The organism is Pseudoalteromonas sp. P1-11 (assembly GCF_001399995.1).
In the GTDB taxonomy this organism is placed as follows: Bacteria; Pseudomonadota; Gammaproteobacteria; order Enterobacterales; family Alteromonadaceae; genus Pseudoalteromonas; species Pseudoalteromonas atlantica.
The window spans coordinates 403,700-460,020 of record NZ_LJSP01000004.1 but is presented as its reverse complement, the minus strand read 5'-3'; the positions used below and the strand labels follow the sequence as shown (position 1 = coordinate 460,020).

At 41.1% G+C, this 56,321-nt stretch carries 59 protein-coding genes and 2 pseudogenes (2 of these 61 running past the window's edge); 21 read left to right on the top strand and 40 right to left on the bottom strand.

The annotated features are described in order from the left end of the window. The 4 genes in view from AN390_RS10280 to AN390_RS10265 are tightly spaced (at most 12 nt apart) and all read left to right on the top strand, a layout consistent with a single transcriptional unit that may run on beyond the window. Positions 1–717, top strand: partial view of an SDR family oxidoreductase gene (locus AN390_RS10280; protein ID WP_055254307.1) — the 3' portion only. 105 nt of this gene lie to the left of the window's left edge; 717 of the gene's 822 nt are visible here — the last part of the coding sequence; its start codon lies beyond the left edge, outside the window; its stop codon occupies positions 715–717. Between the two features lie 12 nt (positions 718–729). Continuing rightward, positions 730–1,803, top strand: a complete 1,074-nt coding sequence (locus AN390_RS10275) for a phosphotransferase family protein (protein WP_055254305.1) — start codon at positions 730–732, stop codon at positions 1,801–1,803. Beyond that, a complete protein-coding gene (locus AN390_RS10270) occupies positions 1,803–2,507 on the top strand; it encodes a histidine phosphatase family protein (RefSeq protein WP_055254303.1) in 705 nt (234 codons plus the stop codon). Before AN390_RS10275 ends, AN390_RS10270 begins: the two co-directional genes overlap by 1 nt. Before the next feature lie 10 nt (positions 2,508–2,517). Further along, positions 2,518–3,264, top strand: a complete 747-nt coding sequence (locus tag AN390_RS10265) for an SDR family oxidoreductase (protein ID WP_173644032.1) — start codon at positions 2,518–2,520, stop codon at positions 3,262–3,264. Between the two features lie 89 nt (positions 3,265–3,353). Here AN390_RS10265 and AN390_RS10260 read toward each other — a convergent pair whose 3' ends face one another. Beyond that, a complete protein-coding gene (locus tag AN390_RS10260; protein WP_055254299.1) occupies positions 3,354–3,926 on the bottom strand; it encodes a hypothetical protein in 573 nt (190 codons plus the stop codon). A 193-nt stretch (positions 3,927–4,119) separates the two neighbouring features. Between AN390_RS10260 and arfB the strand changes: the two genes are divergently transcribed. Next, positions 4,120–4,533, top strand: coding sequence for an alternative ribosome rescue aminoacyl-tRNA hydrolase ArfB (arfB, locus tag AN390_RS10255; protein WP_024033019.1), 414 nt, complete (start codon positions 4,120–4,122; stop codon positions 4,531–4,533). An 81-nt stretch (positions 4,534–4,614) separates the two neighbouring features. Here arfB and AN390_RS10250 read toward each other — a convergent pair whose 3' ends face one another. From AN390_RS10250 to AN390_RS10230, 5 genes are all read right to left on the bottom strand, one after another. Continuing rightward, positions 4,615–5,664 carry a DUF2955 domain-containing protein gene (locus AN390_RS10250; RefSeq protein ID WP_004586263.1) on the bottom strand — a complete coding sequence of 350 codons (1,050 nt, stop codon included), beginning with the start codon at positions 5,662–5,664 and terminating at the stop codon, positions 4,615–4,617. Positions 5,665–5,674: 10 nt separating this feature from the next. Further along, on the bottom strand, positions 5,675–6,739 hold the full coding sequence (locus AN390_RS10245) for an HlyD family secretion protein (RefSeq protein ID WP_055254297.1): 1,065 nt from the start codon (positions 6,737–6,739) through the stop codon (positions 5,675–5,677). A gap of 8 nt (positions 6,740–6,747) precedes the next feature. Continuing rightward, a complete protein-coding gene (locus AN390_RS10240; protein ID WP_054982034.1) occupies positions 6,748–7,221 on the bottom strand; it encodes a MarR family transcriptional regulator in 474 nt (157 codons plus the stop codon). Between the two features lie 146 nt (positions 7,222–7,367). Next, positions 7,368–8,252, bottom strand: a complete 885-nt coding sequence (locus AN390_RS10235) for a spermidine synthase (RefSeq protein ID WP_055254295.1) — start codon at positions 8,250–8,252, stop codon at positions 7,368–7,370. Next, the gene (locus AN390_RS10230; protein WP_004586267.1) at positions 8,245–8,868 is read right to left on the bottom strand and encodes a fused MFS/spermidine synthase; all 624 of its coding nucleotides are present in this window, start codon (positions 8,866–8,868) and stop codon (positions 8,245–8,247) included. Before AN390_RS10230 ends, AN390_RS10235 begins: the two co-directional genes overlap by 8 nt. Before the next feature lie 168 nt (positions 8,869–9,036). Between AN390_RS10230 and AN390_RS10225 the strand changes: the two genes are divergently transcribed. Then, on the top strand, positions 9,037–11,118 hold the full coding sequence (locus tag AN390_RS10225; RefSeq protein WP_055254293.1) for a TonB-dependent siderophore receptor: 2,082 nt from the start codon (positions 9,037–9,039) through the stop codon (positions 11,116–11,118). A gap of 75 nt (positions 11,119–11,193) precedes the next feature. Here AN390_RS10225 and AN390_RS10220 read toward each other — a convergent pair whose 3' ends face one another. Beyond that, the gene (locus AN390_RS10220) at positions 11,194–12,069 is read right to left on the bottom strand and encodes a LysR family transcriptional regulator (RefSeq protein ID WP_055254292.1); all 876 of its coding nucleotides are present in this window, start codon (positions 12,067–12,069) and stop codon (positions 11,194–11,196) included. 107 nt (positions 12,070–12,176) lie between these two features. Here AN390_RS10220 and AN390_RS10215 point away from each other — a divergent pair, with 107 nt between their 5' ends. Next, complete coding sequence (locus AN390_RS10215) at positions 12,177–12,848, top strand: hypothetical protein (RefSeq protein WP_055254290.1); 672 nt, start codon at positions 12,177–12,179, stop codon at positions 12,846–12,848. Between the two features lie 44 nt (positions 12,849–12,892). On the opposite strand, the gene AN390_RS10210 is transcribed toward AN390_RS10215, so the two are convergent. Continuing rightward, positions 12,893–13,225: a gamma-glutamylcyclotransferase gene (locus AN390_RS10210; RefSeq protein ID WP_004586271.1), complete on the bottom strand. Its 333-nt coding sequence runs from the start codon at positions 13,223–13,225 to the stop codon at positions 12,893–12,895. A gap of 211 nt (positions 13,226–13,436) precedes the next feature. Here AN390_RS10210 and AN390_RS10205 point away from each other — a divergent pair, with 211 nt between their 5' ends. Then, positions 13,437–14,411 (top strand): transposase, encoded by a 975-nt coding sequence (locus AN390_RS10205; RefSeq protein ID WP_055254288.1) that lies wholly within the window; start codon positions 13,437–13,439, stop codon positions 14,409–14,411. Positions 14,412–14,774: 363 nt separating this feature from the next. Here the strand turns inward: AN390_RS10205 and AN390_RS10200 are convergent, their stop codons facing one another. The 3 genes from AN390_RS10200 to gcvA form a co-directional block, all read right to left on the bottom strand. Further along, positions 14,775–16,004 (bottom strand): MFS transporter, encoded by a 1,230-nt coding sequence (locus tag AN390_RS10200; RefSeq protein ID WP_055254287.1) that lies wholly within the window; start codon positions 16,002–16,004, stop codon positions 14,775–14,777. Between the two features lie 57 nt (positions 16,005–16,061). Next, positions 16,062–16,583 carry a carboxymuconolactone decarboxylase family protein gene (locus AN390_RS10195; RefSeq protein WP_055254285.1) on the bottom strand — a complete coding sequence of 174 codons (522 nt, stop codon included), beginning with the start codon at positions 16,581–16,583 and terminating at the stop codon, positions 16,062–16,064. Between the two features lie 155 nt (positions 16,584–16,738). Then, positions 16,739–17,668 carry a transcriptional regulator GcvA gene (gcvA, locus tag AN390_RS10190; protein WP_055254283.1) on the bottom strand — a complete coding sequence of 310 codons (930 nt, stop codon included), beginning with the start codon at positions 17,666–17,668 and terminating at the stop codon, positions 16,739–16,741. Positions 17,669–17,837: 169 nt separating this feature from the next. Here gcvA and AN390_RS10185 point away from each other — a divergent pair, with 169 nt between their 5' ends. The 3 genes from AN390_RS10185 to AN390_RS10175 all read left to right on the top strand — a co-directional run bounded on the left by AN390_RS10185 (position 17,838) and on the right by AN390_RS10175 (position 20,477). Then, positions 17,838–18,611, top strand: coding sequence for an SDR family NAD(P)-dependent oxidoreductase (locus AN390_RS10185; protein ID WP_054982024.1), 774 nt, complete (start codon positions 17,838–17,840; stop codon positions 18,609–18,611). 84 nt (positions 18,612–18,695) lie between these two features. Beyond that, the gene (locus AN390_RS10180; protein ID WP_055254281.1) at positions 18,696–19,370 is read left to right on the top strand and encodes a cupin domain-containing protein; all 675 of its coding nucleotides are present in this window, start codon (positions 18,696–18,698) and stop codon (positions 19,368–19,370) included. Between the two features lie 3 nt (positions 19,371–19,373). After that, entirely contained in the window at positions 19,374–20,477 is a 1,104-nt protein-coding gene (locus tag AN390_RS10175; RefSeq protein WP_055254279.1) for an FAD-dependent oxidoreductase, read from the top strand. A gap of 117 nt (positions 20,478–20,594) precedes the next feature. On the opposite strand, the gene AN390_RS10170 is transcribed toward AN390_RS10175, so the two are convergent. Then, positions 20,595–21,113, bottom strand: a complete 519-nt coding sequence (locus tag AN390_RS10170; protein WP_054982021.1) for a hypothetical protein — start codon at positions 21,111–21,113, stop codon at positions 20,595–20,597. Positions 21,114–21,140: 27 nt separating this feature from the next. Continuing rightward, positions 21,141–21,383, bottom strand: a complete 243-nt coding sequence (locus tag AN390_RS10165; RefSeq protein WP_054982020.1) for a hypothetical protein — start codon at positions 21,381–21,383, stop codon at positions 21,141–21,143. Positions 21,384–21,491: 108 nt separating this feature from the next. On the opposite strand from AN390_RS10165, the gene AN390_RS10160 reads away from it, so the two are divergent. Beyond that, on the top strand, positions 21,492–22,400 hold the full coding sequence (locus tag AN390_RS10160) for a LysR family transcriptional regulator (RefSeq protein WP_054982019.1): 909 nt from the start codon (positions 21,492–21,494) through the stop codon (positions 22,398–22,400). Between the two features lie 119 nt (positions 22,401–22,519). On the opposite strand, the gene AN390_RS10155 is transcribed toward AN390_RS10160, so the two are convergent. The 3 genes from AN390_RS10155 to AN390_RS10145 form a co-directional block, all read right to left on the bottom strand. Further along, positions 22,520–22,762, bottom strand: a complete 243-nt coding sequence (locus AN390_RS10155) for a hypothetical protein (protein WP_054982018.1) — start codon at positions 22,760–22,762, stop codon at positions 22,520–22,522. Between the two features lie 191 nt (positions 22,763–22,953). Further along, positions 22,954–23,685 carry an SDR family oxidoreductase gene (locus AN390_RS10150; protein WP_054982017.1) on the bottom strand — a complete coding sequence of 244 codons (732 nt, stop codon included), beginning with the start codon at positions 23,683–23,685 and terminating at the stop codon, positions 22,954–22,956. Positions 23,686–23,794: 109 nt separating this feature from the next. Then, positions 23,795–24,346: a carboxymuconolactone decarboxylase family protein gene (locus tag AN390_RS10145; protein WP_054982016.1), complete on the bottom strand. Its 552-nt coding sequence runs from the start codon at positions 24,344–24,346 to the stop codon at positions 23,795–23,797. Positions 24,347–24,646: 300 nt separating this feature from the next. Between AN390_RS10145 and AN390_RS10140 the strand changes: the two genes are divergently transcribed. Further along, positions 24,647–25,231: a TetR/AcrR family transcriptional regulator gene (locus tag AN390_RS10140; RefSeq protein WP_055254277.1), complete on the top strand. Its 585-nt coding sequence runs from the start codon at positions 24,647–24,649 to the stop codon at positions 25,229–25,231. Between the two features lie 251 nt (positions 25,232–25,482). Here the strand turns inward: AN390_RS10140 and AN390_RS10135 are convergent, their stop codons facing one another. Next, on the bottom strand, positions 25,483–26,367 hold the full coding sequence (locus AN390_RS10135; RefSeq protein ID WP_055254275.1) for a LysR family transcriptional regulator: 885 nt from the start codon (positions 26,365–26,367) through the stop codon (positions 25,483–25,485). 166 nt (positions 26,368–26,533) lie between these two features. Here AN390_RS10135 and AN390_RS10130 point away from each other — a divergent pair, with 166 nt between their 5' ends. Beyond that, entirely contained in the window at positions 26,534–27,016 is a 483-nt protein-coding gene (locus tag AN390_RS10130; RefSeq protein WP_055254273.1) for a DUF2938 domain-containing protein, read from the top strand. A 21-nt stretch (positions 27,017–27,037) separates the two neighbouring features. After that, the gene (locus AN390_RS10125) at positions 27,038–27,448 is read left to right on the top strand and encodes a disulfide bond formation protein B (RefSeq protein WP_055254271.1); all 411 of its coding nucleotides are present in this window, start codon (positions 27,038–27,040) and stop codon (positions 27,446–27,448) included. 128 nt (positions 27,449–27,576) lie between these two features. Here AN390_RS10125 and AN390_RS10120 read toward each other — a convergent pair whose 3' ends face one another. From AN390_RS10120 to AN390_RS10090, 7 genes and pseudogenes are all read right to left on the bottom strand, one after another. Next, entirely contained in the window at positions 27,577–28,167 is a 591-nt protein-coding gene (locus tag AN390_RS10120; RefSeq protein WP_054982011.1) for a TetR/AcrR family transcriptional regulator, read from the bottom strand. Between the two features lie 126 nt (positions 28,168–28,293). Beyond that, positions 28,294–29,244 (bottom strand): thioredoxin-disulfide reductase, encoded by a 951-nt coding sequence (gene trxB / locus AN390_RS10115; protein ID WP_055254269.1) that lies wholly within the window; start codon positions 29,242–29,244, stop codon positions 28,294–28,296. 19 nt (positions 29,245–29,263) lie between these two features. Further along, a complete protein-coding gene (locus tag AN390_RS10110) occupies positions 29,264–29,587 on the bottom strand; it encodes a co-chaperone YbbN (RefSeq protein WP_055254267.1) in 324 nt (107 codons plus the stop codon). A gap of 545 nt (positions 29,588–30,132) precedes the next feature. Next, on the bottom strand, positions 30,133–30,621 hold the full coding sequence (locus AN390_RS10105; protein ID WP_054982008.1) for a GNAT family N-acetyltransferase: 489 nt from the start codon (positions 30,619–30,621) through the stop codon (positions 30,133–30,135). 56 nt (positions 30,622–30,677) lie between these two features. Next, positions 30,678–30,881: pseudogene (locus tag AN390_RS10100) on the bottom strand (GNAT family N-acetyltransferase); the annotation flags it as partial. 160 nt (positions 30,882–31,041) lie between these two features. Beyond that, positions 31,042–31,284: pseudogene (locus AN390_RS10095) on the bottom strand (GNAT family N-acetyltransferase); the annotation flags it as partial. Between the two features lie 204 nt (positions 31,285–31,488). Continuing rightward, entirely contained in the window at positions 31,489–31,989 is a 501-nt protein-coding gene (locus AN390_RS10090) for a lactoylglutathione lyase family protein (protein ID WP_054982007.1), read from the bottom strand. 101 nt (positions 31,990–32,090) lie between these two features. Between AN390_RS10090 and AN390_RS10085 the strand changes: the two genes are divergently transcribed. Then, positions 32,091–32,960, top strand: a complete 870-nt coding sequence (locus tag AN390_RS10085) for a LysR family transcriptional regulator (RefSeq protein WP_055254265.1) — start codon at positions 32,091–32,093, stop codon at positions 32,958–32,960. 64 nt (positions 32,961–33,024) lie between these two features. Here the strand turns inward: AN390_RS10085 and AN390_RS10080 are convergent, their stop codons facing one another. The 8 genes from AN390_RS10080 to AN390_RS10045 form a co-directional block, all read right to left on the bottom strand. Beyond that, on the bottom strand, positions 33,025–34,227 hold the full coding sequence (locus AN390_RS10080) for a multidrug effflux MFS transporter (protein WP_055254263.1): 1,203 nt from the start codon (positions 34,225–34,227) through the stop codon (positions 33,025–33,027). Between the two features lie 231 nt (positions 34,228–34,458). Beyond that, a complete protein-coding gene (locus tag AN390_RS10075) occupies positions 34,459–35,538 on the bottom strand; it encodes a heparan-alpha-glucosaminide N-acetyltransferase domain-containing protein (protein WP_054982005.1) in 1,080 nt (359 codons plus the stop codon). Next, complete coding sequence (locus AN390_RS10070) at positions 35,522–36,160, bottom strand: hypothetical protein (protein WP_055254261.1); 639 nt, start codon at positions 36,158–36,160, stop codon at positions 35,522–35,524. The genes AN390_RS10075 and AN390_RS10070 overlap by 17 nt, the downstream gene beginning before the upstream one ends. Then, positions 36,153–38,501 carry a GNAT family N-acetyltransferase gene (locus tag AN390_RS10065; protein ID WP_055254260.1) on the bottom strand — a complete coding sequence of 783 codons (2,349 nt, stop codon included), beginning with the start codon at positions 38,499–38,501 and terminating at the stop codon, positions 36,153–36,155. Before AN390_RS10065 ends, AN390_RS10070 begins: the two co-directional genes overlap by 8 nt. A 25-nt stretch (positions 38,502–38,526) precedes the next feature. After that, positions 38,527–39,705 carry an MFS transporter gene (locus AN390_RS10060; RefSeq protein WP_055254258.1) on the bottom strand — a complete coding sequence of 393 codons (1,179 nt, stop codon included), beginning with the start codon at positions 39,703–39,705 and terminating at the stop codon, positions 38,527–38,529. Beyond that, on the bottom strand, positions 39,702–41,021 hold the full coding sequence (locus tag AN390_RS10055; RefSeq protein ID WP_055254256.1) for a lysine N(6)-hydroxylase/L-ornithine N(5)-oxygenase family protein: 1,320 nt from the start codon (positions 41,019–41,021) through the stop codon (positions 39,702–39,704). The genes AN390_RS10060 and AN390_RS10055 overlap by 4 nt, the downstream gene beginning before the upstream one ends. Beyond that, positions 41,021–42,559 (bottom strand): aspartate aminotransferase family protein, encoded by a 1,539-nt coding sequence (locus AN390_RS10050; RefSeq protein WP_055254254.1) that lies wholly within the window; start codon positions 42,557–42,559, stop codon positions 41,021–41,023. The genes AN390_RS10055 and AN390_RS10050 overlap by 1 nt, the downstream gene beginning before the upstream one ends. Positions 42,560–42,924: 365 nt before the next feature. After that, a complete protein-coding gene (locus AN390_RS10045; RefSeq protein ID WP_055254252.1) occupies positions 42,925–43,602 on the bottom strand; it encodes a haloacid dehalogenase type II in 678 nt (225 codons plus the stop codon). A gap of 150 nt (positions 43,603–43,752) precedes the next feature. Here AN390_RS10045 and AN390_RS10040 point away from each other — a divergent pair, with 150 nt between their 5' ends. Continuing rightward, positions 43,753–44,379 carry a DJ-1/PfpI family protein gene (locus AN390_RS10040; RefSeq protein WP_055254250.1) on the top strand — a complete coding sequence of 209 codons (627 nt, stop codon included), beginning with the start codon at positions 43,753–43,755 and terminating at the stop codon, positions 44,377–44,379. Between the two features lie 116 nt (positions 44,380–44,495). Here AN390_RS10040 and AN390_RS10035 read toward each other — a convergent pair whose 3' ends face one another. Both AN390_RS10035 and AN390_RS10030 read right to left on the bottom strand, forming a co-directional pair. Then, positions 44,496–45,287, bottom strand: a complete 792-nt coding sequence (locus AN390_RS10035; protein WP_055254249.1) for a class III extradiol ring-cleavage dioxygenase — start codon at positions 45,285–45,287, stop codon at positions 44,496–44,498. 186 nt (positions 45,288–45,473) lie between these two features. Beyond that, positions 45,474–46,229, bottom strand: a complete 756-nt coding sequence (locus AN390_RS10030) for an SDR family NAD(P)-dependent oxidoreductase (protein ID WP_055254247.1) — start codon at positions 46,227–46,229, stop codon at positions 45,474–45,476. Between the two features lie 297 nt (positions 46,230–46,526). Here AN390_RS10030 and AN390_RS10025 point away from each other — a divergent pair, with 297 nt between their 5' ends. Together AN390_RS10025 and AN390_RS10020 are read left to right on the top strand one after the other, a co-directional pair. Then, positions 46,527–47,432: a LysR family transcriptional regulator gene (locus AN390_RS10025; RefSeq protein WP_055254245.1), complete on the top strand. Its 906-nt coding sequence runs from the start codon at positions 46,527–46,529 to the stop codon at positions 47,430–47,432. Between the two features lies 1 nt (position 47,433). After that, on the top strand, positions 47,434–48,381 hold the full coding sequence (locus AN390_RS10020) for a LysR family transcriptional regulator (RefSeq protein ID WP_054981994.1): 948 nt from the start codon (positions 47,434–47,436) through the stop codon (positions 48,379–48,381). A 64-nt stretch (positions 48,382–48,445) separates the two neighbouring features. On the opposite strand, the gene AN390_RS10015 is transcribed toward AN390_RS10020, so the two are convergent. After that, positions 48,446–49,453, bottom strand: coding sequence for a zinc-binding alcohol dehydrogenase family protein (locus AN390_RS10015; protein ID WP_055254243.1), 1,008 nt, complete (start codon positions 49,451–49,453; stop codon positions 48,446–48,448). Between the two features lie 205 nt (positions 49,454–49,658). Then, on the bottom strand, positions 49,659–50,543 hold the full coding sequence (locus AN390_RS10010; RefSeq protein ID WP_055254241.1) for a LysR family transcriptional regulator: 885 nt from the start codon (positions 50,541–50,543) through the stop codon (positions 49,659–49,661). A gap of 111 nt (positions 50,544–50,654) precedes the next feature. Between AN390_RS10010 and AN390_RS10005 the strand changes: the two genes are divergently transcribed. Continuing rightward, complete coding sequence (locus tag AN390_RS10005; protein ID WP_055254238.1) at positions 50,655–51,380, top strand: aspartate/glutamate racemase family protein; 726 nt, start codon at positions 50,655–50,657, stop codon at positions 51,378–51,380. A gap of 26 nt (positions 51,381–51,406) precedes the next feature. Here the strand turns inward: AN390_RS10005 and AN390_RS10000 are convergent, their stop codons facing one another. Then, complete coding sequence (locus AN390_RS10000; RefSeq protein ID WP_055254236.1) at positions 51,407–52,657, bottom strand: NADH:flavin oxidoreductase/NADH oxidase family protein; 1,251 nt, start codon at positions 52,655–52,657, stop codon at positions 51,407–51,409. 87 nt (positions 52,658–52,744) lie between these two features. Between AN390_RS10000 and AN390_RS09995 the strand changes: the two genes are divergently transcribed. Further along, on the top strand, positions 52,745–53,149 hold the full coding sequence (locus tag AN390_RS09995) for a MerR family transcriptional regulator (RefSeq protein ID WP_055254234.1): 405 nt from the start codon (positions 52,745–52,747) through the stop codon (positions 53,147–53,149). A gap of 34 nt (positions 53,150–53,183) precedes the next feature. Here AN390_RS09995 and AN390_RS19735 read toward each other — a convergent pair whose 3' ends face one another. The 3 genes from AN390_RS19735 to AN390_RS09985 all read right to left on the bottom strand — a co-directional run. Further along, on the bottom strand, positions 53,184–53,360 hold the full coding sequence (locus AN390_RS19735; protein WP_157686039.1) for a hypothetical protein: 177 nt from the start codon (positions 53,358–53,360) through the stop codon (positions 53,184–53,186). 160 nt (positions 53,361–53,520) lie between these two features. Continuing rightward, positions 53,521–54,987 carry a DNA recombination protein RmuC gene (rmuC, locus tag AN390_RS09990; RefSeq protein ID WP_055254232.1) on the bottom strand — a complete coding sequence of 489 codons (1,467 nt, stop codon included), beginning with the start codon at positions 54,985–54,987 and terminating at the stop codon, positions 53,521–53,523. A gap of 339 nt (positions 54,988–55,326) precedes the next feature. Then, positions 55,327–56,321 carry the 3' portion of a DEAD/DEAH box helicase gene (locus AN390_RS09985; RefSeq protein WP_055254230.1) on the bottom strand. It continues 2,149 nt past the right edge of the window, so 995 of the gene's 3,144 nt are visible here — the last part of the coding sequence; its start codon lies beyond the right edge, outside the window; its stop codon occupies positions 55,327–55,329.

The window sequence follows — 56,321 nt, the reverse complement described above, 5'->3', positions numbered from 1 at the left end:
GATATAAACGCCGAGCGTGCAGCCACAACCATTAGTGAGCTGCAAGCACTAAAAAGCGATGCCTTTTTTTACGCCTGCGATGTAACCAAGCAAGCAGATGTAAAGGGGCTTTACGATATTATCCAAACCAAGTGGCAAGGCGTAGATATTGTTATTAATAATGCAGGTGTAGCAACGGGCGGCTCGCTTGAGGGCGAATCGCTTGAGCAATGGCAGTGGATTATGGATATTAATTTGCTCTCTATGGTGCGGGTGTGCCAAACGTTTTACCCCGCCTTTGTGCAACAAGGCGGTGGCTACTTTATTAATATAGCCTCACAAGCTGGGCTTACCCCTATTCCGTTTATGAGCAGTTATAACGCCGTAAAAGCGGCGGTTATAGGTTTTAGCGAAACCCTAAAGCTCGAACTCGCCCACGATAATATAGATGTAAGTGTTGTGTGCCCGAGCTTTTTTAAAACCAATCTTGATGAATCCATGCGCACCAGCGAGCCGGCCATGAAAACCATGCTTAACCGTGCCTTTGAGCGCTCCCCCATAAACGCAGAGCAAGTTGCCGATATTATTTATCAGCAGTCGCTTAACCGCCCATTTTTAATTTTGACCCATAAATTAGGTAAACAGGCCTTTTTAATGAAAAAACTACTCCCCGTTGAGTGGTACATTAAAAACATGCTGAAAAAAACACGCTCTATGCAACGTTTAAAATCAAAATAATAAAGGCTAGCAATGAACACACAATTATTAGATCAAGCCAAAAACGTACGCCAAGGCGAAGAGCTCGACACACAAAAGGTAGATGCCTGGCTTAAACAGCACCTTACACAGTTAACTGGCGAGCCAAGTGTTACTCAATACGCAGGGGGGGCATCAAACTGGACCTACTGCCTAGAATACCCAGAGCAATCGCTTATTTTACGCCGTGCGCCCAAAGGCACCAAAGCCAAAGGCGCACACGATATGGCCCGTGAATATAAGCTGCAGCAAGCGCTAAAACCAGTTTACAGCTATGTGCCAAATATGGAGGCGTTTTGCGACGATGAAAACATACTCGGCACCGACTTTTACGTTATGGAAAAGCTTACGGGGATAATTCCGCGTAGAAATTTACCACGCGGATTAACCCCCACGCCCGAGCGCACTAAAAAGCTGTGCGAAAACGTACTCGACTGCCTAGTAGAGTTACACAAAGTAGATTACAAACAGGCCAATTTAAGTCATTTAGGCAAAGGTGAAGGCTACACCCAGCGCCAAATTAGCGGCTGGAGCGAGCGCTTTACTAAAGCCAAAACCTGGAATGTACCCAGCGGTAAAAAAGTCATTAAGTGGCTTGAAAACAACCTGCCAAGTAACGAGCGTATTTGCATAACACATAACGATTTTAGGTTTGATAACGCTGTGCTTGATGCAAACGACTACACCAACGTACTGGGTATTTTAGATTGGGAACTTGCCACCCTTGGCGACCCACTTATGGATTTGGGCAATACATTGGCTTACTGGGTAGAGCCAGGAGATGACTTTTTAGCCCAAGCCACTCGTCGTCAACCCACTCACTTAGAGGGTATGCTAACGCGCAAAGAAGTAGTAGCCTACTACTGTAAAAAAATGAATATAACCGTAGATGACTTTACCTTTTACGAAGTGTACGGGCTATTTAGACTTGCCGGCATTGTGCAGCAAATTTATTACCGCTATCACCATGGGCAAACTAAAAACCCCGCCTTTAAACACTTTTGGGTGTTTGTACATTACCTTTTATGGCGCTGTAAAAAAGCCATTAACAACCAAGGTAAAGTCTAATGTGTATTTTATATTTAGTACGCCACGGGCAGGCTAGTTTTTCGGCTGATAATTACGATACGCTCTCAACAAAAGGGCAACAGCAAGCCACACTACTGGGTGAATATTTAGCACAAAAGCAGCTTAAGCCCGATGCTTTATTTGCTGGCAGTATGCTGCGCCATAATCAAACCGCAGAGCTGAGTTTAGCAAGTGCTAATAATACGCCAGTGGTAATAAACGATGCGCGATTAAACGAGTACGATCACGAACATATTTTAGCCGTTTATAACCCACAGCTTGCCACCCCAAGCCAAGTTCGCGCGGCACTTAGCAAGCAAGCCGAGCCTATGGAATACTTTAAAACGGTATTTATTAGCGCCATACAGCAGTGGGTACTCAATCCCGACAGCACTCAATATAACGAAAGCTTTAATGCATTTACTGCGCGTGTACTTGGCGCGCTTGAACAAATAGCCAATGAAAACCACGGTAAAAAGGTACTTATTTATACCTCTGGCGGGCCTATTAGCATTATAACCAGCCATTTAATGGGGCTAAAGCTCGAGCGCTTTATTGATATTAATTGGAGCTTAGTAAACGCAGGCGTAACCAAAGTAGTGGCGCGCGGCAAAGGAAAAAATCAAAAATTAACGATAAGTAGTTTAAACGAGCATCACTTTTTAGAGTGCCACCCACAACAAAAATTAATTACATACACCTAAGGATCTAATTATGCGCAAAAACATACTAATAACAGGTGCAAGTTCAGGCTTAGGCAAAGGCATGGCAAAAGAGTTTGCAAAACAAGGTTGTAATCTTGCTTTATGTGCTCGGCGCTTTGAGCTATTAGAGCAGCTAAAAAGTGAGCTTGAACAAATAAACCCAAATATAACCATTACCATAAAAGTGCTTGATGTTAACGACCACGAGCAAGTATTTAGCGTATTTAACGCCTTTAAAGATGAGCTTAACGGCCTTGATAGAGTAATTATAAATGCTGGTATGGGCAAGGGGGCTTCTATTGGTACGGGTTACTTTAATGCCAACAAACAAACCGCACAAACTAACTTTGTGGCCGCACTTGCGCAAGCTGAGGCCGCAATGGAAATTTTTAGAGCACAAAACCATGGTCATTTAGTGACTATTTCATCTATTAGTGCTGTACGTGGTTTTAGGCGCGCCATGACCGTTTACGCCGCCACTAAAGCGGCTATTACCTCATTAAGTGAAGGCATACGCATAGATGTAATGCACACGCCTATAAAGGTAAGCTGTGTACATCCAGGTTTTATAAGAAGCGAAATAAACGAAAAAGTAAAAACAGTGCCGTTTATTGTTGATACCGAAACTGGCTGCAAAGCACTGGTAAAAGCAATAAATAAAGAAAAAGCCAACAGCTTTGTGCCAAGCTGGCCGTGGGCATTTCTGCATTGGATTTTACGAATAGCACCGCTGAGTACAATTCGTAAAATGTCGTAAGGTTTTTAAATTTTAGGCATTAAAAAAGGTGGCAAATACCACCCTTTATGTACGTGTTTACTTAACCTAGGTTTAGGTTATTTGTAAAATTATAGTAGTGCAAAAATCTTTTGCAGCTGTGGCATGTACTCGCTCACAAGCTCAAGGTTGTTTTCGCTTACTAGTGGGTCTGTAGATTCTTCAGCCGCGCTTGAAGCCTTACCAAACGAGCCCATTAACGAGCTAGCGTCACTGCTTTTAGCACTTTTAAGGCTTTGCAGGCCACCCATTACTTTATTTGCTGTTTCTTGGTTTTCAGCTGAAAGACCCGATTTAAGGTTTTCGATGTAAGCCATAGATACTTCTGAGCCAACAGATACTAATTCTTCAGGCGAAAAACCGTAACGGTTAGTAATATCGGCAAAGCTTTTATATAAACCTTGCTCTTTAATCATGCTTAATGCGCTATTAGCAAGAGAGCTTTGCTCTTCAACATTTTGTTCAGCAGAGCCACCTAGCATGCTTGCTAAATCTAGGTTTTTTAACGAATCTTGGCTGCTAGCCCAGCTAGAAACAGCCGGCAGTGCTTTCATGTAGCTTTGTAATTGGCCTTCGCTAATATCTTCAGCAAGGCTTGAAAAACTCATTGCTAATAAGCTAAGTGATAAAATTATTTTTTTCATTGGGCGTTTCCTATTATTTAATTAAAGCCATTAAAAACTAAATGTAAGCGCCTGCCAATACATAACTAAAGTATTAGGTGTATTTAGGCTATAAAGTAGTATAAATACTTTAAAGTTCTATAACTTAAGCTGATTCAGCACAAATATAGTTACAAATGTTATACTGCATTTTTGTCGATAAGAGCTGAACGTAATGTTAACTATTTCAAATACTGTCACTATAGATGAATGGGAACTAGAGCTAACTGCTATACGTTCGCAAGGTGCCGGTGGCCAAAACGTTAACAAAGTAGCCAGCGCCATTCATTTACGCTTTGATATTAACCGCTCAAAGTTACCCGATTTTTACAAAGAACGTCTATTAAAGCTAAACGACTCTCGGATCACCAAAGAGGGCGTGGTGGTAATTAAAGCCCAAAGCTTTCGCACCCAAGAGCTTAACCGAGAAGATGCACTAAAACGTTTAAAAGATTTAATTTTAAGTGCAACCAAGGTAAATAAAGCCCGCCGCGCAACCAAGCCAAGCCGTAACTCGCAGCGCAAGCGCATGGATAAAAAAACCAAACATGGGCAAACCAAAGCCCTGCGCGGTAACATTAAGTTATAACTCACTAAGTTTATATGGCTTTACAGTAAAGTATGCTTAATTTACGCCTACAGCTAATAGTTAACCGTAGGCGTGAGTGGGTTATTCGTAGGTATGATGGCGGGTGGCACTAAAGCGATTTAATATATGGTGCATTACATACACCGCAGATAAACTAGCCACAATAGCCACCGCAACAGAGCTAAAGCGATACATGGCGCTATAAACAAGGTCTTGCCCGGGACCTAGAGAGTTGCCAAACAAAATACCAAACGTGGTTAACACACCAAATCCTATGCCCGGTGCGCCGCCACCAATAATATGAAAACGGCTAAATACAAACGATAACGTCCACAGTATAAGCACCGGAAACAATAAAAAGTCAGAGTGATTATACAATAACACTTGCGCCAACAGCGCGGCATTACAGCCAATTAATGTACCAATAGCGCGCTGCCAACCGGCCATACCTGCGGCTTTCCAGCACAGCGAAAACAAAATTAATACCGATGAGGCTTGCGCCGATATTGAATCTTGTAAATCGAGAACTTGAAACGCCACAAACGAAAGCGTAGCAACCGTTGCGCATAATAATACCTCATGGCGAATGCTTTCTTTAGCTTTAGCGGGTACCGCCCTTACGGCACGCGCGGTTACATCAGGAAAAACACCATGCATAACAAACGCTATAACAATAGAGAGAACAGTAGCCAAACCATTACTTAAAATAAGCGGGTATACACTACTTGTACCGGTTACATAGCTTGAAAAGTGCAGCTGAATCGACAACCCAACCACGCCTAGTGCGCCAAATAAAAAAGCCGCACCTGAGCTCATTTGATAAAACAAAAAGCAAAACGCTAAAAATACGATAATGGTCATCAGTACCGGAAGGTGCGAAAACAAGCCCTGCATTATTAAAACCATTGGAATACTAATGGCGGCACTGGCTAAAAACTGGCGCACAATGCTTTTATTTAACACCGGTACTAAACCAAGTAGCAACATAGGGTAAACAGTAAAAAATATACCGTATGGCCAGTTCATTAATTTACTAATAGTAAACCCTATGGTGCAACCACCGGCTATGCGCAGCGCTTGGCGTAAACCGTTTGAGTCTAATTGCGGTGCTTGGCTAACAGCTTGAGTCATACGGCCTCCATTAATAAATGTAGTGTAGCCAGCTAATAAACCTAATTTGAGCCGATGCTAACCATTGCCCAATTGTTGACTCTGGCAATAGTTGCACAGTGGCACGCGCACCACTTGGCATATTAGCAATTAATTTAGCATTATCTGGCATCACTAAATGAATACGCTGGCGCTGAGCATCGCGCACCCAACGATTACTGGTTTCGGTACTACTAAGCGAGCCATTTGCACTGAGTTGCCCATCGCTTACGCCTGCCTCAAACGTGCTTATATGCGCGTTGTAAACCTCACCTGGGCGGCTATCAAATACCACTCGCGCCAAACTACCTGGTTTCATATTTAGTAATGATTTTTCTCTAAAATCGGCAACAAGGTCGGCCTTATTAGCCACTATAGCTAAAAGCGGGCTACCCGTTACCGCATATGCGCCATCAAGTAGTTGTAAGTTAGAAACCACACCAGCGCTTAGCGCACGCACTTGGGTGTACGATAAGTTAAGCTCGGCTTGTGCTAATTGGTTTGCAGCATGGCGAAGCGCTAAGTTTTGCGCGCCGCTTTCGCCGCGGGCAAGTACTGCTTCTGCCAATTGCGCTTCTAATGAGGCGACATTTGATTTACTTGCTTCAAAGTTAGCTTTAATGCTTTCAAGCTCTTGCTCTGAAATAGAGCGCTGCTTAAATAATGCTTCGCCACGGTTATTAAGTAATTGCTGTTCGTGCAGCTTTGCCTTGGCCGCCGAAATTTGCGCCTCCAGTGCTTTTACATTGGTATCTAAACGTTTGTTTTGTAATTTGGCGTCGTCAAGGGCGAGCTGTGCCTGCTCTAGCGCTAATTTATACGGGCCTGAGTCTATTTCAAACAATACATCGCCAGCTTTTACGGTTTGATTATTGTTAACCAATACCTTAGTAACACGGCCACTTATTTGCGGGGCAATTTGCACCACAGGATGATAAACCCGCGCTTGCGGCGTTACCGGCATAAACATGTCGGCAATTAAATAGTAAATAAATATAACAACAAAACCCGCTAACGAAAGCCTTACATAACGAGTAAATTTTTGATCTGGTGTCATTGTGTCTCTTACTCTTTACTTTGATTTTTAATACAGTTTAGTGCGTTTTTTTCCATATTGACGATGCCATAAGCAAGCGCATCGAGTTGCTGTGTGCTTAGCCCGCTATATAGCTGGCTTTTAATATCAATGAGTTTTTCGTTTAGCGACTGTAAAATTGCCCCACCTTGCTCGGTAAAGTAAATTTTTTTACTGCGTTTATCGTGCTCATCAACTTTACGGGTAATTAATAGCTGCTCTTCTAATTGCTTTAATGTGCGAGTAAGCGAGGGCATTTCTATTCCTAAACTCTGCGCAAGCTCAAGCTGCGTTATGCCCTCGCCCAACATATTTATATGGGTTAGCGCCGTCCAGCGCGATTGCGTAAGCCCTAAAGGTTCTACAGCTAAAGTGATGGCCTCGCGGCACAGCCTATGAACCCGCCCCATGTTACCAATAATGGTTAAATCGAGCGTTTCGTGAAAAGGTTTTTGAGTAGTCATAACCACCTCAAATTAGTTAGCATGCTAAGTATTTTAGCATTAGTTAGCATGCTAAGTATTTTAGCATTAGTTAGCGTGCTAAGTAAATATTGAGGGGTGTTGCAAATAAAAAAGCCCCAATACTGAGGCTAAATAAATTTGTGGATTTAAAAATTAAGGAGGTTAGCAGGGGAGTATTGGTCGGTAAGCACTTTTGTATTGGCAGGCCAATCTTGCTTGTTTTTGGTACTTTGCATATAGGTACTAATTGCTTTTAAATCTACATCGTATTTTTTTAAACGCGGGTTAAGTGCTTTAATACGCTGATTAATTTGCGCCTCAGTAGGCATAGAGTTTACACCCGCTAAAATAATACGGTTAGAGCGATTAGCACGGCTTACGTTAATAAAATCGCCAAACACGGCGTGGTAAGTTGCCGACTCATGTTCGTATAATTTACTGCTCGAAAACGTATTAGCGGCAATTACACCGCCCTCGGCCAATACGCTTTTTACCTCTTCAAAAAACTCTTTGGTGAGTAAGTGCTCAGGAATATAATCGCCGTTAAATGCATCAAGAATAATCCAATCGTACTTTTGCTTTTTAATGGCTGCGCGCTTTATAAATATACGCCCGTCTTGCACGCTTGAGGTGACCGCATCGTTTTCTATAAAGTTAAAATAGTTACGGGCTACTTTTAAAACGGCGGGATCTATTTCAACATTATGAATTTTAGCTGCAGGGTAAAGCGCATGAATGACATTAGAAAGCGTACCGCCACCTAGGCCAATAATAAGCACATTTTTAGGGTTGTCGGTTACTAAAAGGCTGGCAAACGTAAGTTTGGTATAGTTAAAAACCAGTTTGTCGGGGTTGTTTTTGTACATACAGCTTTGGCTGGTTTGGCTACTTTTTGTATTAAATTTTAAGCAGCGAAGGTCACCTGTTTCATCAACAATAATATTGCGATATAAAGAACGCTCCTCGTGCACTACATTACTGTGCGCCGCAACCGAAAACAGTACCGCTAAAAATAATAAACAGTTACGCATGGGCAAGCTCCTTATTACCAGCAAGGCTATTAACAGTAATTGCCAGCACACCTAACAGGCCCAAGGTTAACGCAAAGGCACTTATAATGGTGTTTACATCAAACGCCAGTACAAAGTAAAACGAGGTAATAATAGTCCCTAAGGCGCTGCCCAACGTGCTTACAAAATATAAAATACCCGCAACTTGGCCACTTTTATGGCTGTCGGTGACTAATAAACGCACCGAGTAAGGCGAGATCATGCCTAAAATAACGGTAGGAATAAAAAACAAAGCCGTAGAGGCAAGTAACGAGCCGTAGCGTGTATCTTCAATGTGGGTAAAAATAAATTCCATTATTGGCTGCGAAAAAAGCGCAATAGGCACCACCATAATACTGGCAGTTAAAAATATTAAGCCATATTTTGTAAGCGATGCATTTTTAGTACTTAGCTTACCGCCGAGTAAATACCCAAAAGAAAGGCTAAGCATAAATACGGTAATTATGCTGCCCCAAATGTGCACACTACTGCCAAAAAAAGGCGCTAAAATACGCCCGCCTAATAGCTCAATACCCATAATGCAAAAGCCACTGCAAAAGGCTAAAAAATAGATTAACGCGTTTGTTTTTATACTCATGTAATTATCGTTATGTAACCTAAAGAGATCTCCATACTAACGTGATGACAGGGCAGTCGCTAGTGCATTAATTAATCGCTCTGTGATTTTTTAAAAAGTTGTTTTGTTATAAAGTAACACATGTTAAACTTGTTGTTATAATATAACACCTTCGATTTCCCTATTATCATGAAGTATTCTTTAATTTATTTAGCCTGCTTAGGCTTAAGTGCGCAAACAGTGGCGCAAGAGCAAAACGACGAAATTGAAAAAATATCGGTTACTTATAAACAAGCATACCGTGGCGACATTCCTCAAAAGCAAATGCCGCAATCTATTGTAAGTGTTAGCAGTGCTGCGCTTGATCAAAAAGGCATTACTAAATTACAAGACGCGCTCGATTTTTCGGCCAGTATTTCGCGCAAAAATAACAGCGGCGCATTATGGGATAGCTTTTCTATTCGGGGTCTTTCGGGTAACGAAAACATGCCATCGGGCTATTTAATTAATGGCTTTAGCGGTGGGCGTGGTTTTAGCGGCCCGCGTGATGTATCTAACATTGATTACATTGAAGTACTAAAAGGCCCAGGCTCAGCACTTTATGGGCGCTCAGAGCCAGGCGGTACTGTAAATATTGTGACTAAAAAACCTCAGTTTGAGCCGCAAGGTGAGCTAAAACTAAGCTTAGGCAGCGACAGTTTTAATCGCGTTGAAGGCGATTACACAATCGGCATTAACGATACCACCGCGTTTAGAATAAATGGCGCGTGGCAAGATAGCGACAGCTACCGCGATGAGGTGTACACCAATAAAAAGGTAGTTACGCCGTCTATTTATCATCAAATAAACGCATCAACCAGTGTGACTTATGAGTTTGAATACGTAGATTTAGCGCAGTTATTTGACCGTGGTGTTGTCGTACTTGATAACGATTTTGACACCGTACCAAGCTCACGTTATTTAGGTAACCCTAACGATGGCGACACGCAGGTGTATTCGCGCGGGCACCAAATTACTTTAAATCACGATATTAACGATGAATGGTCGTTAGTGGCCGGTGCAAACTACCGTAGCTCTACGTTAACGGGGTTTTCGTCAGATGCAGAGCTTTCGCCATCGCGCCAATCGTTATTTGACGATGGCCGAACACTTACTCGCCAGCAGCGTTATCGCGACTACGAAGTAGAAGATTTAAGTGTAAAGTTTGAGCTAAGCGGCAGTGTAGACACAGCCGGTATTACGCACCATTTATTAATAGGTGCCGATGCATACAAGTACGATTTACGTACAGCGCTTTCTCGCTATCGAGGCGGTAACGGCACTTATACCGTTGATATTTTTGAGCCAAATTACGATGTTGAACGACCAGCAGTAAGCCTGCTTTACGAAAACGACGAAGAGCAAAAAGCATACGGTATTTATGTTCAAGACCAAATGGATATTACCGACAAATTTAAGCTATTAGTGGGCCTAAGGTTTGACAGCGTTGACCAAGACATTTTAGAAACCAACAGCGGCGTGTTTTCGACCAGCTCTGAAAGCCAAGTAAGCCCTCGTGTTGGCGTAGTGTACGAGCTAAATAACGCTCTCACTTTTTACAGCAGTTACTCAGAAGGCTTTTTGCCACTGAGCGGCACAGATGCAAGCGGCGACCCCTTTGGCTTTGAATACAGTGACTCGTTTGAGGTTGGCGCTAAGTTTGAATACTTAGGCATAAACGGTACTGTGGCATTTTTTGATGCGTCTAAAAGTAATATGTTAGTGGCAGACCCTGTAAACGTTGGATTCTCAGCGCCTATTGGTAAAGCCGATAGTAAAGGGTTTGAGCTTGATTTAAATACCTATATTACTGATGCAACGGCGTTTAACTTATCGTACGCCTATATAGATGCCACCACAGCAAACGACATTATTAATGCCGATTGGGGCGTGCCAATTGAAAAAGGCAGCCCGCTGGTTAATGTACCAAAAAATAACTTAAACCTTACGCTTAGCCACCAAACAGCATTAATGGGCAAAGAGCTTGAGTTTGGTGCAAGTTACCAATACACCAGTAGCCGTTTAGGTGATGCCGCCGATTTAAGCTTTAGGCTACCGAGCTACCAATTAGTTGGCGTGTTTGGCAACGTTAACTTAACCGAGCAAACAGAGCTTAATGTGAGTGTTAATAACATTTTTGATGAAGATTACGCCGAAAGCAGCTACAACGCTTTATGGGTTTACCCAGGCGCGCCAACTCAATTTAAAATGTCGTTAGCGTATAACTTTTAATAGCTAGCAAATTAAAGTTTTCATCCTAAAGCGTCTTAATGTAGTGGTTAAGGCGCTTTATATTTTTAAGCGCTTTTATAAAGAATGCATAAGTTTATTAAGCCAACCATCGGCCTTTGAAGGTTTGTATATCATTACAATGTTTTCACTGTAGTGACTGTTAACCCCCTTTACAGTTAATTTTGTAAGCCCTAAATCATCAATCACAAAGTTAGGTAAATACGCCAACGCCAAGCCACTTTGAACCACCTCTATTAATGCACTGTAATCGCTACATCTAAATACAATATTTCGCGGTGCAATATCATCTTGCCAGCCGTCGGAGCCTATACCTTGCTCAAGGCCGCACAGGGGTGAAAACAAAGGGCATGCAAAAGCAAGCTCTAGTAATTGATCTTTATTAAGCGTTAAAGAGCCAGTTTGTACTAGCTGATGCGAAGCATGCGCAGCCACACTAAACCCAGTATTAAATACATCAACCGCCACTAAATTAGTATGTGAGCTATTATTTAGTGCCTCGCGAGTTACTAGCGCAATATGCGCAGCGCCTGATGCAACTTGGCTTATGGCTTCACCTTCAAATACATTATTAATACGTACCGAACAAGCCTGGTTTCTAAGAGGGGTAAGTAACTTTTTAAGGCCACTTTTAAGTAAAATTGCAGGGCCTGCAATAACTGCATTAAATTTATGATTATCGCTTTTAAAGCGGCTAGTAAGCTGCTGGTAATTATGAACTAAATCGCTACTGTGCTTAACAAACTCTTTGCCTTTATCATTAAGTACTAAGGTTTTGCCCACACGATTAAACAGCTCTGTGGCTAAGTTTGCCTCAACCTTTTTTAGCGTTTTAGACAGCGCCCCTGGGGTAATATTAAAATGCTTAGCGGTTGTGTGCAGGTTTTGCGAACTCGCCATATGAATTACTTTTTCAATGTCATCTAAATGCATAGCGCCAAATCGTATTGATTAAAAGGAAACAACTAACAACTTATTATCGATTATTTATACATAAAAATCAGCTTATAGTGACGTTATATTTATTTTTGAGCATTAACATGAAACACATACTGCTAATTTTTATTTTATTATCGAGTGCAGCGCACTCAAATACACCTCAACACAATTCACACAAAACCCACAGCTATAATGGCTTTCATGGCATGGCGCTTATATTAGCCGGCGATAAAGTACTTGCCAGCCACATGCCGTTATACGCCCCCCCACACGATTACCAAATAGTGTACGAAGTAACTACCAATGACACCCACCTAAAAATAATCAAAAAAGCACTGAACGAGTCACTAAAAAAACAAACTCAGATCACCATTTTACCAAACAAATTTGATTTAAATTTATTAATAAATAAGCTGACACCCACTTTAAATACTACTGTGTTTAATGGCCATTTTGAGCGCGGAGGTAAGGCTTTGTTTTCGACAAAGCTGACCTTTAAAAATCCGTTATATGTAAAAAAGATCGCTATAACACAACCTGAAAAAGAAGAGTTTGATTTAATAAAGGTTTCAGCAGAGCAGGGGGTGGTAATTCATAAAATACAAAGTAAACCAAGCTATGACTCACTTAGTTTAGTAGCACTAACTAACGGAAAATATAATGGTCAGTTAAAATGTGATGCGCCAGTAACCACAACGCTTGCAAGTAAGCTAAAGGCCTGTTTTAAAAGCGTACCAAGCTATTTAGAAACTCACGATTTTGCAGTTAATTAAAAAATTATAGCAGCGCTTTAGCTTAAAAAGCGCTGCTATATAAATTACTTAACGTTAAGAGCATATACATTTGCCTGAACGTATTCGCCGTTTAACAATTTTATTTGCGTTAAAATGCGTGAGTACGCATCGCCTTCAAATTCATCGAGCACATGCCAGTGATCTTTTAAATTAGTTGAGCTAAACACATAGCCTTTTATCTCTTGGCCTGTTTCGTCTAATACCAGTGCAGGAAAGCCCATTTTGGCGCCCCAGCCCTCGTTAATTAAATTGCCAACTACACTGCCTTGCTCAAACGTACCGCCAATATTGGCAAGAATATGTTCGTTCGGATGCCCTGGGCACAAGGTACCATAAACAAATAACGCTTCTAACACATAAACTCCTAAATTAAGGCTAATGATTATGTTTAGCTAAGCTAAAGCTTAACTAGGTATGAAAAAAATCCCGAGTGAAATTTTACTCTTACAATGACACCCACCTTTATTTTTGCACTTTACGCAATTACAATGACACCCACCTTTATTTTTGCACTTTACGCAATAAGCATCTACTTTTTTAATTGGTTCATCAAAAACTAGGTGCTACATGGCTATTGCAAGAAAACGCCAAATCAGTTTGGCAGATACAAAATATTATCACTGTATTTCGCGCTGTGTACGTCATGCTTATTTATGCGGCGAGGATTCATTAACGGGTAAATCCTACGAACACAGAAGGGGCTGGGTAGAACAAAAGCTATTTAGCCTCGCTAAAATATTTTGTATTGATATATGTGCTTATGCAGTTATGAGTAATCACACGCATATTGTGCTTTATGTTGATGATAAAAAAGCAAATAGGTTAAATGACAAAGCTATATTGCTACGCTGGCATAAGCTATGTAAAGGCACACCACTTACACAAAAATTTTTACAAGGTGAGAAGCTTAGCAGTACAGAGCGATACTTTTTAAGCCAAACTATTATTCAATACAGAGAAAGGTTATCTAGCATTAGCTGGTTTATGCGCGTTTTAAACGAACACATTGCTCGTAAAGCAAATAAAGAAGATAAATGCACTGGCCGATTTTGGGAAGGGCGATTTAAATCACAAGCTCTCCTTGATGAAGCAGCCCTTGCAGCTTGCATGGCTTACGTTGATTTAAACCCAATAAGAGCAAAAGTAGCTAAAACCCCCGAGTGCTCAAACTTCACCAGCGTGCAAAAGCGCATTCAGGGCGCTAAAAACGCAAAACAACCCAAACAACTTTTAAAATTTGCAGGTAAACCCTGTAAATTTATGCCTAAAGGTTTACCGTTTGAGCTTAAATGTTACCTCGAATTAATTGAGCTGACAGGCCGTATTATTCGCGATGACAAACCAGGTTTTATTGAAAACACACAGCTCCCTTTATTAGAAAGAGTAAACGTAGCACCAGAGAATTGGTTAAAACTCACTAAAGACTTTACACGCGTATTTCATGGCGCTGTAGGTAAGCCGCAATCACATGTAGGTTACTGCGAGCATTTAAATAAAAAGCGACGAGTTAATTTTAGTAATTGCGAAAAGCTACTAGCCTAAAAAACCCTTCTTTCATTTAAAAAACAGCCTAAATGCTGGTTTCAGCGTGCCCTAAATTTAGTTAACTACATAAATAGCAGCACATTTTTAAAATAACCGCAGTATATACCTTTTAATATGCCTTGAGCTTACGTGTTTTTAAATTAGGCATTTAATTAAGTCGTTTTTTTGAAATAGTTAAAGTGGGTGTCATCTTAAATAAATTATATTCTTGTGAAGAATTTAAGATGGGTGTCATTTTAATTGAGTTTATATTTCATATAAAACAGCCTCGCTACAAGAATTAAAAGTAAGGCAATTTTGCCAGCAGCTTAATAAACTTTAGCTTGCTAATAAAAGCGGCTTGTAGGGCAGTTAGTGTGTTTAAGCTTGCTCGCTAAAATTGGCTTGGTATTTTTTGGTTAATATCAAAACAATAACGGCCAGTAATAAAGGCACAAACGACGCCCATAAAACGGTGTGCCAACCGTACGCACTTAATAACCCACCTGATGAAAAAGAGCCTACCGCCATTAAGCCAAACACTATAAAGTCACTAAACGATTGAGCACGGTTTTTTTCTTCTGGCTTGTGCGTTTCTAGCACTAATGCGGATGCCCCTAAAAAGCCAAAATTCCAACCTATGCCTAACAAAATTAATAGCGCGTAAAAGTGATATACACCTTCACCTAAAAAGCCTATAGCTGCTGAAATTGCAGTTAAAATAATACCAAAAACAGAAATACGAGCAGCCCCAAAACGTGCAATGAGCTTACCGGTAAAAAAGCTAGGTGCATACATAGCAATAACATGCCACTGCATTCCTAAGTTTGCTGACTCTTGGCTATGCCCGTGCATATGCATTGCCAAAGGTGCCGATGTCATTAAAAAGTTCATCACCATATACGATGCTGCACCACAAATAACCGCGCTTATAAATCGTGGTTGCAAAGCAATTGTTCTCAATGGTCTTCCTGAATATGCTTGATTTGCTAAAGGCTTAGCCAATTTAACGCCAAACAAAATAACACCAGCGAGAGCCGCGCCAATGGCTTGCGCAATAAATGTGGCAGCAAACATTTTGTCTGACCACAGGTGCATGGTATGCGTTACTAACTGCGAGCCAATAATACCTGCAGCTACGCCACCTGCCATTACCATAGAAAGCGCTTGCGGGCGTTTATTTTCGGGCACGCCATCGGTTGCAGCAAACCGAAATGACAAAGCTACTGCCGCATAAGCGCCGCCCAATAGCGCAGATAAACAGTACAGCCAAAAGCTGTCTATATACAACGCAATAGTCGCTAATAGTCCGGTTAAAACACCCGCGCCAGTGCCTGCCATAAAGGCTGCACGCCGGCCATATTTTCGTGCTAATTCACCGGCGGGTAAAACACACAACGCCATTCCTAAAACAAAAATAGAAACAGGTAAAGTGGCTAAAAGTGCAGTAGGAGCAAGCAAGCTGCCCACTACCGCACCTGTTGCATATAGCACAACGCTATTAGCCCCAGAAAGTGCCTGGGCTAACATTAAACGCCATAAGTTAGCTGTTTGAACTTGAGGGTCGCTTTGCTCAAGCCTATCTGAGTCTATAGCGTTTAATTTTTCCATGATTTCACTTTCCTAAAAGTATTCAAGGCGCTTAAAAGCAATTTATGGTTGAGGTATTTAAATGTCTAACGCCACTAAAAAGCGCGATACCATGTTGTAAGCAGCAACCGTTGCTACCGCTTCTACTGTTTGCGTTTCGCCAAATAGTGCTTTTAAACGTTCAATAACGTCGCCATCAACATTTACTTTAGTGGTTGATTGATCAGTAAGCTCAAGCAAAGCCAGCTCCTGCTCAGAGAATAACTCAGCATTTACTACCACACTTTTAAGAGCCGTTGCTTTTTCATCGCTACCGCCAGCCTGTATGTATGCAGGGTAGTGCACATTCCATTCAAAATCGGCTTTGTTTAATACCGCTACACGCAGCATAATAAGTTCGCGATACTCAAGCGATAAGCCAAAGTTTGCTCTAACGCGCCCTAACAGCTCATTCCAGCCTTTAGCTAAAGGAAAGCTTTTTAGTAGTACTCTATCTATGCCTATTAGTTCACCGTTTGGACGACGACCTTGCATTTCGGCTAGTAGTTCGCCTGGGGCTTGCTCGCCATCTTGCCATGGCGTTACTCTTACTTGTGACATAATGTTTACTCCTAATTAAACGCCACTTTAGTCATTAAAGTGGCTAACTTGGAGCGAAAGCTTACGGGGAATGAACGTACTTAACCACAGAGATTATCTTTTACCATGGTAAATATTTTCTTTATTGCTGTATTTTATCAAAGTACTCCTGAGCTTTAATCTCTTTTAGCCCGCGGGTTTCCTACCTCTTTAAACAGCCATTCTTTAAATGCGTGTATTCTTGGCAGTTCAGCACATTCGGGGCGGTAAATAACGTAATACGCCAATGGTGATTCAAAATAAATATTAGGGAACAACCTGACTAATCGCCCTGCGGCTAGGTCATCTTTAGCCATTACACTGCGCGCTAAAGCCACACCGTGGCCGTCAATAGCTGATTGCAATACAGCCGCGGAGTTATTTATTTGAATGCTTTTAGTGGTTAAAGGGCCTGTTACTCCGGCTTTTTTTAACCACGCCGACCAAGACGGAAAACCAGTATGGTCATCCATTGACTGATCGTGTATCAGGGTTTCGTTCAATAGTTTATCAATGGTATTTAAGCGGTTTGAGTCTTCTAAAAATTTAGGTGAGCATACTGGGTATACCTCTTCATCCATTAGTTCTTCTGCGCTCAAGCCTTGCCAATTGCCTACGCCAAAGCGTATGCCTACATCTATACGCTGCTCAGTAAAATCAACAGGTTTTAAATTAGTATTTAAATTCACACTGGTTTGCGAACATATTTCTTGAAAAAAATGCAATCTAGGCAATAACCACTTGGCGGCAAATGCGGGGCTTACTGCCACTGTTAACGCGCCACTTATGGCGTTGTCTTTTAAAATGTCTAGCCCTTGGGCAAGTTTATCAAAGCCTTCGCGTATTAGTGGCAGGGCACTTTGCGCGGTTTCGGTGGTTACTAGCCGTGTTTTACCTGAGCTCATTCTATGAAACAGCGGCGTGTCGAGCCACTCTTCTAATGTTTTTACCAGCTGCCCAACGGCTGCAGGCGTTACATTTAGCTCTTCAGCTGCCGCTGAAAAACTTTGGTGCCTTGCGCTTGCTTCAAACGCTTTTAATGCATTGAGGTGTATAGGTGATTTCATACGATAAACTTTTTCTTTACTGATGATTCAGATTATCTCGTTTGTTAAAGCAAGTAAATAAGTAAAAAATACCGCCCAAGCCAACCAGCAAGTTACTTGCTATTAGGCAACCCAATACTTTTTATTTATATAACAAATACAGCGCTTAGTGGCGCTTGGAGCAATAAACATGACTAAGCAATTTTTAGGTAAAAAATTACTCGTTATTGGTGGTACTAGCGGAATGGGTTTTGACACGGCTCGATTAATTTTAGAGCAAGGCGGCCACGCTGTTATTGTTGGCCACCGTAAAGAAAAAGCCCAAGCAGCAAAAGAGCAGTTATCAGCTTTAGGAACTGTTGAGGTGTTAACCGCTGATTTAACCAGCGACGAAGGCGTGCAAAACTTAATTAACACACTTTCACAAGACCACGCAGACGTGGATTTACTGGTAAATGCGGCCGGTGTGTTTTTCCCTAAACCATTTTTAGAGCACGAAGCGGCTGATTACGATCAGTACATGCAAATTAACCGCGCACTATTTTTTATTACACAAAAAGTAGCCGCTAATTTAGTGGCAGCAAAACGCGCAGGCGCCATTGTAAATGTGGGTTCTATGTGGGGTAAGCAAGCTATTGCAGCTACACCATCGTCAGCGTATTCAATGGCTAAAGCGGGCTTACATGCGCTAACTCAACATTTAGCAATGGAATTAGCCGCGCACAACATTCGCGTCAATGCAGTATCGCCAGCGGTTGTACAAACGCCAATTTACGAAGGTTTTATTCCTAAAGCACAAGTAAACGATGCCCTACAAGGCTTTAACAGTTTCCACCCAATTGGCCGTGTAGGTACCAGCGAAGATGTCGCCAATACCATTGCGTTTTTACTCAGCGACAAAGCCGCTTGGGTAACGGGTGCTGTATGGGATGTTGACGGCGGTGTAATGGCTGGTCGTAATTAATACGTAATTTTAAAGCCCTCGATGGGCGCAAATTTATAGAGCAATAATGTATGTTATTGCTCTTGTTTAATTTAGGTTGGATAAATGCGAGTCAATTCAGATTTTTCAAAAAACGCTTCTATGCTGCCAAGTCAATATAGTTGGCAAACATCGCCTCAGGCGGGTGTTGAGCGGGTAATGCTCGACAGAATAGGCGCTGAAAAAGCCAGAGCAACTAGCGTAGTACGCTACGCGCCTGAGTCTACTTTTCCAAGCCATGCTCACCCAGGTGGTGAAGAAATATTGGTACTTTCAGGCACCTTTTCAGATGAGTCGGGCGACTATCCACAAGGTTTTTATTTACGAAACCCGCCTGGGTCTTCACATGCACCTAAAAGTAAAAGTGGCGCAACCATTTTTGTAAAACTGTGGCAAATGTGCGTAACAGAAGCCACCTCTGTGCGGATAAATACACACGATCCGGCTACGTGGATAACCCAAAATAACCGCCTAATATGCCCGCTTTATCAAGATGATAACGAAGTAACTAAACTGGTAAAGTTAACCCCGCAACAGCCCCTATTTGATAACCTAAAAGCACATAATGCCTTAGAGCTATTTGTACTGGGCGGCAGCGTAATACACAACGAGGTTGAATATACAAAAGGAAGCTGGCTAAGGCTGCCAAGCACGAGTAAAGCGTTAATATCTGCGGGAAATAACAGCGCTACAATTTACCTAAAAGTAGGTAATTTTATAAACATAGGCTGTGGAGGCTAAATAATGCGTACAAAAATTGCGATTATAGGCGGTGGGCTAAGCGGCGTGTATGCAGCTTACCAGTTAGAGCAATGCGGCATTACCGATTACATATTGCTTGAAGCCAGAGACCAATTAGGTGGCCGTATTATGGACTTTACAAGCCTGTCGCAAGCGACAACAAATAGCTTTGATCTTGGCCCAACATGGTTTTGGCCAGAGTTTCAGCCGCAATTAAATGCCATTATTAAAACCCTAAACCTAGAAACATTTGCCCAGTACGAGCAAGGCAATACGTTAGTAGAGCGCTCACATACACAACCGCCCACAGCAATACCCGGTTATACGCATGCGCCTACGTCTATGCGGTTAAAAGGTGGCATGGGCACCCTTATTAATGCCTTACATGCAAAGCTTAGCAACAAACACATAGTGACCGGCGCTTTGGTTAAAACAATTACCCACCAACACGGTAATATTGAAGTTAACTTTAGCACCTCAAAGACAACCGATCATAAAGTAAACGTTGAGCACGTAATGCTTGCGCTACCACCACGCTTAGCCGCAAGCCAAATAACATTTACCCCCGCATTGCCAAGCGATTTAGTAACGCAGTGGCAAAATACCGCAACCTGGATGGCACCCCACGCTAAGTATATTGCAGTGTACGATACGCCATTTTGGCGTAAGCGAACGCTCTCGGGCAGCGCCCGCAGCAGTGTTGGGCCAATGGCAGAAATACACGATGCATCAAATCCACAAGGCCAAGCGGCATTATTTGGTTTTATTGGTATACCCGCCGATGATCGAAAACGCATTAGTAATGAAGATTTAATCACCCATTGCAGAGCGCAATTAGTCAGGCTTTTTGGCACACAAGCCGCTACACCCAAAGCCGATATTATTAAAGACTGGGCACAAGACCCACTCACCGCAACACATTTAGATACACATGCGGCTAATACGCATACCCCAGCACCTTACATAACCGCGCAAAATGGCCCATGGCATCAAAATTTAGTCGGTATTGGCAGTGAATGGTCAGTGCAATTTCCGGGCTACGTTGCCGGTGCGGTTGATGCGGCAAATATAGGTGTTGAGCATTATTTAAAAAAGGTTAAAGCATGATGTGTAGAGGCTGAGGTTTGAGCTTAGTGCTTTAATGGATAGCTCATAACGGCAGCTGATGGGCGGTTATGAGCGTTCAAGAAACAGCCATCATTATAGTGATTTAAACAGATTAACTTATTCGTTTTTAAACTTCCTAAATATCCACACATTCAGCCCAATTAGCAACATAACAATTAATGTTAGAATTGGAGGCTTTGATTGTAATGGTAAAAACTCAGCAGTTACCTCTGGAATCATGTGAACATACACTGCGACAAACATAATAGATAGCGCTAATAGTGATGAGCAATAAAATACTTTTCTTATTATATTTTTTGTTAGAACCTTGGATAAAGTAAGCACAATCAAAAACCCTAAACCTGCTGAAATTTCACCTAATTGACCAGCCCACCTAGCTATCTCGGGTAATGGCAGTCCACTCAAAGCTATTTGTTTAGTAAACATAGTATTGAACGGCTCAAAGAACTTTACTGTGCCAGCCATAATTAAAAAAATAGCTAACAAGCCGGTTAATAGCTTTTGCATGATGGCCGAAGGGTTCATAGCTGAATGGCGTAACGCCAGCCACATTAACCCGACAATAACGAATACACTCGATATTAGTGATACTTCTAGTAATAATTGTTTCCCCATTTCATTTTTCCTATATTTTATGGTGAATTATTTCTCTTCAGATTCTAATAATACTTTGCTAACAAAAAGCCGAACTGTTGGTGCAACTACAGCTAAAAGCAATAGTGCAGAAGGAATAACTTCTCCTATAGAGTATGACCATGCACTCATAAATGAGACATCGTCAGACACCATTTTCCTGGCCATAATAGCCGTCATGCCCAAAAGCATTGAAGGTAAAACCATTGAGGCTATTAGCGGGTATTTAAATTTTTGAGGGAATTTTTTCATATTGGTCACACCTTGAATAATTTAGAGGGCATATTTTAAAGCCTTGCCCTTATTTCAAAAATAGCTATTATTGAAATTTATAAATTCATATTTGAATGATTAGATATTATGGATGCAAAAGAGCTCGGCAATTTATATTGGTTTTGCCTGTCAGTAGAGTGTGGTGGTTACGCCCCGGCTAGTCTTTTAGCTACAGCCTCTGCCCCGACGCTTTCTAGGGCTGTGAGTCAGTTAGAAGAAAAAGTAGGTGAGAAACTCATTCATCGACATGCCAAAAAATTCCAACTCACTAATGCAGGTGAAGAATATTACCGACGCTTTGCTCCTATTTTCAAACAAGTTGATGAACAATGGCTCAATCTTTCTAATACACAGGCAACATTAACGGGTGAGATTTATGTATCGTGTCCAGAGCCTTTCGCTGATTATTTTCTTCAGAATCTAGCAATCGAATTTATGACAGAACATCCCGGTGTTAAAATCCACATTAGTTTCTCTTCTGACACTGAAAACTATATTGATGAACGTATTGATCTCGCGATTGTTACTACACCGAGCAATATACCTACATTAATTCAAAAACCCTTATTTCAAACTGAGCTAGTCTTAGCTGCATCACCCAAATACCTTAAAGCTCAAGGTATTCCCAATAATATAGAGTCATTACTTGAACATAATTTACTTGCAGGAAATACTATACCTTTTTGGGAATTTAAGTACCAAGGTGTAACTACAAAGCTACCTGTAATGGCTAAGTATTCAATAAATAGCCTCCGTTTAATGATTAATGCAGTTAAAGCGGGCATAGGGATAGGCTTGATACCGAAAGAAGTGTTAGAATTTGAAAAAGACGCAGTGCTACAGAGGGTATTGCCCGATGTAGAGTGCCCGAAAGGCAAAGCTTATATTGTATGGAGTGATCGTCAGTTGATTGCTAGTAGGGTGGTCGCATTTAGAGAAAAAATAATTCAAAAAATGGATAAACCATCAGACTTATTTAAATCCATAGTGAGTTAGTTTTGCTAGAACAGATTAAGTGCTAAATACATTAAAAAGATAAGTCTAATAGACCGCTATTGGCTATTATAGTATTGATGACGTTGATAAAAATAAGCGCTTAAAGTCAGTACAACTTCTCATTTTGCTTCTGGCTCTAACAATATTTTCGTCACAAGGAGTTTAATCGTTGGTGCGACAACTAATAATAGCATTATTGCAAAAGGGATAATTTGCTCAATAGAGTTAATCCATGCACTGATAAACGAAGCCTCATCAGGCAGGGTTTTATAGGCCATCACCCCAGACGTTCCTAGCAACATTGAAGATGACACCATAGAAACAGTAAGTGGATATTGATACTTACGCGGAATTTTTTTCATGCTTGCTCCAAGGTGTCATTAAAATTCAGCTTACTGAATAGAAAGTAAATAGCTAAGTCCTAATACAGAAATAATACCAAAGCTTGCCATGGTCCATTTTCTTCTATCTTTCTCTGCTATAACGACAAAAAAAAATAACAGTGCTTGAGAGTAGATAGCCGTATAACCCTTAGCTATTAGCTCAAGATTTACTATGAAAAATCTTTCAAGATAATATTGTCTGCGTAGCTTTGGTAAGCACCTTCAATCATCTTAGCCATATCGTCTGGGAAGAGTAAAAAGTCGCCTTTTTCAAGAGAGTCTATAATGCCTTCAGAGACAGACTCAGCACTTGCTAAGTTATCAAAGCCAGCTCTTTTTCCCATATCTGTTTCAATTGGGCCTGGGTGAACACTAAGTACCTGAACGCCTTTTTCGGCAAATGCGTCTTTCAATCCTTGTGTGATTGAGTAGGATGCAGCTTTAGATGCCGAGTAAGTGGTTTCCTGAAGAAAGTTTTTCATCGATACCACAGAATTCAGTTGGACTAACGCACCTTTATTACGTTCAAGCGCTTTTGCAAAGGCGTTAGCGATACGCACTAAACCATAAACATTAACGTCTATTTCCCTAGCTAAAGACTCAAAAATATTCTCTGCTAAAGGTGTAGTCGACAGCATTATACCTGCGTTGTTAACTACAAGATCGACATCAGTAGCCTCAGCTGCCGCTTTGTTAACTGAGTCGGTGCTTGAAATATCCGTCTGGATAGTTGCTACTTTTTCACCGTATTGCTTTTCTAATGCTTTAGTTGACTCAGGATTGCGCACACCAAGATATACTTTTTTGGCACCGTGTTGCAGAAGTGACTCAACAATGGCTTTACCTATGCCACGATTTGCGCCGGTAACGAAAGCTACTTTGTCTTTAATGATAAAACTCATTTGATATTCCTTTGGTTTAGTATCCGTTGCGATTGCTAAAGTTTTATCGCAACGGAAAATTGATTAGGCTGTAATACAGTATTTACTATAACTGTGCAGTTATAACTCGTTACTTTTTAGTCCATTCAAATTTATTAAACATTGAATCTACTGGTGTTTCAGCAATGTGGTTTACATAGTTGCTGATCACTTTTTGTGATAACCCAAGAATGATTTCTAATACTTGTTGCTGCGCGTAACCTGCGGCAAAGAAAGCATCGACTTGTTCAGGTGTTACGTTGCCGCGTTGGCGTACGATAGCTAGCGTGAAATCTTGAAGCGCTTGTAGTTTCTCTGTTGGCATCGCTTCTTGGTTACGTAACGCCTCAGTTAAAGCGGCATCAACTTTCATTGAGTGTGCAATACCAGTATGAGCTGGCACACAATAATGACACTCATGCTCAACGTTAATTGTTTGCCACACTACAGTTAATTCTTCTGCGTTGAATGATGTTGCTGTAAATAACTGATGTAGCTGTGTATAAGCTTTTAATATTTCTGGTGATTCAGCCATTGCTGCATATAAGCCAGGAACAACACCCATTTGCTTTTTAGCGCCCTCTAAAATTGCTTTGCTTTTTTCTGGTGCTGTTTCTACTGTGTGTAATGTAAATTTGCTCATTTTTAATCTCCAATGACATAGGTTGTTTAGGGGTTGTCCCTTTATAAAAAGGGAATAAATCTTGAAGCCCCTTAGTTGATGGAGTGAACTATATACCCACCTGAACGATCGTTCAAGTTATATTTGAGCGATCGTTCAATTATTTTAAATATGTAAATATAATCTATTGTATTTAAATGGATATTTGTCTTGAAATATTTTTGCTTTATTAGAAGTCACCTCTGCTGAGTTTAACTTTACCTAAAGATAAAATATAACTATAATTGAACGACTGTTCATTTAATGTTTTTAGGTGAAGTTATGGCAAAGACCACAACATTTGATCGCCAAGAAGTGATAGATAAGGCAACCAATCTTTATTGGAAGAAAGGCTTTCATGCAACATCAATGCGAAACTTGCAAGACGCGGTAGACCTTCGCCCCGGTAGCATATACTCAGCATTTGGTAATAAAGATGGTTTATTTAAGGAAGCCTTAGCTAACTATGCTGATATGAGCCTGTCACTATTACAGCAATGTAAAGACGAACATGATTCGCCACTTCATGCACTAAAAGCCTTTATGAAGTTAATAATAGTAGAGTCACAAAATAGTGCTCCAAATGGCATTTGTATGCTGTCAAAAACTATTTCAGAATTAACAGATGAGAATCAAGATTTAATTGATGTAACGAAAGCACATCTAGTTAATATATCCTCAGCATTGGTCAGATTAATTGAAGAAGCACAGACATTAGGTGAGGTGGATAAAAATAAAAATGCTGAAGATCTTGCTACCCATGTACAAATTCAAATAACAGGTTTACGTACTTTTGCTAAAATTAATAAAGACAAAAATAAGGTTAGTGCCATGATAGACGATATTTTTACGCATTATCCTTTTTAATAGGAGTTAAGGGTTAATCATATAGGTCTAAAGGATCAAACCTTGGCGGCCTACAACATGCTCCTGATCCTCTGAAAATGGCACTCTCTAGCTACTCAACAACATTAAATACTGTAATAATTGGCAAAGTATTTTACTGTGTCGGATGGCGCTTCACTTATCCGACCTACACTGGCATATACCTAACAGCTCAAGTTAATCCCCCAAATTATTAATTCACTTTAACGCCTTACATTTAACAGCAAAGCCATTTACACATTTGAGCGGGTTGACTCTATAAACCCTTTTACATAATCAAGCTGTAAGTCGTCATCGCGCACGCCTACATTAACGCTTTTTTGCAGCCCTTTATTACCTATGCGGATGCCTTTTATGCTTAAACGGCTTTCGTGCGATGACACTAGCCACTCTGGTAATACTGCTACCCCCCGATTGGCAGACACTAATTGCAGCATCATTTCGGTGCTTTCTATGGGTACTCTGCGTCTGGGTTGCACGTTAGCGGGGTCTAAAAATCGGGTATATACATCTAAGCGGTTGTAGCCTACGGGCACGGTGTAAAGTATTTGGTCTTCTAGATCGTGTGCTGTAACAAACGCTTTGTTGTATAACGGGTTTTGCTCGCTCACGACAATACATAAATTGTAGTTAAACACAGACCTAAAGTTTAAGCCCTCTGTATTGACGGGGTCGGGGGTTATTAGCACATCTATTTCGTTGGCTTTTAGCGCTGCTATGCCATCAAATCTAAAGGCACTTTTTATTTCTACGTCTACCTCTGGCCATGCTTTTAAAAATTGCTGAATTTTGCCCATTAACCATTGCTCACACGGGTGGCATTCCATGCCTATACGCATGATTCCTCGCCGGCCTTGGGCAAATTCTTGCAATACGCGCTCGGCGTGCTCAAACTCGGTGACCATTTTGTCTGCAAGTGAAAGTAAATAAAGCCCCGCCTGAGAATACACCAGCGTATTGCCTTTACGGTGCCACAGTTTTACGCCAAATCGGCGCTCTAATTTAGCAATAGTATGGCTCACAGCCGACTGGCTTAAGTTTAAACTCTCGGCCGCGGCGGTCACGCTTTTAAGGCGATTAACCTCTTTAATAATGTGTAGATGATTACGTTCAAGCATTATGATTTATATTCATTCCAAAACCAGTTTTTACCATTAGTGTTCATAATGGTGTTTTGGTAATATTATCACATTACATACCCAAGTCTATGCACTTTGCTGTTGTGCTATGTATACACACCAGCAAAACACCTAGCATTTAACGTATTACCAGGAGATACAGCCTATGTTTAGCGACTCTATCTATACTTTTATATTAATAGGTATAGGGGGCACACTAGTGTTAGATATTTACGCGGGGTTACTCGCTAAGTTTTTTGATTTACCCGCCACAAATTGGCGATTAGTCGGGCGCTGGGTAGGTCATATGAAGTCGGGGCAATTTTATCAGCCTGCACTACCTAAGGCCGAAAAAATACCGGGTGAGCTTGGTATTGGTTGGGTTGTACATTACCTAATTGGCATAGCGTACGGGTTAATATTAATGGTGAGTGTAAACACACAGTGGCTTGATTTGCCAACCATACTACCTGCATTACTTGTTTCATGGTTTGGCATAGTTGCCCCCTTTTTTATTATGATGCCAGGCATGGGGGCGGGTATGGCCGGTGCAAAAACACCTAACCCCACCGTTACGCGCATAAAAAGCTTTGTAGGGCACACCATATTTGGCTTAGGCATGTTTTTAACCGCACTGGTTTTAGCATAATTTTAAGTAGGAAAGCAGACTATGAACATTTTAAATTTAAGCACCTATTCTACGCATATAAAAATAGTGGGCTTATTAGCTATTGTTATTTCAATAGCTGCGTGGAGCACAGACTTATTAGGCATAGTGTATGCCTGCCCCTATTGTAGAGTGCAGCGCTCAGTAATAGGCCTGTTAGGCTTATTATTAATAACGCCTGCGGTTACACACTGGATAGGCAAATATTTTGCTTTAGTAATTGGTTTTTTTGGCGCAACAGTGGCCGCTAATCAGCACTTTATGGGCTGGAAAAAAATATCAGCAGGCACCTTTGAATTTAAAGATAACCTGTTAGTTGACCCATTTATTTTATCGGCCTGTGCACTAACAGGTATTATTGGGCTCACTTATTTAGCAATAACAGCCGCAAAGTTACCTGCTAAAACGGTTTAACATTTAGTACCGTAGCTAAAACAAACAAGGCGCACTTTTTATTAAAAGTGCGCCTTGTTTTTTTATATATAAATTTAATTTAGTTACGTTAAATCTGTTTTTTCTATGCGCTTAAAGCAATCTACTTATTACCACCTATCTAAAAATAACTCACAGGCTTCTAAAAGCTTTTCCCGTGCAATGCCGTCTCTTGATTGAATAGAAAGGCCATTAATAAAGGTATCTAAAATTAGCATAAATTGCTCTACGGGCATTTCTTGTTGCCACTCTTGCTGGGCTGTTCCGCGCTCTATGCATTTTACAAGCGCTTTACGAATGTCGTTGCGTACCGACAGTGCCATTTGCTCAACTTCTTTATTTTCGTCGCCGCAGTTTAAGCCAGATAAAACAATCATGCAGCCCGATGGTTGCTTAGTTGAGGTTTGCATATGAATGGTTTTAAACACCATGTTTTTAATCGCTGCTTTTGCAGGAACCGACTCGTTTTCTAGCTCCGAAAAGGTCTCTCCACAGGTGCTGGTATAAAGTGCTAAACATTCACTGTATAGAGCTTGCTTTGAGCCAAATGCTGCGTAAAAACTCGCAGATGAAATATTGCCTAACACTTTGCGTAGCTCAGCTAAAGAAGTGGATTCGTAGCCTTTTTGCCAAAATAAATCCATTGCACTTTTTATTGCATCTTCACGGTTAAACTGGCGTGGGCGTCCGGTTCGGGCCATATAAATTACCTCAAGTAAGTAAATTTTAAATAAGTGTATTGTTAGTTAAAACACTCAAGCCCGAAATACTAAGTATTGTCGGGCATTGTGCTGATCATATCATAAGTTTTAAATACAGTTGCTGTGCTAAGCACCTAAGCGTGTAAAGTATTGCTCTACATCTAGTGCAGCTTTACACCCAGAACCTGCAGATGTAATTGCCTGCCTATAATGGTTATCGCTTACATCACCTGCGGCAAATACGCCGGGAATATTCGTTAATGTTTCACCATTTTCAAACCCAGAATACACATTAATGTAGCCATCGCGCATATCAAGCTGATCTTTAAAAATATCTGTATTAGGCTGATGCCCAATGGCAATAAACACGCCATTAACGCTCAGTGTTTCTCTATCTTGCTCCGGTAACGTTGATTTAATAGTAATTCCTGTAACGCCGTTAGCGTCACCCACTATTTCATCTACTTGGTTATTCCACTTAATAGTTACTTTACCTTGCGCTACTTTATCAAATAGGCGCTGTTGTAAAACCTTTTCGGCACTGAGTGAATCACGACGGTGAATAAGCGTAACGTGCGAGGCAATATTAGCTAAATATAAAGCCTCTTCAACAGCGGTATTACCACCGCCAACCACAGCTACGCTTTGGTTTTTATAAAAAAAGCCATCGCAGGTTGCACATGCCGATACACCCTTACCTTTAAACTCGGTCTCGCTTGGTAGGCCAAGGTACTTTGCCGATGCACCCGTAGAAATAATTAACGCATCAGCTGTGTAAGTTTGCTGCCCTTTAAGTACAAATGGCCTTTGCTGCAGGTCAACATGTGTGATGTAGTCATGCACTATTTCGGTATCAAAATTTTCAGCATGTTCTTTAAACTGCCTCATCAGTTGTGGCCCCTGAATACCCGTTGGGTATCCTGGCCAATTTTCAACATCAGTTGTTGTTGTGAGTTGCCCACCCACTTCAAGGCCAGTAATTAGTAATGGTTCAAGGTTTGCTCTAGCTGCATAAATAGCGGCAGTGTAACCAGCAGGCCCTGAACCCAAAATTATCAACTTTCGATGTGCGCTCATTTATCACCTCTTTGGCGTACTAATCTTTTAAAATTAGCGCTTGTAGCTCTGGCGCAGGCATCATACCTACAGAGCGATTTATTTCTTTACCTTTTTTAAATACAACCACAGTAGGAATACTTCTTACCGCTAATTTGCCTGCAACTGATGGAAAATCATCAATATTAAGCTCACCCATAATAATATTTTCATCAGCGAGGTTATCGGCTACTTGCTCGTAAATAGGCGACATCATTTGGCATGGAGCACACCACTCAGCCCATAGTCTTACAACTAATTTGGCGTCTTTTTTGTTTAGCGATTCAAAGTTTTCATCATTTAATTTAATTACTTGGTTAGTCATTTTTGGCTCCTAGTTAAAAGTAAAAATCGACCCACAGTGACACACCTATATTTCGCCTAACAGGTTATTTATATATGCAAACTACGCATAATAAATATCAGAGCTATAAACGTGTTTTAAAAAGATGCTATTTAAAATACGAGGAACAAACTCTTAAAAATATCAACTTAAAACACATTACCCATAACACTTGTGGATCGATTGATCCGGAATTTACACTCAAGAATCGCGAGTGTCAACAACTTATAGAACACTCATTCCATAAATAAGTGAAATTAACACTCAAAAAGCCGCACTCATAAATTATTTTGAAGCGACTTTGTTTTTATTTTTTAAATTAAAGCAATAGGTTATAAAGTAAAAAAAAACAACGCAGCTAGAGCTGAAATTTAAAATAATTAATTTATGGTTTTTGAGAAAAGAGTAGGGAAGGTGAGCAATATACATTCTGAGGTTGTGAGTTTTTCTTAAATAATTTGAATAATAAATGCGATTTAAAAGCATAATAATGAACGCACATTGTATTTATTATGCTATTTGAAGGTTTAGAGGCCTACGACGGCGCTGCGCCTTTCCATTAAAGTTACATTGCGCCATACGCCATGCAGTTGGCCTAATTTTTCTCGGTTTCCAACTTGCCTAAAACCATTACGAGTATGTAGTGTAATGCTGCTTATGTTTTCAGGGAATATACTGGCTTGTAGCATCCATATACCGTTGCTTTCTGATTCATTAATGAGTGCACAAAGCAATGCGTGCCCCAAGCCTTTACCTTGGGCTTGGTTTGCAACATATACACTTACCTCGGCAACGCCCGAGTATACCTCACGGCTTGAAACAGCAGATAACCCAGCCCAGCCAAGCACCTTTTCATCCTCAACTGCAACAAGACGACAACAGTTGAACATAGAACTATTCCATTGTTCCCAATTTTTAGCTTCAGTTTGAAAGGTCGCGTTGCCGGTATCAATGCCTTGCTGATAAATATTTTGAACGGCTAAAAAATCGTTCTTTGCAAATGGCCTTATGATCACAGTATTTCCTTAAAACTATTATCATTCTTTAAAATTAGCGCTTACTTATAAATGAGTTAACGGCTAATTTTAATTACCGCTAACATATCGTCTTCGTCCTCATCGAGGCCAACTTCCTCAAACCCAAAACTTGAATAAAAATCTTTAGCTATTGGGTTTTGCGGGTTATAACAAATCTCGATTTGTTCAAGCTTAGAAATCGTTTTAATCTCTTCAATTGCCATAGCCAGTGCTTTGCGCCCAATGCCTTTATTTTGATAATACCAACTCCATTAAGTATGTGTTCTAAATTTTACGCCGAAAAAACAATTCAGTTCTAGGCGTAAATTGATGTAAATGGTTGTTCCCTTTACGAAATTTAAAACAAAGAAATGGGTTGTTTTAGCAAGTAAAATAGAGCAGCTATTTATTGGAGTTGGTATAAGTTTGATCTACCATAAAGCGCCAAATAGAAACCTTTTTAGGGGTTTCTTGTACCCACATAAAAAAGCCAACTGGCAGAGCATTTAGGTAAATCGCTTTACAGGTATACCCGCTATTGTAGTGCGCCTCAACTAACGACCACATATTACACGCTACGTATTCTTCTTGCGTTTTAGCAACCTCTAAATCGCTTATGGCTTCATAGTTATCGGCGGTGATGTCTTCCAGTGACAGATTCATGTTTTTCCTTTAGAGCAACTTTGTGCAATTAGTAAGCTATCAGTGTATGTACCTATAATCAATCAAATGAAGATATTGATTTTTATACACCCAATATTAGCCAAATTAATAATCTACAAGTCTATTTAAAACAAAAAGGCCGCAGTAAATAAATACTGCGGCCTTTGTTTTTAGCTAAGTACTTTTTTTTAAGCTAAGTGCTATTTAGTAAGCGCCTGCGCTGTAAATAAGCTCGTAGCTGTGGCTGTAAATCTCAAGGATGTTACCAAACGGGTCTTCCATGTAGATCATGCGGTACGGCTTTTCGCCAGGGTAGTAGTAACGTGGCTCTGGCATACGTTTTTTACCACCTGCAGCAACAATACGCTCCGCTAAGCCTTCAACATCTGGGTCTTGTACACAAAAATGGAAGATACCGGTTTTCCAGTATTCAAAGTTGTCTTTAGGGTTTTCTTGGTCTTTAAATTCAAAAATTTCTACACCAATACGGTCGCCTGTTGAAAGGTGCGCTATTTTAAATTTTTCCCAATTTGGACCAAATACATCGGTGCACATTTCGCCAATGGGGCTGTTATCTTCTGTGATCACGGTAGGCTCCATTATGGTGTACCAGCCCATCACCTTAGTGTAAAACTCTACGGCTTTTTCAACATCTGGTACTGAAATACCAATGTGCGAAAAACTACGTGGATATGTATGACTCATAATGCTTCCTCTTTAACTGTGATTAGTTGATGGAGTTAGTTTACGAACCCGTGCTTATTAAGTAAAATTATCATTAATCATCATTTTGAGTACGTTTTGTAATGATAAACCCGACATGGTTAAACACGTTTTGTACGTTGGTTGAGGTAAATCATTTTACCCAAACAGCCGAGCGCTTATTTATGACCCAATCGGGCGTAAGCCAGCATATTAAAAAGCTAGAGCAGCAAGTAAACTGCGCGCTATTAGAGCGCCACGGCAAACAATTTACCCTTACCGTGCATGGGCAAAACCTGTATCAGCAAGGCAGTTTGTTATTAAAAGAATGGCAATTTTTAGAACAACAATTAAAAGATGACTCGCCCTACAGCGGCCTAGTAAAAATACAATCGCCTGGTAGTTGTGGGCTACAATTTTATAGCCAATTATTAGCATTACAGGCTGAGCATACCGAGCTTAATATTGATTATCGCTTTGCACCTAATACCAGTGTAGAGCAAGCTGTAGCAAACCACAGTGCCGACATAGGCTTTTTAACCCAAGCCCCCACGCTTAGCGAAGTTACCAGCCACAAAATTGGCCAAGAAGCTTTATTATTAGTAACCCCAGCACATATTAAAAACCCAACATGGGAGGTTTTATGTGAGCTTGGCTTTATTGGCCACCCCGATGCAAAACACCACGCGCAGCTATTACTTAGCGAAAACTACAGCGAGTTTGAGCATGTTGATCAAATTAAGCGTACGGGGTTTTCTAACCAAATAAGTTTAATACTCGAGCCGGTAAGTTTAGGGCTAGGTTTTACTGTTTTACCTGCCTATGCGGTGGGCGCATTTAATAAACCAGCGCTTATAAAAACGCACCATTTAGCTAATCCAATCAGCGAAAATATTTATGTGTGTCATCATCGTAACAGGCCAATGGCAAAGCGCATGCACACGGTAATTGAGGCGATAAAAGCGGGGGAATAATTTTTTAAAAAGGCAGTACAGCCAGCTTTAATTTACTGTACTGCCTTTTTGGGTTTTAGCGTGTTTAAACCTTAGATATATAGGCGCTTACATACGCCTTATTTTTAAATACCAACCACAAAGTAAGCGCTATAAGGCCAATACTTAGCTGAATAACACCTAAGTTTTTAATTAATGTTTCTGCATTAAGCGATACAAGCGCCATGCCTATTGCGCCTGCAATCATAGAGCAAAACTGAATAACGGCCACAGCAGAGCCCGTGTCCGTTGTTTGTTGCTCTAACATTAAATTAGTACCGGGCACGCGGGTAATAATAACGGTTAGAGTAGCTATTGCTGCTAATGCACCAAATACCCAAGGCGATAAACCGCCTATAAAAATGGTACTTATACCGCATGCTGTTAGGGTTAAAAAACTCGCAGTAATTATTTTTTTTACCGATACACGTTTAGAAAGCCGCATATAAATTGTTGGCCCAAACGAGGCGCACACAGCATTCGCTGCAAAGGCGTAACTAAAGGTTTGTTCCGACAAACCAAAACCGTTGATATATACATAAGAGCCCGCCGCTAAAAACGACATTAACGCCATAGGCACAATAGTAAAAACAGCCAATAGCGATAAAAATGGCGGGTTTTTAACTACTACAGCTAATCGCCCCCACGACTGAAAAACAGAGCCGGCGTAGCGTGTATGTAAGGTTTCGCGGTAAAAAAAGGTAAATAACATAGCCACCGAGCCAAACACGGCTAAAGCAGCAAACATCATATGCCAATTAGCAATTTTTAATAGCAATGCGCCCAGCACAGGCGCCACCATAGGGGCAATAATAACCAGCGACATAATAGTGGCGATAATTTTTTCTCGCTCGCGGCCATCGTACAAATCTTTTACTATTGCCGTGGCTACAACCGTTACTGCACTTCCGCCAAAGGCTTGTAATAAACGCGCGCCTATAAGCATTTCTACAAAATTAGATAACGCACAAAGCACACTGCCTATTACGTATATTCCAAGGCCCATAAGCAAAATAGGTTTACGGCCAAATTTTTCACTTAAGGGGCCCCAAAATAATAGTCCTATGGCGTAGGCTGCAAAATATACGCTAAGCGTTAAGTTAACCATGGCTTGGTTAGTATTTAGTTTCTCTACCATAGTAGGTAAAGCAGGAAGATATAAATCGGTAGTTAAAGGGGGAAATGCACTAATAATAACTAAAAAAATTAACGTGCCAGTTTTGCCTAATACAGGCTGTTCTACTTTCAAACTAAACTCCAAAAAAAACAAAATAACTGACTAATACACAATCTTGCTTATACATAACGTGGTAAATGCAAAGCACGACTGCACTCATTACCTACTTAATAGACTCCTTTTGTATGCTCCACGTTATAAGTAGATTTTATATACTCTAAGCCCATGTGTATATTGCTCATTTTTTATGTTCGTTTTTTATAGCTGGCTATTACTTTACCAGTAATAGCCAGCGAGTTTAATTTATGCTGTACGCTTAGGCTTTTGCTTAATAGCGAGTATGGTTTGCTTAGCTTGCAAATACACTTTGTGCACTGCAAAGGTTAATAAGCTCATAAGTACCATTAAGCACAACGTTGGCCAAAACGACTGTGTATGATAACCAAACACGCCCATAAGCCAGCAAATTAGCACCCATTGAATAATGTAAAGGGCCGTTACATGTTTGCTCGCATATAAAAGAGCGCGGGTAATAGGGCCATTAAATTTATTGGCAATGGCATATTCTATTAAGGCTAATGCACATAAATTTAAACCAACTAAATAAATAATACCGCCGCCATTTAAGTGAAAAAAGTTACCAAACTGGCCTTTAAAATCAATAAATAACCACACGGAACCAATCACTAATAATGCGACCCCTAACTTTGCACACACATTAAATAAATACGCTGCATTATGTTGGCTATTTATATATACACGCCCAAGCACATACCCCGTTAATATAGCGCTTATCCACGGAAATACCGGAAAATAAACTTGGTAGTTATTAGCAAAAAACAAATCACTAATGTAAGGCGAAAGCGCAAACTGCTGCCCCCTAACAAACTGGCTTACAAGTGCAATAGCCACGGCTAAACATGCAATCCATGTGGTTTTCCAGCGGGCAATATTAAGCGCGCCAAACAGCACTAAGCTCACCCCAGCAAGTTGTAAAATATCACCGGTTAACACCATAAATTGTAACTGCCCAGCACTGAGCGGGCTTTGCCAGCCATAGGCATTTATAAATGCCTCGGGCATGGTATTAAATACCTCAATGGGTAGCCAAAATTTTGCCGCATTCATTAAATAGGCAAGTAGTAAAAGCTGTATACCACGCTTAATTAATAACATGGGGGTTTGCCTGCGCGAAAGCGCCATAGACAGCCCCATTGCCACTAAAAACGAGGCGGTGCCTTTGCCAAGTATATGGATAACAGCCCCAAATAGGCTCTCACTTTGAAGCGTTGTGCTCGAGTACATCCATAGGGTGTGTACCAAAATCATAATAAAAACGCTCGCACCTCGGGCAAGGTCTATCGTTTTAAGACGTGTGTTCATTGGTTTTAATATCCTTTTTAGGGCAGGTTTGGCATTTGTTATAACCAGCTAAATAATAACGACAGCACGTTAAGCGACCGGCCGTTAATTTAAATGGGGTGTTTAAATTAAAGTGGTTGCTGATTAAATTGTGTAGCTGCTGATGGCAATGTGTAGTGTGATCAGCGCTTGCTAAATTTAAGCTATGGGCGCGCTCAAATGCGCTGTTAAGGGCGTCGATTAATAAGCGCCCTTGCTCTTTTTTACCCAGCGCATAATCGCTATTTATCCACTTACCTACACAGCTAAAAAACTCAATAAGTGCAGTGTTTTGCTCGGCTTTACTTAATATAGGCGCACCGCTGAGGTTAAACCCTCGGCTATAAGCGCCATTAATTTTAAGCTGTAATTGCATGGGGTTATGTGCATTTTGTTTAGAAGTATGCCAATAACAATAGGCATAAATAGTTTGCCAACAAAGCTGCAAATACAAATGGCGGCTAATAAATTGCGTAGGCGCATGTGGGTAATGCGCCTTGCAATGAATCGCTAATTTGCGCACTAAATCTAAGCTTGGGTGAGCCGCAGTAGCTGGCTCATTTGGGCAAAATAAAAAGTGCGCAAGGGTTACAGGCTTAGCCATACAGCTTTGCCGATACCGGGTTATTTAAACTTCCGGCAAACTGTAAACTGCCTGCTGGGTCGGTTAAATCAACCATTTGTTTATTATTGCCAAGCTGCAAGCGGTTTAAGCAAGAGTGTGCAAATTCATCACTAAAAAAGTCATACTCTTTAAAACGCGCATTTAAGGCAGGGTTAGCCTGTTGATACGCTTTAACACTTTGCGCAACGCCGTGCCAAAAGTCGTGCTCGGTAATGCGTTCTTCTCTTACTAAAATAGCCACTAGGTATCTAAAAAAGCAGTCAAATACATCGGTAAATATGCTCAGTAATTCAAGCTCTTTTGGCATAGCAATATGAATACGCGACACTTCCTCAGGTAAAGGCTCAGTGCTATTAAGCAGCGCCACTTCTTCGCCTATGTCTTTCATGTAAGCGCCAACAGGCACTGAATTTTTAAGCTTTAAAATAAGGTTTTCGCCGTGGGGCATAAACACTAATTTATGGGCATAAAAACTATGCACTAACGGGATAAGATAGGCGTTAAAATAGTGTTGCAGCCAAGCATGTGTGCTTAAACCACTTTGATCTACTAATGCACCTGCCATACTTTTACCGTTGTTATCTAGGTGCAGTAGTGCGGCCATGGTGGTGAGCTGCTCATTATTTTGTAAGTTATGGTTTGGGTTCTCGCGCCATAAACAGGCAAACATTTTACGATACGGTGTATCGCCCAATGCGCTTTGCTCAAAGGTATGATGCGCATACCCTAAGGTGGCGTACTCTCTTAGTGCCGTAAAATTGCACGCACTAAGCGTGGGGTCGTAGTTTACTTTATTAAATACCCAATCATTTATAGCCGGGGTTACCGCCATATAAGCGCGCGAAAGCCCGCGCATAAAACCCATATTTAAAATAGACAGCGCCACTTTTAAATACGGCTTATGCGGATGTGAGCAGTTATATAAGGTACGAATAGATTGCTGCGCTTGATATAAATCGTCGCCTTCACCTAAGTAAACTAAGCGGTTATTGGCAAACTCGTTGGCAAACACCACACTTAATTTATGTTGGTATTGCCACGGGTGCGCTGGTATTAATAGGTAGTCGTCGGGGTTTAGGTTTTGCGCTTTTAGCGCTTTGGTAAACGCATCACGGGTGGTTAAATCAAGCTCACCACTAATATGGCTTGGGTAATCACTAAAGTATTCACTATAAGCAAAATCACATACTGTTTTATGCGCCGCTAACCACAATACTTTAAACGGTTTACCCACCTCTGGCGCATAGCGTAAAAAGTCGGTTTTGCTAAAACCAATACGGCCATTATTAGCCACAAACGCAGGGTGGCCTTCGCTCATTGCGGCCTCTATTTGTTGTAGCCCTAATTGCGCTAGTTTAGCTGCGTTAAGAGTGTTGTTTTCGCGTTTATAACAGGCACTGGCAAGTGTGGCGTTAAGCTCTTCAAGGTAAGTGGCTAAACGCTCGCCAGTTAAACCCAGCGCAGGGCCTTGCACGCTAAAAAAATGCAGTACATCAAGCTCTGCTTGCTCGTTGTTAAGGTTATAAAAGCATAAGCTTGGCTCGTCTATATCTATGTGGTTAAGCGCCATAGCACGGCCATTAAATATAAAATAACCCCCTTCAATATTTACTTTAAAACCTTGTGGGGTTTGCTCTGCAACCAATAAGCGCTCGTGTACCAGTTCGCTAATGGCTTTACTTTGTAAGTGCCTGTTTGCCCATTGCCAGTGGTCAAACTTTATATAGTCGGTGTTTATTGGCGTTTGCGCTTTGTGATGTAAATTAACGTGCGTTTCAAACGCAGCTTTATTACAAAACCCAAGGTAGGCGTTTTTATCGCCAAGGGTTATTTGCTTAGTATGCACAAAACCTAAACGCTTATTTAAGGTATGAATTTTACTATTGGCAATATCGGGCTCTACTACTACGCGTGCATCGGCATTATGAGTAAAAATACTGTGCAATACGCACTGCATTATTTCAAAACTAAAATGGCGTTTAGGCTGTGTATTTGGGGCAAGTAAAATATGCATGCCGGTATCGTTTGGCAGTACCTCATAGGCAGCTGCGAGTAGCTTGTCGTGCTTTGGGCTGTAAAGCTCAACTAAGGCAAGCAGCTCATTATTTTGCTCAATAACATAGGCATGATGGTGCGGGTTGTTAATTATATCTTGGTAGGCGCTGCACATTTGCTCGGGGGCGTGTTTACTCATACCCCAAAAATGGGCGTAAGGTAGTGTAAGCCACTGGCAAATTATGGGCATATCGCTTTGCTGTAGTAACCGCATAGTCACATTACCTGTGTGTTGTAACGTGGTTACAAAAGATGAAAAATACATAAAAACTCCTAAACCTTTTTAATTATTAAGTGGCTGTGTGTGCAGCTTGGCTAACAAACTTAACGCGCCATAGCAAAATAGCGCCAAGGCTTGCAAAGCCAATGGCAGCAAAGTAAAAAGGCACGGTGGTATTAAAATATTCCACACTCATACCCACTAATAACGACGCTAAAATAACGCCAATATTTTGCGCAACATGCACTTTGGCAAAATCACTGCCGTAGTGAGCAGGCTCGCTTTTAGCAAATAGCATCACTTCTAATAAAACCATGACTTGAAACAGCGCTATACCGTATAAAACGCGCGAGCTGACAACTAACCACACCGACTCTTGCGCCTGTAAATAAAGCCCAATAGCGCCAAAAATAAGTGCACACGAAAACGTACTGGTGCGGCTAAGCGTAGGAAGAGGTAAGTGCTGCCTAAAGTGGTTAAACAACAGCATAAGTAGGGCTGCAAAAGCAGGAATGGCGTACACAAGCGCACTTTGGAATGCACTGCTTTGTGCGCTCATTCCTTGCCAATGGGTAGTAAAAAACGGCCTAATTAAAAACGCACTAAAGTAAACAACCACGCTTATAAAGCAAAATTGCCAAATAAAATACGGTGTACGAGTACGTGGTTTTTCGCTTTCAATCGCGTGCTGATAAATACCTAACTTTAAGCTCACCATTAAATAGGCGCACAGCAGCACTTGTATAACATCGCCCGCAGCACTTAATAACAATGCATAACGCGGTGCATTTATACTAAAAAAGTACCCGCCCACTAACGCGCCGCCAATAGCACCAAAGTGCATAAGTACCGAAAACAAGCCAATAATAGAAAGATGCTTACTTTGCTGCTCTAAACGCAGTGCAAACGGGTAAATAAGCAGGTAACTGGCTTTGAGCACCAACATAAGCTGATAATAAAACCAAAATTCCCACACGTTAGTTGCAAAATAACAAAGCAAACCAAAGCAGGCGGCAATCACTTGCGTTACAAGCCAAAGAGCCAGCTCGTGGTATTTTTTGGCAACCTTTGCCCACAGGGGCAGCGCGAGCATAACGGTAATACAACAGTTAGCTACAAACACGCCAATAAGTGTGGGGTTACTTACAGAAAATTCGCTGGCAAAAAATTGCGGATAAAACGGCAGTAATAAGGTGTCGCACACTACCGAAATAACCGTAAGCAAAATAAGCGCTAAACGTAAACTCATGCGGCGTTACTCTTTTGCTGTGAATGGGTTTCTACATCGCTTAAATCAAAACACTGAAAAGCAATTTTTTGCTCAACCTGATACGGCGCATAACCGAGTATTTCGCGCAAAATTATACTGTTGCGATAACACGCCATGCCTAAATCGGGGGTTACAAAGCCATGGGTGTGCTGCTCTGCATTTTGTACAAATATACGTTTTTGTTCGCTATCTATTGCATACTCGCGGCTAACTAAGTAGCGGCCTTGCTCATCTTCTGGGAGTTGCTGTGCAATGGGGTTTAAAAAAGCAGGGCGCTTGTATTTAAAGCCTGTGGCACAAATTAAGTAATCGGTTTTTATTTCAAAGGCTTCATTTAGCTCTTGATGATAAAACTCAGTGACTAAGCGACCAGCACTTTTACGTGTATTAGTAAGCTTGCTGTTAGTTTTAAATGTGGTAGAAATGGGCCCATCTAAGCTTTGCGAGTAAAGGGTGTCAAAAATGTCATTAATTAAATCGCCATTAATGCCTTTAAATAAGTTTTTTTGATTTTGATTAAGCCAATCTCGTTGCTCAGTTTTTAAATTATAAAAGTAATCAACATATTCAGGAGAGGTCATCTCAAGGGTGAGTTTAGTGTATTCCAGCGGAAAATAACGCGGCGAACGCGCAATCCAATCTAGTTGTAAACCTTGTGGCACAGCTTGTTGTAATAAGGTGTGATAAATTTCAGCCGCACTTTGCCCAGCTCCTACAACCGTAACGCGTTTAGCCGCTTTTAGCTCATCAAGGCGGTGGCAAAAATCGCTACTGTGCAGTACGTTATTAGAATTACTTTGCACTGCGCAATCAGGAATATATGGGGCAGGGCCGGTGCCAAGCACTAAGTGGCGCGTAACATAGTGCTGCTCCCCATTTGGGGTTTTACAAGTAACGGTATAGCACTCACTTTGCTGGCAAAACTCAACCTTTGTTACACTTTGCTCAAAGCTTACGTTGCTAAGCTGCGAGCACACCCACTGGCAATAGAGGTTGTACTCTTTACGCAGTAAAAAAAAGCTCTCGCGAATATAAAATGGGTATAAGCGATTATTAAGCTTGGCATAATTTAAAAAACTGTACTTGCTGGTAGGGTCTGCAAGAGTCACTAAGTCAGACATAAACGGTGTTTGCAAGGTAACACCTTCTAGCATCATGCCGGGGTGCCAATCAAATTGGCTACGCTGCTCTAAAAATAAGCTTTTCACGCCCTCTAGCGGCTCACTTAAACACGCTAACGATAAATTAAACGGGCCAAGGCCAATGGCTATAAAGTCATAAGGTTGGTTACTCATTATTTTTGCTCCTTATACGTTTGCCACGCAATAGTGCTAATTTGTTCAAGCACGGCGCGCACATCGCTCAATTGGCACTGGGCATTAAGTAACGTAAATTTAAGGTAATGACGGCCGTTAATTTTGGTGCGCGCAATCATGGCTTCACCAGTATTTAAGAATGTTTGGCGTACGTGCAGGTTTAGGGTGTCGAGTAAATCGGGGTTATGTTTTAGCTCCTCTGGCGCAAAGCGAAATACCAGCGCGCTGAGCTCTGGGTAATTTATAACTTCAAAATCAGGGTGGTCGTTAAGAACAATATGGGTTTGACGAGCAAGGCCAATTACTTTATCAAACGCTCGCCCAAGTGGCGCTTCACCCATGGTGCGCAGTGTTAACCACAGTTTTAAGGCATCAAAACGGCGTGTGGTCTGTAAGCTTTTATCAACTAAATTTGGCGTACCATTGCCAGCCTCAGCAAGCGGGTTTAGATAGTCGGCGTAAAGGGTAATATGGCTAAAGTGGCGTTTGTCACTTAATAAAAAAGCACTGCAGCTAACCGGTTGCATAAACGATTTATGGTAATCAATGGTAATTGAATCTACTTTTTCTATGCCGTTTAGGGCACTTCGGTGATGCTCGCTTACCAATAATCCGCCGCCGTATGCGCCGTCAACATGGCACCAAAGCTGCTCTTTTTTAGCAAGTTTTGCTATGTCTTCAACAGGGTCAATTGAGCCAAAATCGGTTGTACCTGCGGTAATTACCACAGCGATAGGTAAATCGCCCTTAGCTTTAGAATCCGCAATTGCGTGGTTAAGTGCGTCCATATCCATTTGCATTTTATTGTTTGTAGCCACGGGCACTACCGCGTTATAGCCAAGGCCCAGTAATGCCGCTGCCTTTTGAATACTAAAATGCGCCACCTCAGAGCAATAAATACGAAAACGAGAGGCTACTTCAGGCAAGCCTTGCAGTTTTACTTCATGATTAGGTGCATAGCGGCTCACTGCGACTTCGCGAGCAACAAGCATAGCCATTAAGTTCGATTGCGTACCACCACTGGTAAAAACGCCATCGGCAGTGCTAGGTAATTTTGCTTTTTCACAGCTCCAATCAATTAATTTTTGTTCAATAAGGGTCGCGCCAGCGCTTTGATCCCAGGTGTCTACCGACGTGTTGATTGCGCCAATGATGTGCTCTGCTACAACCGCAGGGTACGTAACAGGGCAATTTAAATGCGCCATATAACGCGGATGATGAAAATACACTGCGTGATCTAAATACACACTTTTAAGCTCGTTTAATACTGCAGGAAAATCAGCAAGAGGTTTGGCTAAATCTACATCATTTACAGTGGCGGCTAGCGTATTAACAGACACGCCAGAAAACGGCTTTTGCGCTTTAGCCATAGCTTGTTGTACAGCCGAAAGCCCCTGCAACGACGCTATTTGGTAGTTAATAAACTGATCGAGATTAAATTGAGGAGGTAACCCGTTTTGCTCAAATATTGCTTTATTTTCGACAGGGCTGAGCTGCGCCGATTGTAATTGTGACATATTCGCTCCTTGGTTGTACTTGTATTGGGGTTGAGGATCTTAATAGTAACAATTTGCATTTACAATAATGATTAAGGGTTAGATATAGGTTTATTTTCGCAATTAGGAGTGACTGATTAGTTATAAGGAATTACTTTTAAAACTAACAAAGTGTATAAAATGAGCTATGAAAGGGTGCCAAAATGTGTGCTAAATAATGACAGTTTGTAAAATAGTGCGATAGTTGAAATATAAGAGTTGAGAAATGGGGGGTAGCTAAAAGCGAACGTATTATAAGTGTGCAGTACCACTATAAGAAGTAAACCCCCTTTACAACTCGGTTAAACCTTAAGTGCTAAAGAGGGATATAAAAGTAAAAATGCAGCTTAATTGATATCTTCAAGCTTATTTTTTAAATCCACTAGATCGGTGGCTACGGTGGTTGGCTGAATTTCCCACGGATCAAAAATAGAATCCTCAGAGCGTTTTATCCATGCTCCGCGCATACCATGTGAAATAGCGCCGGTAATATCAAACGGGTTACTCGAAATAAGCCACGTGTTTGCGCCCGTTGAATTTGTTTCGCGTAAGAAATGGCTGTAAACACCTGGGTTTGGCTTAAATGTTTTCATATCGTCGGCACTTACTACACCTTCAAAAAGCTCACTAATACCTGCAGTTTCGAGCAATTTATTTACCGCATCCGCAGCGCCATTAGAAAATGCAAACAATCGATAGTTTTGCGCTTTAAGTTGCTCAAGGCCTTTTTTAACATCGTCAAAGGCCGGTAAAACTTTATACTGCTCAAGCAATTGCTGCTTTTGATCATCACTAAGCTGCGTTTTATGCGCTAAACACGCGTAATCGAGAGCATGTTTGGTACACAACGAAAACGGTATATAGTTTTGCATTAACCCACGCCTAAACGAATACTCTAATTGTTTTTCGCGCCATGTATTTGAAAAGTTTTGCGCGGTATCGCCTATCATATCTTCAAGTAAAGACAGCACGCCGTGAGTGTTTATAAGCGTACCGTATACGTCAAATGCGAGTGTGGTTGCCATGTTTGCTCCCAGTAATTTTAAGATACTTGTAAGTTAGTCGTTTTGAGCTTAACTTACTTTGAACGATTGCTCAAATTAATAAAGTTTACAACACGATTGCAGCGCCTATTATTTAAAAACGATACAAATTAAAGGACTAAATAACATAGTATGAAAATATATTTTTTAATTTACGACAAAGTTGAAGAGCTGGATTTAGTTGGTTCTTGGGAACTAATAGGCCTGCTGGCAGAAAAGGGACTATGTGAAAAACCCAAATTAATATCGCTAAATTCTATGACTCCCTCAGGTGAGCACGGCATGCGTTTTTGTGCCGATTATCATTTTACTGACCCAGTGCAGCCCGATGTATTATTTGTACCTGGCGGTAGTGGTGCACGTATAGCAATGGAAGACCTTGACGTTATTAATTATCTTAAAAAAACAGCTGAAAACTGCCACAGTGTTTTATCTATTTGCACTGGTATGTATTTAATGCAAAAAGCGGGGCTATTCAAGCATAAAAAAGTAACCACCCACTGGGCTTTTCTAGATCACCTTAAAAAAGATAACACTGTAACCGTAGTTGAAGAACGCTTTGTAAAAGATGGCAATATTTGGTCTTGTGCGGGTGTTTCAGCAGGTATGGATATGTGCCTTGCTTTTATTGCCGATTATTTTAGTGAAGATGTTGCCTCCACCATACAGTTAGACGCAGAATACTACCCGTCACCAATTATTTATGGTGACGCGCATAAAAATAGCGCCACATCTAATTACATTAAAAAGCTGCGTTAAAGCCCACTTTATAAATTTATGTTGGGCTTTGCTGCTCTTAACCCAACATACGCTTTGTAAACCCCCATTACACTTTGATTAAAAAACCAAAGGCGCTTGCACTGGACTGATTAAAATTAATAAAACTTATAGGTATCAAGCGCTAAAATATCCATTTCAATATCACTAAAGAGTTTTTCAACTTGCTTGCCGCCTGCGCCCATAGCAGCAAAGAGTGGTAAAAAATGCTCTTGGGTAGGGTGGTTAAATAACACATGGGGTGCATCGGTTAAGTAATTTAAAAGTGCGGGTGTATCTTGCGCTAAAAGCGCGTGTTCAACCCATTGGGTAAACGCTTTTACCCTTTGTACACGGTTAGGTGTAGCAGGGGTTTTAAACACTTCACGTAGGTTGTGGCTAATGCCGCCAGAGCCAATAATTAATATATTATCGTCACGAAGTGGGGCAAGTAACTGCCCATATTCATACATGGCTTTTGCGCCTAGTTGAGTATTTATAGATACTTGTACAATAGGAATATTTGCCTGCGGGTACATTAAGCGCAGTGGTATCCATACACCATGATCCCAGCCTTGGCGTTCATCGAGTATTGCTGTGATGCCTTTATTTTTAAATAGCGTTGCAATATTACCCGCAAGCTCAGGATGTCCTGGAGCTGGGTATTTAATGTTATACATATGCGCAGGAAAATTGTAAAAGTCGTGAATGGTTTCAGGCGCTTGCCCTGCGGTTATTACAATATTATGAGCCGCTTCATCGTGGGCCATATCAAAGTGCGCCGAAAAAATAACAATAGCGCGTGGCGTGTTGAGTGACTTGCCAAGCGCTTTTAAAAAGTCGGACGTTGGCGATTGCTGTACGGCCATAATAGGTGAACCGTGAGAGATAAATAGTGCAGGTTGAGCCATGCTAATACCTAAGGGTTTTATTAATATACCCGTATTTTATTGGCTTTTATTTTGTTAATAAATAAAGCGCACATTGAGATATTATAAATACAGTATTGTTAAACTGATTTTTATTTGCCCCCACGTTAAAAAGCCGATGCATAAATATCGGCTTTTAAATTACCACTAAATAAGCAATAAGGCGTGTTAGTAGTTAATTGCACCACCATCAACGTTAATACATTGTCCGGTCATAAAATCGCTGTCTTCACTGGCTAAAAAGTAAATAGGGCCAAGTAAGTCTTCAGGCTCCATTGCACGTTTTATTACTCGTGAGCCTAGTGTGCTATTTTTAGCTTTATCAAACTGTGCGTTATTTTTAACGCCTTCGCTTTCGGTTAAGCCAACTAATAGGCAATTAACTAAAATATTATCGTTAGCAAGCTCAGTGGCCAACGCACGTGTTTGCCCAACAACCGCGCCTTTAGATGCCACATAATGGCAAAACATAGGTGCACCACGTAAAAATGTACCCGATGCAATGTTAATGATTTTACCACGACCTAATTTACGCATGCTAGGCAACACTGCTTTGGTACACTGAAAAGGCCCACGTGCATTTACGCGCATAACTAAATCCCATTCGTCTTCAGATATTTCCCAAAATGGCTTAAGCTCAAGCGCAGCAAATATAGCGGCATTGTTAACTAATATTTCAACCGGGCCAAATTCAGCTTCGGTTTGTTTTACCATGGCATCTAACGATTCACTATTCGTTACATCTACTTTGCAGCCTATTGCTTGGCCGCCAGCGGCAGTAATTTCAGCTACGGCTGCGCTTGGGTCGGCTAAATCAGCAAGCACAACTTTAGCGCCTTGTTGAGCTAAACCTTTCGCATAAGCAGCGCCAATACCTTGTGCTGCACCAGTAACGATGGCTACTTTGTTGTTTAATCTTTTCATGGCTTTATCTCTTAGTCATTAATAAAAATATAAGCGTGCTTATTCACGTACAGCGATACTGCATTATTAATAAACCCGACTTGGCGTTAGAATGGATAAAAAGAAGCGTGATTGCTGCAGTAGCACGTATTAACTCCATTTTGTTGTAAATAAATAGTTATTTACGCAAAAAATGTGTTTATAACGCTATAAAAACTCACTAACTGTGCAAAAATGCGATGTGTGGACTTTAACTGTTTTTATAAACATAATTAATACGATCTTTATTTAAAAATTATAAACAAGGCATTGCTAATAATGGATAAGCTAACCACCATGAAGACTTTTGTAAGTGTTGTACAAGAGGGGTCTTTTTCTAAAGCTGCCGATAAGCTCGATATATCGCCGCAACTTGTGAGCAAGTATGTGTCTGCACTAGAAGAGGGGCTTGCTACCCGATTACTGCACCGCACCACGCGCAAAGTAAGCACTACCGAGGCGGGAGATCACTATTTTACCCGCTGCTTACAGGTGCTAGACGATATAGACGACATGGAAAATTCGCTCGATAACCTAAACGAAAATGTCTCTGGTGTGCTCAGTATTAGTGCCCCTATGTCGTTTGGGGTAAAGCACTTAGCACCGCTATTGGTTGAGTTTCAAAAGCGTTATCCAAATTTAAAATTAGATCTAAACCTTACTGACCAGTTTGTTGATATTGTTGAGCAAGGTATTGATATAGCGCTGCGCATTGGGGTTTTAAAAAGCTCATCACTTATTGCTAAAAAAATAGCGCCTATTAGGTTAGCGGTGTTTGCCTCTCCTTCTTATTTAGCGCAGCACGGCACACCTACTACCTTAGAAGAGCTGCAATCACATAACTATTTACGCTACGCACACACTGAGCCCACCAAAAAGCTACGTGGAGCGAACGAGCTTAAAAATGAGTTAAAGCTTGAAAGTAACCTAGTTGCTAACAATGGCGACCTGCTACTCAATGCCGCTATAGCCGGTGGCGGTGTTGCCATGCAGCCAACATTTATAGCCGGAGAGGCGCTGGCACAGGGTAAAGTAGTACGTATATTAAAAGACTACGAACCTGAGCCAATAGGGCTTTATATGGTGTACGCAAACAGGCAGTTTTTACCCAGTAAAGTGCGCGCGTTTGTTGATTTTGCGAGCAATTATTACACCGATACACCTTATTGGGATTTAGGAGAGTGAGATGTCAATCACCAACCAATTAGCGTTATTTGTTGATGTAGTACAGCAAGGCTCATTTGCAAAAGCCGCGGCGCTGCACGATATGGACAACTCATCGCTTTCAAAGCAAATTAAAAAGCTAGAAAGCAGTTTAGGTATACAGTTACTTAATCGCTCTACGCGCTCGTTTTCGCTTACCTCCGCAGGAGAGGAAATACTCCAGCAAGCGCATATTTTAATTGATACGCTCAGTGATATTCATAGCATTGCAGACTCCTACCAAGCAAAACCTAAAGGTATTTTGCGCATTACCTCGGGCATGTTTTTTGGGCAGCAGTATGTGCAGCCTGCCATTAATTTATTTATGCAAAAATACCCTGAGGTAAAAATAACCCTCATGCTTGATGATAAGCGCAACGATATTATTGCCGATCATTACGATTTAGCATTTAGAATTGGCAAATTGAATGACTCCAATCTAATGGCAAAAAAAATATCTGACATGCACTTTGCTTTGGTTGCCTCTAATGACTTTATTGCACGCCATGGTATGCCAAGCACACCTGAAGAACTTATCGCCTTACCTGCGGTGGTTTATGGCAATGGCGATGTAAGCCTAGATCAAATAAAATTAAGCACTCAGCCTCATGGTGATGAATACAAAACCCACAAAATGAAAGGCAACTATAAGGTAAGCGATGTACGCGCCATGCTTGATGCCACAAAAGCGGGTTTAGGGTATGTGATGCTAGATTTATTTAACCTAGAAAAACCCATAGACGAAATGGGGCTAGTGCCGCTATTAACTAATTATAAGCTCAGCGCATCGGGCACCGGTATTTATGCGCTGTATCCTCACCGTAAACAAACACCACTGGTGAGCGAATTTATAAAAACTGTACAAGAGTATATTGGCAGCCCTGCATTTTGGGTAAAGCATATTCCTAACTACAATCAGTTATATAAATAATAGCCACAAAAAAGCCCCGTTAGGGGCTTGGGTATACTCAAAAAAACCATATTAGCTAAAGGCCTTAAAAGCCTTCTAACACCACTTTACCTTTAGCGGTTTGCGATTCAAGGTGCTGATGCGCTTTGCGTAAATTGGCTGCGTTAATTTTACCTAAGTGCTCACCTACCGTGGTTTTAATTTGCCCTTGGTCAATCATAGTGGCTACGTTGTTTAAAATAACGTGTTGCTCTTGCATGTCGTCGGTTTTAAATAACGAGCGAGTAAACATAAGCTCCCAATGTACCGACACGCTTTTGTTTTTAAATGGCACAATATTAAGTGTTTCAGGGTCATCAATAAGGGCAAATTGACCTTGTGGCTTCACTACTTTTTCAATTTCAGGTAAGTGCTGCTCTGTATTGTTTAAGCTAACAACGTAATCCACTTCGCTTAAGTTTTTAGCTGCAAATTCTTCACTTAACGGGTTACGGTGATTAACAATGGTATCGGCACCTAAATCTTCTAACCACGATATTGTTTCAGCACGAGAAGCACTGGCAATAATATTTAATTTAGTGCGCTGCTTTAATAGCTGCACCATTATTGAGCCCACACCACCGGCGGCACCAATAACTAAAATGCTTTTAGAATCATCGTTTTTAGCTACGTTTAAACGATCAAACAATAATTCCCACGCAGTAATGCTGGTAAGCGGCAATGCTGCGGCTTCGCCATACGAAAGCGAACTTGGCATATGGCCAACAATACGCTCGTCAACTAACTGAAACTGCGCGTTACTGCCTGAGCGCGTAATGTCGCCTGCGTACCATACTTTCTCGCCTGGCTTAAAAAGCGATACGTTTTCGCCAACCGATTTAACAACCCCAGTTGCATCCCAACCAATTACTTTATACTCGCCCTCAGCTGCTGGCATTGCTTGGCGAATTTTAAAATCAACCGGGTTAACCGATACCGCTTTAACTTCTACTAAAATATCGTGGCCGTGTGCTGTTGGCGTTTCAAGTTCAATGTCTTGTAATGATAATTCGTTTTCGATAGGTAAACTTTTTTGATATCCAATTGCTTTCATGGGAGTTGCCTCGTTAGCTAGTTAATACTCTGTGTTGATGACGCTATTTTGGCCTTATCAAGAGTATTAAAAAAGAGACAAAACACCCAATTATTATGGAAATAAAATTCCATAATAAAACAGGTAAATAATTTAAATTCCATTACACATAGCAGTTATCGTTTTAAATTAGAAACGCCTCTTTAACTGTAACGGGGGTTTACAGTTAGGTTATATTTAGCTCAGTTAATTTATTCCATACACTTTCGCCACCGGGGTGCAAAGCCGCATGATATCTATACGCATAGTAAGTTATTGGCACGCAGTGGTGCTCACTCCCTACAACTACCAATGTATTATTTTTAAGCTCGTTTGATATAACGTAGTCGGGCAGCCAGGCAATACCATTGCCTGCAACAGCGTGCACTTTTAAAAGCTCAGTCATGGATGAAACAAACACCTTTTTGAGCTTAGCGCCCGATATAATAGGCTCTAACTGCCGCCCCATGTAGGAGTCGAGGCTGTAGGCTAAATGCGGTATAGGCGCTGCGCTTTCTAGGTTATATAAGGCTTTGCCTTGCTCGTCACAGGCGCTAACAGGTAACAACTTAGCATTACCTATTTTTTGATGACTAAACGGCGGCAGTTTAAGGCGTTCGTTATCAAAGGCAATAAGTAAGTCGCATTCACCTTGCTCTAGCGCTTCGGTGGCTTTATCTACGTCTATAGCCTCTAAATTAAGTACAATGTCGCGCTCATCTTGCGTTTGAAAGTTAGCGAGTTGTAAGGTTAAAAAACTCGCTAAAGAATGTGCGGCCGCAACCTTTACAGAATAATTTTGCTGTACCGATAACTCCTCAAGCATGCTAACCGAGGTATTCATTTGGTTAACTAAATTACGCGCCGTTATATGAAATATTTTACCGCTTGGGGTAAGGGTAATAGGCAAGTTTTCTCGGTCGATTAGGGCTGCGCCAAGGGCATCTTCAAGGGCTTTTATACGCCGACTAAATGCAGGTTGCGTAATATGCCTAAGCGTTGCCGCTTGCGAAAAGCTTTTTGTGTGCGAGAGCGTTAAAAAATCTTCTAACCATTTACTTTCAATATTCATAGCGACCACTTAGTTATGCAATTTGTGCATGGGTGGTAAAATAATAGCATTATTCAAACTAAATAAAACACTATAAATTAAGCCTATAAACTCAATAACTGGAATGCAATCATGCTTAGAACTCTTGGCGTATTAGGCGGAATGGGGCCTTTGGCTACCGCCTCATTTATGAATCAGGTAATTGCGCTATCGCCCGCTAAAAATGATCAAGAGCACATACCTATGTTTATAAGGAATATCCCGCAAATTCCTGACAGAACAAAATTTTTAATGGGTCTTGAAGATGAAAACCCATTTTTTGAGCTTAAAAAAGGCTTTAAAGAGCTAACAAGCTTAGGTGTAAGTTGTATTGTTATTCCGTGTAATACCGCGCATTACTGGTACGACGCGCTCACTAAAAATGCCGATGTACACACCATTAGCATTGTAAAAAGCGTTATAAAACAAGTAAAAACCACGGGCAAACAAAAGGTTGGTATTTTAGCCACTACCGCTACGCTTAATATGGGCATTTACCAAAATGCGTTTAAGCAGCACAATATTGATTTTGTTGAACCAAACACTCAGCAACAAGCAGCCATAATGGATGGCATAACCGCCGTAAAAGCGGGCGATTTAAATAAAGGTCGCCACTTGTTAAGCAAGGCATACGACTTAATGCTTGCTCAAGGTGCTGACTGCGTGTTGTTTGGCTGTACCGAAATACCGCTTGTGTTAAATGAACAAGCCAAACACTCGCCAGACACCTGCCTAGATACCATTGCTATTTTAGCGCAAGAGTGCGTTAACTGGGCATATGCTAACGCCCATCAATCAACGCTTTCAAGTGTGGCATAGAAAATATCAGTTTAAACTAGAGCTAATTAATTTAGCTCTTTTGCAAAGCGTTTTCGATAGCGCTTTGTAAGCTTTGCAGCGCGTATTTGGTCACTTATTAAAGTAAAAATAGCCGAGGCATTTGCTTTAACGCGTTTGCCTTGGCCCACTCGGCGAATTTGCCTTTTTACCAGCGCCATAGTGGCAAGCCCTGCAAGGGTTTTGCCTTTAAAGGTAACACGCGGCATAAGCAGGTTTTGCGTTGGTTGTGTTTGCCAGCAATTAACTAAATTAGGCTGATAAGCCAGTGCCGTGGCCATACCAACGAGCGCTACGCCTGAGCTAATTACTCTATTTGCCACATCTAATCGGCTAATACCGCCTGTGGTCATAATGGGTATGGTTGATTGCTCGCTAATTGCTTTGGCAAATTCCAAAAAGTACGCCTCACGTGCAAGTGTACGTTCATCACCCGTTGTTCCTTGCATTGCGGGTGCTTCGTAACTGCCGCCTGAAAGCTCTACAAAATCAAGCTTTAATGCACTAAGCATATTAACAACGGCTTGCGCGTCATGCGGCTCAAAGCCGCCGCGCTGAAAATCGGCTGAGTTTAACTTAACCGATACCGAAAAACCGGCGCTGCATTGCGCTTTAATACTGCGTGTTATTTCAAGTAATAATCGCGCGCGATTCTCAAGGCTACCGCCCCATTCGTCATCACGCTTATTAGTTAGTGGAGATAAAAACTGCGCTAATAAATAGCCATGTGCAGCGTGTATTTGCACGCCATTAAAACCTGCTTTTTCGGCCTGTTGCGCTGTATGGGTAAAACGAGTGATAACATCACTAATCTCGCTTTTATCCATAGCTGTTGGCTGGGCAAATAAGTGAGAGTGCTTACCCATATTAAGCGCAATATCAGAGGCACTTAGCGCTTTACCACCCATTTTTTTAAATACTTGGCGGCCAGGATGATTAATTTGCATCACAATTTTACAGTCGTTTTGCTGCCCTAAACGAGCAAGCTCTGCAAAAGGCGCTATATCGGTTTTCTGCTCAAGGGCAAGGCCGCCTGGCCCTGTCATTGCAAGGTGGTCAACCATAACATTGCCGGTAATAATTAACCCGCAACCGCCTTTTGCCCATTCGTTGTATACATTTTTAAGCACTTGCGATGGCGTTAGGTCGGCCTCTGCGAGGTTCTCTTCCATAGCGGCTTTTACTACTCGGTTTTTAAGCGTTAAACCGCTTGGTAGGGTAAAGGGCGTAAATACAGCAGATTGTTCAAACTCAGACATACATATAAACCATAAATTGACATTACAGGCACTATAACCTTAAAGTCAGCTTTAAGGTCAACCCGCTTTTTTATAGTAGAGGCAATAATGAAAATAGGTGAACTAGCTAAGCACTCAGGTATTGCAGCAAGCACCATACGGTATTACGAAAGTATAGGGCTGCTGCCACCCGGTACGCGAAATAGCAACGGGTATAGGCAATACGACAAAGCCAGTGTAGAGCAGCTTAAAATGATTAAGTTTGCACAAAGTTTAGGGTTTTCGCTTGAAGAAATCCCCTCCCTGCGTAAGCCTAATGAGGAGCTAGATCACAACGCCATTATTGAGCGCCTTGGTGAAAAACAACATGAAGCTAATGCACTAATAGAGCAGCTACAGCGTAAGTCAGAGCGTATTGGTAATTTAATTACACTGCTTAATGCAAGTTGGTCTAATGGAGAGTGTATTGGCGATGAAAAAATAAATGAGTTATTGAATGAGGTGGAGTATTGAAGGCGTAAGCGAGTACATGTGAGCTTTAGTTGTATTAGTTTTGCGGCGCTTTACCATGAAAATTGATATAAAGCTTTTGTAAGTTGTCAGGCATTAGAGGCCAACCAACCGCAATAGTATGAGAACTTGCGCCCCAAAATAATGTTTCTACGTAATATACGTCTATGTATTCAATTACTATTGCCTCGGCGTTTACTAGCTTTTCAGCCATAAAACTTAAATAACGCTATTTTTGCTCCACAGTACCAAGAGCAAAAATAGCGTCTCTATCCTCATAATTTATAGGGGTTAACGCTAACCTTTGCGAATTGAGTAAGGGAAAAACCATTAACCTTCCTTTTAATGTATAAAACAGTAGAGATAAATCGAATTTAATCTAGCTCTAATTGGGCTTTTTCTACGCTGTCGTTTGGTAACTCTTTTTGAACCGATACACCTAGCTCTTTAAATTCTGAAGCTTGTTTAATTAAGTTACCTTTACCACGGTAAAGCTGTGAAAAGGCTTTATCGTAGCTTTCTTTTGCGCGGTCTAGTTGTTTGCCAACACCTTCCATACTCGTTAAAAAGCCATTGAGCTTGTTGTAAAAGCGCTCTGCACGATTAGCCAGCTCTTTAGAGTATTTGGTTTGCTCTTCAAAGCGCCACAGCTGTTTAACAATATTAAGGCTTGTAAGCAGAGTAGTTGGTGTAGCAACTAAAATGTTTTTTTCGATAGCTTGTTGGTAAATATCGCTTTGATATTTAAGCGCCTCTACAAATGCAGATTCTATAGGCACAAACATAATAACTACTTCAGGCGAATTTATACCAGGGAGACGATCGTACGATTTACTGGCAAGCTCGTTAATACGCGCGGTAACAGCATTTACATGCTCTTTAATTGCTTGGCTAGCCTCTAGCTCGTTTTCGGCATTAACGTAGCGGGTATAAGCATTTAGCGATGTTTTAGCGTCAATCACTAAGTGGCGGCCCTGAGGTAAATACACCACTACGTCGGGGCGCAGTCGACCGTCTTCGGTATTAAACGATACTTCGCGTTTGTAGTCGGTACCCGCGCGGAGGCCTGCGCTGTCGAGTACGTTTTCGAGCATCAGTTCACCCCAATTACCTTGGGTCTTTTTTTGCCCTTGTAAGGCATTACTAAGTTTATCGGCTTGCTCGGTAATAGCTTGGCTTTTAGCTTGCAAGTGCAGTAGCTCAGTTTTAAGGGCAGCACGTTGTTTTAAGTCTTCAACGTGAATCGATTCCATTTTATCTCTAAAGCCTTTTAGCTCCCCTTGAACTGGCTTTAATAGTTGCTCAATGCTTTCTTGATTTAGCGTTTTAAAGCTTTGCGATTTTTCTTCTAAAATTTTATTAGCTAGGTTTTCAAACTCTTTTTTAAGCACATTTTTGCTTTGCTCGATTTGTGCAAGCTGCTCGGTAAAGTTTTGCTGCTTTTGCTCAAGCGTAGTTCGCATATTATTAAGCTCAATATCGCGCTGGTTATACTGCTCTCGCAAGGCACTAAGTTCGCCTTCGGCTTTACGCCAAAAATGGTTGTATTGAACACTTTGTTTTTCTTGCTCGCTAAAGCGAGTTTTAAAATGCTGCGCTTCATCGCGTTGCTCTTGATGTGATTGCTCGAGCAGCTCGTGCTCATCAAATAAGGCCGTGTATTGCAGCTGTTTATTGTCGTACTGGTTTTGTAATAACGATAACTGTTGCTGTTGCTCGCTAATGTGTTGTTTTAATTTATTACGAGAAGGGAGCGACACTAGGCCATATAGTACTAGCCCTGTTGCAAGCCCTGCGCTGGCACTTAACCAATCTATATGCGTTAATAGCTGAGTAAACATAAAATAAACTTATAAAATTTAGAGACATGCCATCATAACGAATAAAGGTAGTGGGGGGTAGAGGGCGTAACATTTACTAAAGGCATAAAAAAAGCCAGCTAAAAGGGCTGGCTCAATCATAGGCATAAAAAAAGCCAGCTAAAAGGGCTGGCTCAATCATTACTAAATTTAGTAACCAAACAGGGAAATCAACATGAAGCTTGTGATAACTGCAATTATTCAACAAGCATTATAGTAGACGCGTGTAATCAACATGAAGCTTGTGATAACTGCAATTATTCAACAAGCAATATAATAGACGCCGTTTGGTTAAATTAGTTCACATGCTAAGTAAAAAAATTAGCTTTTTATAAGTGATAACATTTGCTGCTCATCAAACGAAGTAAAGCTCATTGATTTATCGGTAAATAATGCATCAACAAGCGCTTGCTTATCTTGCTGCATTTTAAATACCTTTTGCTCAATTGAGTTACTCATAATTAATTTATAAACAAACACTGGATTTGTTTGGCCAATTCGATAAGCACGATCGGTGGCTTGTTTTTCAACAGCAGGGTTCCACCATGGATCAAAGTGAATAACGGTATCGGCTTGAGTTAAGTTAAGCCCAGTACCGCCTGCTTTTAAACTGATTAAAAACACCGAGGTTTTGCCACTGGTAAATTCGTCAATAACTTTGTCGCGATGACGCGTTTGCCCAGTTAGCATACTAAATTTGATATTTATATCGTTTAAACGCTCTGCAATTAAATCGAGCGCAGAGGTAAATTGACTAAAAATAATCACTTTACGACCAAGGCTTAGCATTAACGGCAAATGCGTAGTTAGCCATTCTAATTTTGCTGAACCTGCTTGTGTTTCTGGCTCAATTAATTTTGGATGACAACAAATTTGCCTTAGCTTTAGTAGCGCTTCTAAAAATGCGAGCTTACTTTTTTGTGCGCCTTGCTCAGCAAATAAGTCGATGAGCTTTTCTTCTAGGGCGTGCGTAATACCTTGGTACATATCTTTTTGCTTAGGTTCAAACTCAAACTCTTTTAACAGCTCTGTTTTTTGTGGCAGCTCTTGAGCTACCTGCGCTTTTGTGCGGCGTAATATAAACGGCATAATAAGCGCTTTTAGTTGCTCAGCTCGCTCTGAATCGGCTTCGCGCTCAATAGGTGTTTGAAAGTGCTGTTTAAAGTGCGCTTGCGAGCCAAGTAATGAAGGCATTGCAAAGTCGAGTAACGATTTAAGCTCAAACAAATTATTTTCGATTGGCGTGCCGCTTAAACATAACTTAAAGTCGGCATTTAAACGCTTAACTAAGCGCGAGACTTGTGCAGTATCGTTTT

What these genes read in the sequence shown, in the direction of transcription:
- trxB (WP_055254269.1), bottom strand. Translation starts at nt 29,244, where the DNA reads ATGAGCGCACATCGAAAGTTGATAATTTTGGGTTCAGGGCCTGCTGGT.
- gcvA (WP_055254283.1), bottom strand. Translation starts at nt 17,668, where the DNA reads ATGAAATCACCTATACACCTCAATGCATTAAAAGCGTTTGAAGCAAGC.
- AN390_RS10025 (WP_055254245.1), top strand. Translation starts at nt 46,527, where the DNA reads ATGGATAAGCTAACCACCATGAAGACTTTTGTAAGTGTTGTACAAGAG.
- AN390_RS10260 (WP_055254299.1), bottom strand. Translation starts at nt 3,926, where the DNA reads ATGAAAAAAATAATTTTATCACTTAGCTTATTAGCAATGAGTTTTTCA.
- AN390_RS10195 (WP_055254285.1), bottom strand. Translation starts at nt 16,583, where the DNA reads ATGTCACAAGTAAGAGTAACGCCATGGCAAGATGGCGAGCAAGCCCCA.
- AN390_RS10180 (WP_055254281.1), top strand. Translation starts at nt 18,696, where the DNA reads ATGCGAGTCAATTCAGATTTTTCAAAAAACGCTTCTATGCTGCCAAGT.
- AN390_RS10225 (WP_055254293.1), top strand. Translation starts at nt 9,037, where the DNA reads ATGAAGTATTCTTTAATTTATTTAGCCTGCTTAGGCTTAAGTGCGCAA.
- AN390_RS10230 (WP_004586267.1), bottom strand. Translation starts at nt 8,868, where the DNA reads ATGAGTATAAAAACAAACGCGTTAATCTATTTTTTAGCCTTTTGCAGT.
- AN390_RS10240 (WP_054982034.1), bottom strand. Translation starts at nt 7,221, where the DNA reads ATGACTACTCAAAAACCTTTTCACGAAACGCTCGATTTAACCATTATT.
- AN390_RS10075 (WP_054982005.1), bottom strand. Translation starts at nt 35,538, where the DNA reads ATGAACACACGTCTTAAAACGATAGACCTTGCCCGAGGTGCGAGCGTT.
- AN390_RS10010 (WP_055254241.1), bottom strand. Translation starts at nt 50,543, where the DNA reads ATGAATATTGAAAGTAAATGGTTAGAAGATTTTTTAACGCTCTCGCAC.
- AN390_RS10030 (WP_055254247.1), bottom strand. Translation starts at nt 46,229, where the DNA reads ATGAAAAGATTAAACAACAAAGTAGCCATCGTTACTGGTGCAGCACAA.
- AN390_RS10005 (WP_055254238.1), top strand. Translation starts at nt 50,655, where the DNA reads ATGCTTAGAACTCTTGGCGTATTAGGCGGAATGGGGCCTTTGGCTACC.
- AN390_RS10085 (WP_055254265.1), top strand. Translation starts at nt 32,091, where the DNA reads ATGATAAACCCGACATGGTTAAACACGTTTTGTACGTTGGTTGAGGTA.
- AN390_RS10165 (WP_054982020.1), bottom strand. Translation starts at nt 21,383, where the DNA reads ATGAAAAAATTCCCTCAAAAATTTAAATACCCGCTAATAGCCTCAATG.
- arfB (WP_024033019.1), top strand. Translation starts at nt 4,120, where the DNA reads ATGTTAACTATTTCAAATACTGTCACTATAGATGAATGGGAACTAGAG.
- AN390_RS10135 (WP_055254275.1), bottom strand. Translation starts at nt 26,367, where the DNA reads ATGCTTGAACGTAATCATCTACACATTATTAAAGAGGTTAATCGCCTT.
- AN390_RS10250 (WP_004586263.1), bottom strand. Translation starts at nt 5,664, where the DNA reads ATGACTCAAGCTGTTAGCCAAGCACCGCAATTAGACTCAAACGGTTTA.
- AN390_RS10145 (WP_054982016.1), bottom strand. Translation starts at nt 24,346, where the DNA reads ATGAGCAAATTTACATTACACACAGTAGAAACAGCACCAGAAAAAAGC.
- AN390_RS10170 (WP_054982021.1), bottom strand. Translation starts at nt 21,113, where the DNA reads ATGGGGAAACAATTATTACTAGAAGTATCACTAATATCGAGTGTATTC.
- AN390_RS10040 (WP_055254250.1), top strand. Translation starts at nt 43,753, where the DNA reads ATGAAAATATATTTTTTAATTTACGACAAAGTTGAAGAGCTGGATTTA.
- AN390_RS10245 (WP_055254297.1), bottom strand. Translation starts at nt 6,739, where the DNA reads ATGACACCAGATCAAAAATTTACTCGTTATGTAAGGCTTTCGTTAGCG.
- AN390_RS10035 (WP_055254249.1), bottom strand. Translation starts at nt 45,287, where the DNA reads ATGGCTCAACCTGCACTATTTATCTCTCACGGTTCACCTATTATGGCC.
- AN390_RS10220 (WP_055254292.1), bottom strand. Translation starts at nt 12,069, where the DNA reads ATGCATTTAGATGACATTGAAAAAGTAATTCATATGGCGAGTTCGCAA.
- AN390_RS10215 (WP_055254290.1), top strand. Translation starts at nt 12,177, where the DNA reads ATGAAACACATACTGCTAATTTTTATTTTATTATCGAGTGCAGCGCAC.
- AN390_RS10120 (WP_054982011.1), bottom strand. Translation starts at nt 28,167, where the DNA reads ATGGCCCGAACCGGACGCCCACGCCAGTTTAACCGTGAAGATGCAATA.
- AN390_RS10270 (WP_055254303.1), top strand. Translation starts at nt 1,803, where the DNA reads ATGTGTATTTTATATTTAGTACGCCACGGGCAGGCTAGTTTTTCGGCT.
- AN390_RS10055 (WP_055254256.1), bottom strand. Translation starts at nt 41,021, where the DNA reads ATGAGTAACCAACCTTATGACTTTATAGCCATTGGCCTTGGCCCGTTT.
- AN390_RS10045 (WP_055254252.1), bottom strand. Translation starts at nt 43,602, where the DNA reads ATGGCAACCACACTCGCATTTGACGTATACGGTACGCTTATAAACACT.
- AN390_RS19735 (WP_157686039.1), bottom strand. Translation starts at nt 53,360, where the DNA reads ATGGCTGAAAAGCTAGTAAACGCCGAGGCAATAGTAATTGAATACATA.
- AN390_RS09995 (WP_055254234.1), top strand. Translation starts at nt 52,745, where the DNA reads ATGAAAATAGGTGAACTAGCTAAGCACTCAGGTATTGCAGCAAGCACC.
- AN390_RS10235 (WP_055254295.1), bottom strand. Translation starts at nt 8,252, where the DNA reads ATGCGTAACTGTTTATTATTTTTAGCGGTACTGTTTTCGGTTGCGGCG.
- AN390_RS10205 (WP_055254288.1), top strand. Translation starts at nt 13,437, where the DNA reads ATGGCTATTGCAAGAAAACGCCAAATCAGTTTGGCAGATACAAAATAT.
- AN390_RS10265 (WP_173644032.1), top strand. Translation starts at nt 2,518, where the DNA reads ATGCGCAAAAACATACTAATAACAGGTGCAAGTTCAGGCTTAGGCAAA.
- AN390_RS10155 (WP_054982018.1), bottom strand. Translation starts at nt 22,762, where the DNA reads ATGAAAAAAATTCCGCGTAAGTATCAATATCCACTTACTGTTTCTATG.
- AN390_RS10185 (WP_054982024.1), top strand. Translation starts at nt 17,838, where the DNA reads ATGACTAAGCAATTTTTAGGTAAAAAATTACTCGTTATTGGTGGTACT.
- AN390_RS10140 (WP_055254277.1), top strand. Translation starts at nt 24,647, where the DNA reads ATGGCAAAGACCACAACATTTGATCGCCAAGAAGTGATAGATAAGGCA.
- AN390_RS10020 (WP_054981994.1), top strand. Translation starts at nt 47,434, where the DNA reads ATGTCAATCACCAACCAATTAGCGTTATTTGTTGATGTAGTACAGCAA.
- rmuC (WP_055254232.1), bottom strand. Translation starts at nt 54,987, where the DNA reads ATGTTTACTCAGCTATTAACGCATATAGATTGGTTAAGTGCCAGCGCA.
- AN390_RS10130 (WP_055254273.1), top strand. Translation starts at nt 26,534, where the DNA reads ATGTTTAGCGACTCTATCTATACTTTTATATTAATAGGTATAGGGGGC.
- AN390_RS10060 (WP_055254258.1), bottom strand. Translation starts at nt 39,705, where the DNA reads ATGAGTTTACGTTTAGCGCTTATTTTGCTTACGGTTATTTCGGTAGTG.
- AN390_RS10200 (WP_055254287.1), bottom strand. Translation starts at nt 16,004, where the DNA reads ATGGAAAAATTAAACGCTATAGACTCAGATAGGCTTGAGCAAAGCGAC.
- AN390_RS10015 (WP_055254243.1), bottom strand. Translation starts at nt 49,453, where the DNA reads ATGAAAGCAATTGGATATCAAAAAAGTTTACCTATCGAAAACGAATTA.
- AN390_RS10090 (WP_054982007.1), bottom strand. Translation starts at nt 31,989, where the DNA reads ATGAGTCATACATATCCACGTAGTTTTTCGCACATTGGTATTTCAGTA.
- AN390_RS10150 (WP_054982017.1), bottom strand. Translation starts at nt 23,685, where the DNA reads ATGAGTTTTATCATTAAAGACAAAGTAGCTTTCGTTACCGGCGCAAAT.
- AN390_RS10125 (WP_055254271.1), top strand. Translation starts at nt 27,038, where the DNA reads ATGAACATTTTAAATTTAAGCACCTATTCTACGCATATAAAAATAGTG.
- AN390_RS10070 (WP_055254261.1), bottom strand. Translation starts at nt 36,160, where the DNA reads ATGGCTAAGCCTGTAACCCTTGCGCACTTTTTATTTTGCCCAAATGAG.
- AN390_RS10065 (WP_055254260.1), bottom strand. Translation starts at nt 38,501, where the DNA reads ATGTATTTTTCATCTTTTGTAACCACGTTACAACACACAGGTAATGTG.
- AN390_RS10160 (WP_054982019.1), top strand. Translation starts at nt 21,492, where the DNA reads ATGGATGCAAAAGAGCTCGGCAATTTATATTGGTTTTGCCTGTCAGTA.
- AN390_RS10050 (WP_055254254.1), bottom strand. Translation starts at nt 42,559, where the DNA reads ATGTCACAATTACAATCGGCGCAGCTCAGCCCTGTCGAAAATAAAGCA.
- AN390_RS10175 (WP_055254279.1), top strand. Translation starts at nt 19,374, where the DNA reads ATGCGTACAAAAATTGCGATTATAGGCGGTGGGCTAAGCGGCGTGTAT.
- AN390_RS10110 (WP_055254267.1), bottom strand. Translation starts at nt 29,587, where the DNA reads ATGACTAACCAAGTAATTAAATTAAATGATGAAAACTTTGAATCGCTA.
- AN390_RS10275 (WP_055254305.1), top strand. Translation starts at nt 730, where the DNA reads ATGAACACACAATTATTAGATCAAGCCAAAAACGTACGCCAAGGCGAA.
- AN390_RS10000 (WP_055254236.1), bottom strand. Translation starts at nt 52,657, where the DNA reads ATGTCTGAGTTTGAACAATCTGCTGTATTTACGCCCTTTACCCTACCA.